The organism is Zhouia amylolytica, assembly GCF_900116365.1.
Taxonomy (GTDB): domain Bacteria; phylum Bacteroidota; class Bacteroidia; order Flavobacteriales; family Flavobacteriaceae; genus Zhouia; species Zhouia amylolytica.
On the sequence record NZ_FPAG01000012.1, the window covers coordinates 1 to 57,671 of the forward strand.

Annotated in this window: 45 protein-coding genes (1 of these 45 running past the window's edge); 26 read left to right on the forward strand and 19 right to left on the reverse strand. The window is 37.7% G+C overall.

The features are described from left to right. Positions 1 to 796: 796 nt before the first annotated feature. Complete coding sequence (locus tag BM361_RS16325) at positions 797 to 2,755, reverse strand: putative porin (protein ID WP_074980192.1); 1,959 nt, start codon at positions 2,753 to 2,755, stop codon at positions 797 to 799. A gap of 300 nt (positions 2,756 to 3,055) precedes the next feature. Here BM361_RS16325 and BM361_RS16330 point away from each other — a divergent pair, with 300 nt between their 5' ends. From BM361_RS16330 to BM361_RS16340, 3 genes are all read left to right on the forward strand, one after another. Further along, positions 3,056 to 3,652, forward strand: a complete 597-nt coding sequence (locus tag BM361_RS16330; protein ID WP_038269127.1) for a ribonuclease HII — start codon at positions 3,056 to 3,058, stop codon at positions 3,650 to 3,652. Positions 3,653 to 3,698: 46 nt separating this feature from the next. After that, the gene (locus BM361_RS16335; protein ID WP_074980194.1) at positions 3,699 to 6,158 is read left to right on the forward strand and encodes a hypothetical protein; all 2,460 of its coding nucleotides are present in this window, start codon (positions 3,699 to 3,701) and stop codon (positions 6,156 to 6,158) included. 85 nt (positions 6,159 to 6,243) lie between these two features. Next, a complete protein-coding gene (locus BM361_RS16340; protein ID WP_074980196.1) occupies positions 6,244 to 6,930 on the forward strand; it encodes a TapB family protein in 687 nt (228 codons plus the stop codon). A 10-nt stretch (positions 6,931 to 6,940) separates the two neighbouring features. Here the strand turns inward: BM361_RS16340 and lipB are convergent, their stop codons facing one another. From lipB to BM361_RS16355, 3 genes are all read right to left on the reverse strand, one after another. Then, complete coding sequence (gene lipB, locus BM361_RS16345; RefSeq protein ID WP_038269121.1) at positions 6,941 to 7,657, reverse strand: lipoyl(octanoyl) transferase LipB; 717 nt, start codon at positions 7,655 to 7,657, stop codon at positions 6,941 to 6,943. A 146-nt stretch (positions 7,658 to 7,803) separates the two neighbouring features. After that, positions 7,804 to 8,553: a hypothetical protein gene (locus tag BM361_RS16350; protein WP_038269118.1), complete on the reverse strand. Its 750-nt coding sequence runs from the start codon at positions 8,551 to 8,553 to the stop codon at positions 7,804 to 7,806. A gap of 15 nt (positions 8,554 to 8,568) precedes the next feature. Next, a complete protein-coding gene (locus BM361_RS16355; protein WP_074980197.1) occupies positions 8,569 to 8,727 on the reverse strand; it encodes a YqaE/Pmp3 family membrane protein in 159 nt (52 codons plus the stop codon). Positions 8,728 to 8,845: 118 nt separating this feature from the next. Here BM361_RS16355 and BM361_RS16360 point away from each other — a divergent pair, with 118 nt between their 5' ends. From BM361_RS16360 to lysS, 3 genes are all read left to right on the forward strand, one after another. Then, a complete protein-coding gene (locus BM361_RS16360) occupies positions 8,846 to 9,907 on the forward strand; it encodes a helix-turn-helix domain-containing protein (protein WP_074980199.1) in 1,062 nt (353 codons plus the stop codon). Between the two features lie 106 nt (positions 9,908 to 10,013). Then, a complete protein-coding gene (locus BM361_RS16365) occupies positions 10,014 to 10,472 on the forward strand; it encodes a DUF1573 domain-containing protein (protein ID WP_074980201.1) in 459 nt (152 codons plus the stop codon). A 255-nt stretch (positions 10,473 to 10,727) separates the two neighbouring features. Next, positions 10,728 to 12,419, forward strand: coding sequence for a lysine--tRNA ligase (lysS, locus tag BM361_RS16370; protein ID WP_074980203.1), 1,692 nt, complete (start codon positions 10,728 to 10,730; stop codon positions 12,417 to 12,419). A 103-nt stretch (positions 12,420 to 12,522) separates the two neighbouring features. On the opposite strand, the gene BM361_RS16375 is transcribed toward lysS, so the two are convergent. Both BM361_RS16375 and BM361_RS16380 read right to left on the reverse strand, forming a co-directional pair. Beyond that, the gene (locus BM361_RS16375; RefSeq protein WP_038269106.1) at positions 12,523 to 12,882 is read right to left on the reverse strand and encodes a hypothetical protein; all 360 of its coding nucleotides are present in this window, start codon (positions 12,880 to 12,882) and stop codon (positions 12,523 to 12,525) included. A gap of 275 nt (positions 12,883 to 13,157) precedes the next feature. Next, entirely contained in the window at positions 13,158 to 13,583 is a 426-nt protein-coding gene (locus tag BM361_RS16380; protein WP_038269103.1) for a hypothetical protein, read from the reverse strand. A 296-nt stretch (positions 13,584 to 13,879) separates the two neighbouring features. Between BM361_RS16380 and BM361_RS16385 the strand changes: the two genes are divergently transcribed. The 8 genes from BM361_RS16385 (at position 13,880) to BM361_RS16420 (ending at position 25,318) form a co-directional block, all read left to right on the forward strand. After that, positions 13,880 to 16,627, forward strand: a complete 2,748-nt coding sequence (locus BM361_RS16385) for a PSD1 and planctomycete cytochrome C domain-containing protein (protein WP_074980207.1) — start codon at positions 13,880 to 13,882, stop codon at positions 16,625 to 16,627. A 3-nt stretch (positions 16,628 to 16,630) separates the two neighbouring features. Beyond that, entirely contained in the window at positions 16,631 to 18,139 is a 1,509-nt protein-coding gene (locus BM361_RS16390; protein ID WP_074980209.1) for a DUF1501 domain-containing protein, read from the forward strand. Positions 18,140 to 18,158: 19 nt separating this feature from the next. After that, positions 18,159 to 19,040 (forward strand): sugar phosphate isomerase/epimerase family protein, encoded by an 882-nt coding sequence (locus BM361_RS16395; RefSeq protein WP_074980242.1) that lies wholly within the window; start codon positions 18,159 to 18,161, stop codon positions 19,038 to 19,040. A 9-nt stretch (positions 19,041 to 19,049) separates the two neighbouring features. Next, the gene (locus BM361_RS16400; RefSeq protein ID WP_074980211.1) at positions 19,050 to 20,435 is read left to right on the forward strand and encodes a c-type cytochrome domain-containing protein; all 1,386 of its coding nucleotides are present in this window, start codon (positions 19,050 to 19,052) and stop codon (positions 20,433 to 20,435) included. 71 nt (positions 20,436 to 20,506) lie between these two features. Next, positions 20,507 to 20,959 (forward strand): Spy/CpxP family protein refolding chaperone, encoded by a 453-nt coding sequence (locus BM361_RS16405; RefSeq protein WP_038269094.1) that lies wholly within the window; start codon positions 20,507 to 20,509, stop codon positions 20,957 to 20,959. A 266-nt stretch (positions 20,960 to 21,225) separates the two neighbouring features. Next, positions 21,226 to 22,764 (forward strand): sulfatase, encoded by a 1,539-nt coding sequence (locus BM361_RS16410; protein ID WP_217643788.1) that lies wholly within the window; start codon positions 21,226 to 21,228, stop codon positions 22,762 to 22,764. A 233-nt stretch (positions 22,765 to 22,997) separates the two neighbouring features. After that, a complete protein-coding gene (locus BM361_RS16415) occupies positions 22,998 to 23,465 on the forward strand; it encodes a hypothetical protein (protein WP_074980213.1) in 468 nt (155 codons plus the stop codon). A gap of 284 nt (positions 23,466 to 23,749) precedes the next feature. Next, positions 23,750 to 25,318, forward strand: a complete 1,569-nt coding sequence (locus BM361_RS16420) for a serine hydrolase (RefSeq protein ID WP_074980244.1) — start codon at positions 23,750 to 23,752, stop codon at positions 25,316 to 25,318. Between the two features lie 492 nt (positions 25,319 to 25,810). On the opposite strand, the gene BM361_RS16425 is transcribed toward BM361_RS16420, so the two are convergent. From BM361_RS16425 to BM361_RS16445, 5 genes are all read right to left on the reverse strand, one after another. Then, on the reverse strand, positions 25,811 to 26,047 hold the full coding sequence (locus tag BM361_RS16425; protein ID WP_139226743.1) for a C1orf53 family protein: 237 nt from the start codon (positions 26,045 to 26,047) through the stop codon (positions 25,811 to 25,813). A gap of 190 nt (positions 26,048 to 26,237) precedes the next feature. After that, on the reverse strand, positions 26,238 to 27,527 hold the full coding sequence (gene hemL / locus BM361_RS16430) for a glutamate-1-semialdehyde 2,1-aminomutase (RefSeq protein WP_074980215.1): 1,290 nt from the start codon (positions 27,525 to 27,527) through the stop codon (positions 26,238 to 26,240). 9 nt (positions 27,528 to 27,536) lie between these two features. Further along, positions 27,537 to 28,361 carry a glucosaminidase domain-containing protein gene (locus BM361_RS16435; RefSeq protein ID WP_038269078.1) on the reverse strand — a complete coding sequence of 275 codons (825 nt, stop codon included), beginning with the start codon at positions 28,359 to 28,361 and terminating at the stop codon, positions 27,537 to 27,539. After that, positions 28,354 to 29,262: a 1-aminocyclopropane-1-carboxylate deaminase/D-cysteine desulfhydrase gene (locus BM361_RS16440; protein ID WP_074980217.1), complete on the reverse strand. Its 909-nt coding sequence runs from the start codon at positions 29,260 to 29,262 to the stop codon at positions 28,354 to 28,356. The genes BM361_RS16435 and BM361_RS16440 overlap by 8 nt, the downstream gene beginning before the upstream one ends. Before the next feature lie 43 nt (positions 29,263 to 29,305). Beyond that, on the reverse strand, positions 29,306 to 29,647 hold the full coding sequence (locus BM361_RS16445) for a hypothetical protein (RefSeq protein WP_074980219.1): 342 nt from the start codon (positions 29,645 to 29,647) through the stop codon (positions 29,306 to 29,308). 135 nt (positions 29,648 to 29,782) lie between these two features. On the opposite strand from BM361_RS16445, the gene BM361_RS17020 reads away from it, so the two are divergent. The 5 genes from BM361_RS17020 to BM361_RS16465 all read left to right on the forward strand — a co-directional run bounded on the left by BM361_RS17020 (position 29,783) and on the right by BM361_RS16465 (position 36,066). After that, entirely contained in the window at positions 29,783 to 29,944 is a 162-nt protein-coding gene (locus BM361_RS17020) for a C1orf53 family protein (protein WP_161808370.1), read from the forward strand. A 149-nt stretch (positions 29,945 to 30,093) separates the two neighbouring features. Further along, a complete protein-coding gene (locus BM361_RS16450; RefSeq protein ID WP_074980221.1) occupies positions 30,094 to 32,097 on the forward strand; it encodes a urocanate hydratase in 2,004 nt (667 codons plus the stop codon). 65 nt (positions 32,098 to 32,162) lie between these two features. Then, positions 32,163 to 32,705 carry a DUF4136 domain-containing protein gene (locus tag BM361_RS16455; protein WP_038269069.1) on the forward strand — a complete coding sequence of 181 codons (543 nt, stop codon included), beginning with the start codon at positions 32,163 to 32,165 and terminating at the stop codon, positions 32,703 to 32,705. A 121-nt stretch (positions 32,706 to 32,826) separates the two neighbouring features. After that, positions 32,827 to 34,584 carry an aromatic amino acid hydroxylase gene (locus BM361_RS16460; RefSeq protein ID WP_074980223.1) on the forward strand — a complete coding sequence of 586 codons (1,758 nt, stop codon included), beginning with the start codon at positions 32,827 to 32,829 and terminating at the stop codon, positions 34,582 to 34,584. A gap of 24 nt (positions 34,585 to 34,608) precedes the next feature. Then, positions 34,609 to 36,066 (forward strand): sulfatase family protein, encoded by a 1,458-nt coding sequence (locus BM361_RS16465; RefSeq protein WP_074980225.1) that lies wholly within the window; start codon positions 34,609 to 34,611, stop codon positions 36,064 to 36,066. Positions 36,067 to 36,163: 97 nt separating this feature from the next. On the opposite strand, the gene BM361_RS16470 is transcribed toward BM361_RS16465, so the two are convergent. The 3 genes from BM361_RS16470 to alaS all read right to left on the reverse strand — a co-directional run bounded on the left by BM361_RS16470 (position 36,164) and on the right by alaS (position 41,178). Further along, a complete protein-coding gene (locus tag BM361_RS16470) occupies positions 36,164 to 37,495 on the reverse strand; it encodes a serine hydrolase domain-containing protein (RefSeq protein WP_074980227.1) in 1,332 nt (443 codons plus the stop codon). Positions 37,496 to 37,579: 84 nt separating this feature from the next. After that, a complete protein-coding gene (locus BM361_RS16475; RefSeq protein ID WP_074980228.1) occupies positions 37,580 to 38,530 on the reverse strand; it encodes a GSCFA domain-containing protein in 951 nt (316 codons plus the stop codon). 35 nt (positions 38,531 to 38,565) lie between these two features. Then, complete coding sequence (gene alaS / locus BM361_RS16480; protein ID WP_074980230.1) at positions 38,566 to 41,178, reverse strand: alanine--tRNA ligase; 2,613 nt, start codon at positions 41,176 to 41,178, stop codon at positions 38,566 to 38,568. A gap of 118 nt (positions 41,179 to 41,296) precedes the next feature. Between alaS and BM361_RS16485 the strand changes: the two genes are divergently transcribed. The 6 genes from BM361_RS16485 to BM361_RS16510 all read left to right on the forward strand — a co-directional run bounded on the left by BM361_RS16485 (position 41,297) and on the right by BM361_RS16510 (position 46,428). Next, the gene (locus BM361_RS16485; RefSeq protein WP_038269057.1) at positions 41,297 to 42,274 is read left to right on the forward strand and encodes a M23 family metallopeptidase; all 978 of its coding nucleotides are present in this window, start codon (positions 41,297 to 41,299) and stop codon (positions 42,272 to 42,274) included. Further along, on the forward strand, positions 42,274 to 42,603 hold the full coding sequence (locus BM361_RS16490) for a MerR family transcriptional regulator (RefSeq protein WP_038269054.1): 330 nt from the start codon (positions 42,274 to 42,276) through the stop codon (positions 42,601 to 42,603). The genes BM361_RS16485 and BM361_RS16490 overlap by 1 nt, the downstream gene beginning before the upstream one ends. Positions 42,604 to 42,709: 106 nt before the next feature. Beyond that, entirely contained in the window at positions 42,710 to 43,306 is a 597-nt protein-coding gene (locus BM361_RS16495; protein WP_038269051.1) for a LemA family protein, read from the forward strand. 9 nt (positions 43,307 to 43,315) lie between these two features. Further along, on the forward strand, positions 43,316 to 43,756 hold the full coding sequence (locus tag BM361_RS16500) for a TPM domain-containing protein (RefSeq protein WP_038269049.1): 441 nt from the start codon (positions 43,316 to 43,318) through the stop codon (positions 43,754 to 43,756). Position 43,757: 1 nt separating this feature from the next. Beyond that, positions 43,758 to 44,564: a TPM domain-containing protein gene (locus BM361_RS16505; protein ID WP_074980231.1), complete on the forward strand. Its 807-nt coding sequence runs from the start codon at positions 43,758 to 43,760 to the stop codon at positions 44,562 to 44,564. Between the two features lie 100 nt (positions 44,565 to 44,664). Then, entirely contained in the window at positions 44,665 to 46,428 is a 1,764-nt protein-coding gene (locus BM361_RS16510) for a MutS-related protein (protein WP_074980233.1), read from the forward strand. A 133-nt stretch (positions 46,429 to 46,561) separates the two neighbouring features. Here BM361_RS16510 and BM361_RS16515 read toward each other — a convergent pair whose 3' ends face one another. The 4 genes from BM361_RS16515 to der form a co-directional block, all read right to left on the reverse strand. Continuing rightward, positions 46,562 to 49,339, reverse strand: a complete 2,778-nt coding sequence (locus BM361_RS16515) for an outer membrane beta-barrel protein (RefSeq protein WP_074980235.1) — start codon at positions 49,337 to 49,339, stop codon at positions 46,562 to 46,564. Between the two features lie 112 nt (positions 49,340 to 49,451). Further along, complete coding sequence (locus BM361_RS16520) at positions 49,452 to 52,181, reverse strand: outer membrane beta-barrel protein (RefSeq protein WP_074980236.1); 2,730 nt, start codon at positions 52,179 to 52,181, stop codon at positions 49,452 to 49,454. A gap of 102 nt (positions 52,182 to 52,283) precedes the next feature. Then, positions 52,284 to 55,052, reverse strand: coding sequence for an outer membrane beta-barrel protein (locus BM361_RS16525; protein ID WP_074980238.1), 2,769 nt, complete (start codon positions 55,050 to 55,052; stop codon positions 52,284 to 52,286). A gap of 82 nt (positions 55,053 to 55,134) precedes the next feature. After that, complete coding sequence (gene der, locus BM361_RS16530; protein WP_038269031.1) at positions 55,135 to 56,439, reverse strand: ribosome biogenesis GTPase Der; 1,305 nt, start codon at positions 56,437 to 56,439, stop codon at positions 55,135 to 55,137. Between the two features lie 217 nt (positions 56,440 to 56,656). Here der and BM361_RS16535 point away from each other — a divergent pair, with 217 nt between their 5' ends. Then, positions 56,657 to 57,196 carry a lipid-binding SYLF domain-containing protein gene (locus BM361_RS16535; RefSeq protein WP_074980239.1) on the forward strand — a complete coding sequence of 180 codons (540 nt, stop codon included), beginning with the start codon at positions 56,657 to 56,659 and terminating at the stop codon, positions 57,194 to 57,196. 30 nt (positions 57,197 to 57,226) lie between these two features. On the opposite strand, the gene era is transcribed toward BM361_RS16535, so the two are convergent. Further along, positions 57,227 to 57,671: the 3' portion of a GTPase Era gene (gene era / locus BM361_RS16540; RefSeq protein ID WP_074980240.1), read on the reverse strand. 443 nt of this gene lie beyond the right edge of the window; 445 of the gene's 888 nt are visible here — the last part of the coding sequence; the start codon falls outside the window, past its right edge; the stop codon is at positions 57,227 to 57,229.

Genomic DNA, 57,671 nt, shown 5'->3' on the forward strand with positions numbered 1-57,671 from the left:
AGGCAACCATACCTTACACATACTTTATCTATACCGTATCCATACTGTTGCACCGGGCCTGGACACCTTTAAACGAGTTGTAAATCTTCTTTTAGTACTTAGTAACGTATCAGGCGGAAGGTCGGAAACGAACAATGACCTTAGAAATAAAGACGAACTCATATATATTATATACTAAACACCCCTAGGGCAACCATACCTTATACATACCTTATGCATACCTTATCCATACTCTATCTATACTGTATCCATACTGTTGCACCGGGCCTAGACACCTTTAAACGAGTTGTAAATCTTCTTTTGGCACCTATAAACTCATCAAATGGTTTACGGAAAACCAATAAGGACCTTAGAAATGAAGTTGGACACATATATTTTATATAAGGAACATCTTTAAGGCATCCATACCTTATCCATACTTTATCTATACCGTATCCATACTGTTGCACCGGACCTGGACAACTTTTGATGGTAAGAAAATGTTCTTTTAGTACTTATAAACGCGTAAGATGGATGGTTGCAGACATATCATGATTGCAGTTATAAAGGTGGACAACTTATATAATATATAAAGAATGTACTTAGCATGATCCTCCACCCCCAAGGTTTGTCTATATGGGATCTTCATCTCAACCCCGGGTGAAGCCTACTTTAATATGATGTTATGTCAATGCAAACATAATTGAACCGATCCTGAAACATATATATATATGAAACTACTATTTCACATTGCATCGCAGGGTGTGCAATTCATACCGAAAACAGACGTATTCCTGTCTTTATATAAGCGTCTTTTTTAAGAGAAGAAATTCCACACCAAACCAAATCGAATTATGAAGTCACGATATGGATAATCAGGAGCAGAATAAAAGTTATATCCTGAAAAAGAGGAATTAAAATGTTCGGCTTTTAAATAGATCCTTGTTTGACGTACTTTGGCATTAATAAAGAAATCCAACATTGGAAAATTCCCTATTTGTTCCTGATCTTGTACATAAAACTCTCCTAAGAGCGGACTATAAGCATTCGCTTTGTATTCGGTAAAATATTTAAACGTAATACCGGTTTGCAGAAACATGGCTTTTTTAAACACGTGATCCGAAAAATAGAATGTATTTCTGGTTACGAGTTGAGGCACGTTTAAAACCTCATCATCCTGAGCCACCTCCTGATACATTACTGTATTATACAAACCAAATTTTCCGAACTTCAGATCTTTGGTATATTTTACTTTCAAATAGTTAATGGTATTCTGGTATTGTAATGGTTTTACCTGAAATGTTTCATCGACTGTAGCCGGCTGCTGGTAGAAATAGGTGTAATCATCTATTACGCTGTAAGAGGCATTCAAGGTCCCGAAACGTTTCGTTTTAAAATCTACAGAAAGACTTTTATTCTTTTCGGTATTGAAGTTACTTCTGTTATCCCAATTGTAATCTTTATAATCGCTTTGATAAAGCAGGAAATTGAAGTCTGGTGATGCTGATACAGATTTAATTGTAGCGGCTATTTCATTTTCATTATCGAACACATAGCCTGCGCTTCCTTTAAAGAGATTTCCTCCTAAATCGCCATAAACACTTGCACCTACCTCAGCGTTCAGATAAAACCCTCCTATTTTCTTGGTCCATTCGGCACCATAAGAATAATCCTCCCCTTTCATCTGATTTGGGATGGTCTGGTCTTGAGTTACCACAATACTATTGAAATAGTAATTATAGGCGTATACACTATTAGACACTGTTATGTTTCCAAGTAACCTACTTTTGTAATCGAGTCGGATTTGATTTGAAAAGGACTTTAGTCTAGCCCTGTCATTTAAACCTGAGGATTGGAAAGCCTCTCCAAAGTAGCTATCCTGACTATCTTGTCGAAATTCGTAATATTTGGTTTCATAGTTAAGTCTGTGTCCCAGTGTAAAAGAATGATCGGGATTATTTTCCTTGTTTTCTACGATCACATATTCCTGATCTAAGAAATACCGTTTCCCTAATAAAAAATTTTCTGCATTTTCAAAATTGACATCCATCCTGGAACGATCTACAAATTCCGGATTCCCGGATTCAAACTGATCTCTGTTTGCAATACCTCCGTTTTCTTCATTTAAAATATCCTGAGAGATAAAGTGCATTCTTAAATTATACCTTTTATCTTTAGAAGCATAGCTGGTAATAAATCTAAAATTACCGGTACTTGCTAATATATGCTGGTATTTACCCAATGAGCGTAATCCTTTATAGGCTATTGCCATATTGAATTGTCTCGAGGTATTCAGGGTGATAAATGCATCTAACAACTGACCTTGTTCCATGGTAGTTTTAAAAAACAAATCAGTCATTGGTGTTGGTACATGGTAATAATTAATATCCTCCACTTCCATATAATTGAAGTGTTTTGCTCTGGCTCCCAATCCTGGATAAAAGTTATCCGAAGGCGATGCCAAGGCTAAAGAGTTATAGGTTTGTCCGAGATTCGAAAACGGTAATAACTCAAAATTATCTTTACGCAGGTAGTTGTATTTGTATTCCTTTTTAACGCTAAGTGTCGTATCGAGGAATGTTGTATCTCTATCTAGTGTTATAATTTTATAATCCTGGATTACTATTTGATCGGCCTGATTTTTAGCTTGATCAGCGGGCAACTTTCGGTTTTGAGCAGCCCTGGGAGTTCTATCAGTATTTCTTTGAGGCTGAACTTGAGCAACTCCAACAGTAAATGATAAAACCAATACAATAAAAACTATAACCTTTTTCATTAATTATATGCTGTTTGCGGCAAAGGTATAGTTTTTAACGAAAATTGCTATCGTATATTATAAATGAAAAAATTGATCTTAAAGGTTCTTTTGTGCCCTGTAGAGAAACTTCATTTGCAGGCGGCATATTGCTATCATATTTACTAAATTTGACTTTTAGTTCCTGTATGGCTATCTTTTTCCTGTCGGGATCAACAAAAACCTTTTAAACTAAATGACTTACTTTTACATAATACCATCAATTTTTTGCGGTACTTGTATTTCCCTTCAATTTAGCAACCCTAAAGATTATCTTCACAGATGTTAAAACTATCCTATTCTGATGGCATTGAAGCTGGCACGGACGAAGCAGGTCGTGGATGCCTGGCGGGACCTGTTACTGCAGCAGCGGTTATTTTACCCAGTAATTTCAAAAACACTATCATCAATGACTCCAAACAATTGTCTGAAAAAAAACGCTTACTTCTTCAACCCATCATAGAAGATACGGTTAGTGCTTTTGCGGTTCAGCATATATTTCCGGAAGAGATTGACAAAATCAATATTCTTAACGCTTCTATTCTGGCCATGCATAAAAGTTTAAGCAAACTCCAAACTAATCCTGAGTTTATTATTGTTGATGGAAACAAGTTTAAACCTTATGGCGATATAAATCATGTATGCATCGTAAAAGGAGACAGTAAGTATTTAAGTATTGCTGCCGCTTCCATTTTAGCTAAAACCTATCGGGATGCTTATATGGAGCAAATACATGAAGAATTTCCTATGTATAACTGGAAACAAAACAAAGGATACCCAACGAAAGAACACCGTGAAGCTATCAAGAAATATGGCATCACAAAATACCACAGGAAATCTTTTAGATTATTACCTGAACAATTAACACTTGATTTTTAAGTTTATATTTTTGCATATATTCATTATAGCAACAAAAAACGAATTCATGAAAAAAAGCCTGTTTCTTCTCATTCTTAGTATTATTTTAAGTTGTACTGCTGAAAAAAAAACTCGCAATAATCTAATCGACTATATTCCTAATAATGTATCTGCTGTATTAATGACATCGGATTTACAGCTTTTTATCAACGACACCAAGAACAATGATTTCATAAATGCGATTTCCGGAGATCTCTTACCTCAGGATCTTGAAGAGAAACTAGGTTCGTTAAAGCATATCCACCCAAAAACACAAGCTTTTGTAGGAGTTTCAGAAATAGGCACCAAAAATTTTGAGTATACCATAATAACCAGGGAACACGAAAACATCATCAAACTTGATTCTACAAAGAACGATTCGATTAAAACCATTTCTTATGAAGGCACCAACATTTCATCAACTTCTATTGATGAACAGCCTATATACTACGCTACCTTAAACAATAATGTCTTTATAGGTTCATCGTCTCAACTTATCATTGAAAATGCCATTCGAAATGAAGGTACTCAAACATTGGATACTGAATTCTTAAAACTCTATGAGATTTCACAAGGTAATAGTCAGGCTCATATTTTCATAAATCATACTAAAGGAAGTCATTTAATATCTCACTTATTCCGGAAAGACATATTTAATGATATCAAACATTTTGGAGACTGGACTTCTTTTGACGCTACTTTAAATCAGAGTGAAGTGGTTTTTAATGGAATAACGGTGTCATCGGATTCCTTATCCAACACCCTTAATGCTATTAAAAACACCAAGCCTATATCCAGTAGCATGCCTAAAATAATCCCTATAGAGAACGATTATTTTTCAGCTTCTACTTTTTCAGATTACAAACAATTTAACTCCAATGCCACTCCTACATATAAATCCAAAAGAACTGACTCGTTATTTAATTCTGTCACGGAGGTTGCTACCATAGGAATTAACAATTCGAAGATCGTTATTTTAAATTCTGTAGATTCGAATGATCTTTTCCAAAACCTTCAAAAATACATTGATGAAAAAACGACGTTCAGAGAGAAAAACATCTATTCTTTAACAAGCACCTCCCTTATCAATGATTATTTCCATCCTTTAGTAAAAGGCTTTGAGGCTACTTATGCTGCAGAGATCGATAATTTTATTGCTTTTGGAGGTTCAATTAAGATCCTTGAAAACCTCATCAGCAACTATCAAAACAATGCGGTCATTGAAAACGACCCTGCATTTAAAGACCTTAAAAGTAATTTAGCGGATGCTTCTTCTTTGCTATGGGTAGGCAATTTGAACAAGCTTAACGATTCAGAGCTTATATATAGTGAGGATTTCAAAAAACAAATTTCCAAGGCACAAATTAAAGGTTATAAATATTGCGCCTTACAATTCATTGCTGAAACAGACTATGCTCATTTCAATGCCATTTTAAAAAAGAAATCTACCAAAGCAGCGGTTAATATGATATCGCAGGTGTACAGCACTAAGCTTAATGCTCCGGTTTTAACGAATCCTCAATTTGTAATCAATCACAGGTCTAAACAAAAGGAAGTAATTGTTCAGGATGAGCAAAACAACCTTTATTTAATTTCAGCTGATGGCAATGTCCTTTGGAAAAAAGAGTTGGATGGAAAAATTCAGGGATCTGTCGATCAGGTTGACTTATACAGAAATGGACGACTACAGCTGGCGTTTGTTACCACCCATTCCTTTTATATTATTGACAGAAATGGCAATGATGTCTCTCCATTTCCATTACATTTTAATAACCCGGTAACACAGCCACTTGTTATATTTGATTATGACGGTAACAAAAAATACAGATTCCCGATTGTTCAGGGTAATATAATTACCATGTACAATCGCGAAGGGAAGAAAGTAAATGGATTTGTTTTTAATAAAACAACATCAAACATTAGTGATCTTCCTAAACATTTTAGATTCGGCAAGAAAGATTACCTGGTATTCAAAGAGGAGAATGGTACCCTACACATTTTACACCGTACAGGAAAACCAAGAATCAAGGTAAAGGAAAAAATAGATTTTTCATCGAATAATATTTTTGACTATGAAAATAGTTTCAGTACTACTACCAAAGGAGGTGATTTGCTTCAAATCACGCAAGATGGCAAAATCCGTAGAGAAAGCCTTGCCCTCTCTGATGGTAATTTAATAGATGCTACTTCAAAAACATTGGTTACACTTTCTGAAAATGAGCTTACTATAAAAGGGAAGAAAGTGGAGTTGGATTATGGTCTCTATACCGCTCCGAAGATCTTTTACATTTACGACAAAATATATGTAAGTGTAACGGATACTCAAGCGAATAAGGTCTATTTATTTGACAGTAATGCCAAGTTATTCCCCAACTTTCCTATTTACGGAACTTCGGCTATTGACTTAAACGACATCAACAATGACCGAAAAATTGAAATCACGGTAAAAGGGGAAGACGATAGCATACTGGTATATAGAATCAATTAATAAAAGGGAATTAACCCCTTGAAATTGGAATGATTAACAGCGAAATTTGTACCTTTAAGTCGCTATTAATCAATCAATCAACGTTATGTTAACCAATTTCTATATTTGGGTGTTGCTGTGGACTTATTTTAGTTTTGGCCCTGACACCCCGAACGCTCCCGGGTGCAGTAAATATTACCCCATGGAAGAGGGGATAAATTTTGAAATCACAGTATACGATCAGAACAACAATCCAAATGCATTATTGGCCTATAATGTAGTTCTCACAAATGAAAACACAGCAGTTTTCATGACTGAGCTACAAAATCCCGAAGGAGAACTCATTGCAATATCTGAATACGGTATGTCATGTAATGGCGATGGAGTAGAAATTGACTTCAATGCCATGATGAGTGTTGAGCTTATTAAACAGTGCGATGGGAAACCTATGAAGATGCGTGGAAAGAATATCCATTTACCGAACAATCTGGAGATAGGACAAAAACTTCCGGATGCACAGATGGAAACTTCCTCATCTGTTAAAAACGACTCGCTCAATCTATCCATTAAAATGATCAACAGAAAGGTCGAAGGAATGGACACTCTGATTACCTCAGTAGGGACTTTTAAATGTGTGGTAGTGAGTTATGAAACTGAATTTAAATCTGGTGGTAATAAAATCCACTATTCTAAGGAATGGTTAGCTGAGGGTGTGGGACTTGTAAAAAGCGAAGAATATGATGCCGACGGGAAATTAATCAGCCGCAGCATGCTTACTGATTTTCACAAATAAAAACCAGGGGTTAGACCCTGGCTTTTTGTTTTATAAATTCTACTTCAAAGCGTTCTTTGAAGTGAGTTAATATTTTCTCTTGTACTTCGCTCATGGATATTTCGGTTTTACCCAGTTCTACATTCAATGATGTTACTGCTTTTCCTTTAATACCGCAGGGCACAATATTATCAAAATAACCAAGGTCGGCATTTACATTAAGGGCAAAACCGTGCATGGTTACCCATCTGCTAGCTCTTACACCCATAGCGCATATTTTACGTGCGAAAGGAGTTCCTACATCCAGCCAAACACCTGTCTCCCCTTCTGAGCGCTCTGCTTTTAAACCGTAGTCAGCCAGGGTTAAAATGATTACTTCTTCTAAAAACCTAAGGTATTTATGAATATCTGTAAAAAAGTTGTCGAGGTCAAGAATAGGGTAACCTACAATTTGTCCCGGACCATGATAGGTGATATCCCCCCCACGATTAATTTTATAAAAAGTAGCTCCTTTTTCCTGTAATTGATTTTCATTGAGTAAAAGATTCGCCATATCGCCACTTTTACCCAGTGTGTACACATGAGGATGTTCGACAAATAAAAAATAATTAGGAGTTTCTAATTGCGTTCCTTCCCTCCTGTTCTTTATTTTCAGGTCTAAAATATTCTTGAAAAGTGACTCCTGATAATCCCAGGTATCTTTATAATCTTTTAAACCTAAATCTTCTAATACGACCTTTTTATTCATAGGCTACAAAGATAATACATATCCCAGTGAAAAACCTTATGAACAATCATTAACCTGGCAGCATCAAATTATTATCCCGGATTAACGAAAAAAAGGAGCTTTAAGAAGCTCCTTTTAGTTGTATATGTACGATTGAAAACTCAAATTTATTTTTCAAGAGTCACTTCCAGGTCTAAAATTTTAGGATCTTTCATATATTCCATAAAGCCAGCTTCCAGGATTAATGTTTTGCCATCAGCACTCAGCATTGCTTTATCAGAAGAAACTGATTTTATTTTTTTGGGGAAGTGATATTTCAGTGTATAAGAAGAGCCTGATAAAAACATATTAGCTTCCCCCAAGCTATCTATGGTTTGTTGAAGCAGGGCTTCATCCACAATAGTTGTAATTCTGCTAAACTTTCGTCCATTAAACTTATAGGCCACTTTGGAGGCATCACTATTCGCTCCAAAAGCAGGATCGGTTTTCATCTGTTTTCCTTCAGAGGCTCCTTGTAATTTATTAGCTTCATGAAAAGCATCGAACACATCTCCCAATTCCTTAACCGAATTAAAGTTGGTAAACATTTCAAACTTCATTTCTTTGGTTTCGGGATTCATGAGCATATGCATAGCGAACCGTTCCAGTTTTTTAAGTTTTTCCTGCTCTTCTTTGGGTAATTTGGAAATACTATCTTTTTTTTCTTCCAGGATATCTTTAAAATAGAAAGTAGAATCAACAGCTTTTTTATTTTCTTTTGCCAATTCATCTCCTGCCATTTCCATCAATTCCGAGCCATCAAAATTTATAGCAATCTTACCACTACCATCTTGATTAAGGTACATTTCTTCAGTAAAATTGCATGAAGTTAGCAGGCATGAAGCGATCATCGCTATTGCTAAAAATAATTTTCTCATTTCTTCGATTTAGATTTATCTATTAGGGTTGTTTAAAATTATTAAAGCTGCTATAACTCCTGGTACCCATCCACAAAGCCATAGGATAAAAACAATAATGATCGAACCGCACCCCTTATCTAAAACAGAAAGGGGTGGACAGATAATGGAAAGTAATACGCGCCAAAAACTCATGATATAAATATAATTTTGATTGATGTACCTGATAAGACACCATCACCTCCGTTTTGTTACGCTAAAATAAAAAAACCTTGCTCTTAATTATAATAAAAGATTTATTAGTTTAGTAATCATGAAGAATGCATTCTACATATTCCTATTATTTAGTTTGTGCTATACTCCTGACATCGCTGCTCAGTATAAGTTTTCCGGTGTTATTGATCAATCGACCTGGAGTGATAACGTATACCTCTCGATCATTGAAGATTACAGGCAAACCTCCGGAGTTTATACAGAACAGATAATTGCCAAAACGAAAGCTGACTCTTTGGGTGTTTTCAGTTTTACCGGGAATCAATTGAGCAATGAAAATAGCATCTACAAAATTCATGTTGACAATTGTTATGAAAATACAGAGACTGATAATCATTTTAATGGTCATTGTAACAATAGCAAACAAATATTATTTATAGCAAACAATAGAGACACCATACAACTTCCATTCTCATTTGACAATGAAATGTTTTGCGAAATAGTTTCGACGAATCCGAAAACGGAATCACTTTTAAAAATCGATTCGGTAGTGGACGAAATGAAATATGCTTATAGTCGCTACTCCAGTGAAGCTAACAGAAAGTTAAACAACAAAAAGTGGTTCTCAACGCTTCAGGATTTTGGAGCACAGTTGAACGAACCTTTAGCTGAATTATATATTTATTCATTTCTTTCGAGTCGAACTCATGATTTCCACCCTTATTACATTGAAGATTTAAGAGAAAACAATTATTACCAGGAACTGCTCTTACGTCTGGAAAATAGCTATCCTAATTCGCAGTACACTCACCAATATGCTACGGAAGTGAAGGCCGATAAATATATGTTAGCTGAAAATCCGGATTCTAAATTCAGTTGGTCTTATATTATATATGGCCTGCTAACGCTTTCTTTGATAACAAACGTCCTACTGTTTAGAAAGATCAAGCATAGTAACCAGCTAAACACAGATCGATTAGCCGCTCAATTAACCACCCAGGAACACCGGGTATTGGAGTTGATTTTAGACAATAAAACAAACAAAGAGATTGCCTCAGAAATTTATGTAAGCCTGAGTACTGTAAAAACACACATCAACAATATTTACAAAAAGCTCAATGTACGGTCCAGAGCGGAAGTAAAGGCTATCATCAACAAATAATTTAAAATTCCACCGGGGGACTAATACCCTTTTCAACCCATCAAAACTTTAAGTATATGGATCGTTTTATGATGTTTGTAACCTATTAACCAAAAAAAACATCATCATGACATCATTATTCAACTTCAAACCACAAAGAACCATTTTGGCTACCAGTACTATTTTGTTCCTTTTAGCCTTATTCGCAAGTTTTACCTGTTCCGCTCAGGATCAGGCGAAGTTAACCAAGTCCGGTAAATTTTCATTTGACACAGAAGAAATTAATTATGGGAACCTTCAACAAAATTCAAATGGAGATCGCGTTTTTATTTTTACCAATACCGGCAATGCTCCGATTGTCATTTCACAGGTAAAAACTTCATGTGGTTGTACCGTACCAACGTATTCAAAGTTACCTGTACTTCCGGGGGAGAAAGGAGAAATCAAAGTTCAGTATGATACCAACAGATTAGGAGCTTTTAACAAAACGATCACTATCATATCCAATGCCACTGATGGTAATAAGATATTGCGTATTAAAGGGAATGTACTAAAGTCAAATCACAACATATCAGACACTAAATAAATTGTCTTATTAGATAATTCATCTGCCATTCTTAAGAATATGTAATATCAGCAGTACAACATGGTAAATGTCGGTTTGAGCGTAATGCAAACTTTTTTAATTGTTCATAAAGAATGGTTTGGAATGCGACTCGAACTGACTTTATGTGTTCAAAACATTTTTTTTCTGACGGTATCCTTTAATAACCGACTCTTCCTAAAAAAGATGCTCCTGATTGTCTGAAAAAATGTAATTTTGCAGTTCAAAATAAAAAGCATGCAACTTTCAGAGCAAGAAATTATTAGGAGAGAGAAACTCGAGAAGTTAAGAGATTTAGGTATAGAGCCGTTTCCGGCAGCATTATTTCCGGTAGATCATACCTCGAAAAAAATAAAAGAAACCTACGAAGAGGGGAAAAAGGTGGTTATTTCCGGCCGTTTAATGTCAAGACGTATTCAGGGAAAAGCCTCTTTTGCTGAGCTTCAAGATAGTGAAGGCCGAATCCAGGTATATTTCAATCGTGATGAAATTTGTACCGGTGAGGACAAGACAAAATACAACGATGTTTATAAAAAGCTTCTTGACATTGGTGATTTCATTGGTGTTGAGGGAACGCTTTTCACCACCCAGGTAGGTGAAAAAACGGTGATGGTAAACGACTTTACTTTATTAAGTAAAACACTTAGACCATTACCATTACCAAAGGTTGATAGCGAAGGTAATGTATATGACGAATTTAACGATCCTGAGCAGCGTTATCGAATGCGTTATGTCGATCTTGTTGTAAACCCTAAGGTAAAGGATGTTTTTGTAAAAAGAACCAAGATTATGAACACCATTCGTCAGTTTTACAACGATATGGGATTCCTTGAGGTTGAAACACCTATTTTACAACCTATACCGGGAGGTGCAGCTGCACGCCCGTTCATGACTCACCACAATGCCCTGAACATTCCTCTTTATTTAAGAATCGCTAATGAGCTCTATTTAAAAAGGCTTATTGTTGGGGGTTTTGATGGGGTTTATGAGTTTGCTAAAGATTTTCGTAATGAAGGGATGGACAGAACGCACAATCCTGAGTTTACGGTAATGGAGATGTACGCAGCTTACAAAGACTATAACTGGATGATGGATACCACTGAAGAGCTCCTTGAGAAAATAGCTATTGAGTTACATGGTTCTTCAAAGGTTCTTTTAGACGGAAAAAAGATTGATTATAAAGCTCCTTATAAAAGAATTGGTATTCTTGATGCCATTAAAGAGCATACAGGTCATGATCTTTATCAGAAATCTGAGGAGGAAGTCAGAGAAGCTTGTAAAGCTATGGACATTGAGGTGGATGAGACCATGGGTATCGGTAAAATGATTGACGAGATCTTTGGAGAAAAATGTGAGCATTTATATGTACAGCCAACGTTCATTATTGATTATCCGGTTGAAATGAGCCCACTTACCAAAAAGCACCGTTCAAAGTCCGGGCTAACGGAAAGGTTTGAATTAATTGTTAACGGGAAGGAATTAGCGAATGCTTATTCTGAGTTGAATGATCCTATCGATCAGCGTGAACGTTTTGAAGAGCAGTTAAAACTTTCGGAAAAAGGTGATGATGAGGCCATGTTTATCGATCAAGATTTCCTAAGAGCTTTAGAATATGGAATGCCTCCTACCAGTGGTATTGGAATCGGTATTGATCGTTTGACGATGTTCATGACTGACAGTCATTCTATCCAGGACGTATTATTCTTCCCTCAGATGAAGCCTGAGCGTAAAAAAGTAGCGATGACGGAAGAAGAAAAAGCAGTTTTTAATATTTTGAAATCTCATTCTCCTATGGACCTTAATGTTTTAAAAGAGCAATCTGGGCTTAGCAATAAAAAATGGGATAAGACTATAAAGGGATTGACCAAGAACAAACTTGCAAAAGTCAGCAAGTCTAATGATGGTTTATTTGTTGAAATAGCCGAGTAACAATTATCAAATACGCTTTCAATTTCCTATTCGAAAAAGAACAGGTTTCGATGAAAGTCAAAATCAGAACACATAAAAAAAGGCCTTCTTATGAAGGTCTTTTTTATACCGCAAGATTTCCGTTAAAGAAACTTTGATCGCGCATCGGTTCATTTATACTAATACAATTGAGTTCCGGATGCGATTCGTTAAAATAAACGTAAACCGGTTCATTTAATTTCGGGAGCTCCAGATAGGCCTCTTTTTCTGACACTTTAATAAAAATGGTTCCTTCCCCGGTTTCTGGCACATATTTTCCATTTGGTAAACTTACGGCATCATCGGTAAAAAAGACCTGCACCGTATGCCCTTCGCCCGAACATACCAGTTGACCATAAACAGGATAATTAATTTGATTAATTTGGACAGATGATTTGGTTTGATCCAGGTGGTAATCCTCAACTAAAAATACTTTGCTACACATAATTTAAAGAGTTTAAGATTAGTGAATACATAATGAGGCGAAGTACAGCTGACGGGGTTCTTTATAGCTCTAAATTAAACAACTGATAGCGAGCAGAATATTAAAATTGTTATACGACAAAAAAATCCGCCTAAACAGCGGATTTTTCACTTTCCAAAATTAAGTATGAAAACAAAAAAATACATTCTTTAAAAAAAGATCTTTACAGTAAGCAGAGTCCCTCAATTCCGCTTACCGTAAATCTCTTACTTTAAATGCATGCATATTAACATTGATCAAAATTTTATATTACTTGTTGACATAGAAAAGGATGTTTCATAATCTAATTCATCCAGATCTATATATTTAATCTGACTCAAGGTACCAATGTATGGATCGAAATCATGAGGTAAATATTTATCAGATTCTATATTGGCTCCAACCTCTAATTCAGCATCGATATCAACATATTCTATTGCATCCAATGAACCTAAATAAGGGTCAAAACCTTTAGGTAAATATGGGGTGGTATCAAATCCTAAATCAAACTCTTCGTTATCTTCAATATATTCAATCGTTTTTAAATCAAGTTGATTATCCGGATCTTCAATGGTTATTTCAATTGTATTTGAGTTTGAATTCAACTCATAAGGCTCTGTACTATTTTGTGTAACTGCTTCTCCTCCCAAAAGCAAACTACTGATTACAATAAATTTAAACATGGTTGTTAGTTTTTAGTTTCTATTTTTTGATTGACTTTACTATTAAGACTATCTAGAATTCAAACTGTTACGCGTTTTAGGAGGATTTTAACTATTTAGCACAAATTTTTAGAGAACCTTAAGAAATTCCCGGAAGAAGACATATTTTACTATTAGTAATAACCTTGGATGCATAAAAAATTATATATAAATTTTACCGCGAAAGATTTATTGTGATATTTCTAGTTTTTAACAAAAAAAGATATAAAACTTTCGTATTATAGCGAATTAAATCTTCATTTTGTTTCTTTTGGAATATGAGCATTATAAAAGGATTACATATAAGAACCGTTATAGTTTTACTATTTGTAACACTTGCCATTGTTGTAACATATAACCTGGTAAAGCCGGAGCAGGTTGTCAGTTTTAGTTCGGATATAAAACCAATTCTTAATAAACACTGTATATCGTGCCATGGCGGAGTTAAAAAAAATGGAGGATTTAGTCTTCTGTTTGAGGAGGAAGCCTTTGCAAAAACGGAATCAGGAATTCCGGCTATTATTCCTGGTGATGCAAAGAACAGTTCATTTATCAAGCGATTGCACGAAAGTGATCCTGAACTTAGAATGCCTTACAAGCGGCCTGCCCTTTCTAAGGAGGAAATAACCTTACTCACTAAATGGATAGATCAGGGAGCAAAGTGGGGAGCCCATTGGGCATATTCGGCCCCTCAGGAGGTTGAAATTCCAAAACATCAGGAGACTGCTAATGTTATTGATGGATCGAATATCAGACCGGTGAATGAAATTGATCATTTTATTTTAACCAAACTGGAAGAACAAAATATTCAACCAAATGCTTTAGCTGATTCTACGACGCTGATCAGAAGGTTATCATTAGATATCACAGGTTTACCGCCAAGTGAATCGTTATTTAAACAATGGACCACAAATAAGCTCTCGTATAGTGCTTTAACCGATAGCCTCCTTTCCAAAAATACTTATGGTGAGAAATGGGCTTCCTGGTGGTTAGATCTGGCCCGTTATGCAGATAGTAAAGGTTATGAAAAAGACAATGGGCGTACCATGTGGCGTTACAGGGATTGGGTAATCAATGCTTTTAACGAAAATATGCCTTTCGATCAATTTACGGTTGATCAATTAGCAGGTGATCTGCTTGACGACCCTACTACCGATCAGATGATTGCCACCGCCTTTCACAGAAATACCATGAATAATGATGAGGGAGGAACGGATGACGAAGAGTTTCGTGTGGCAGCCGTTATGGATCGTGTAAACACAACTTTTGATGTATGGCAAAGTACTACCATGGCTTGTGTACAGTGTCATAGTCATCCATACGATCCGTTTAAGCATGAGGAATACTATGGAATAATGGGATTCTTTAACAACACTCGTGACGAGGACACTCCTGGTGATGAACCTGTTATAAAGTTTTACAACGACAATCAACGTGATAAAATTGATAATGTTAACCAATGGATAGAAAAGCACGGTAATCAACAATTGGCAAAAAGTTATAAAAACTTTTTGTTATTCAACGAACCAATTTACCAGGCTCATCTTGCAGAAGACTTTACAAATGGGGAATTACAGGACACCAAATGGTTATCCTTATGGGATAACGGGTCATGTTATTTGAAAGACATTTATACTCAAGGCTCTTCCTATATTTATTTAAAATACTGGACAAACAACAATGGCACCAAAATAATCATCAGGGAAAAAGACAAAAACGGACAGATCCTGTCTTCATTTACCTTGAACAAAACCAATGGAAGAACCATAGATCGTTTTCCATTAAAATCTATCGATTATAAAACTGACCTGTATATTGAAGCTCATAATAGTTCCCTTGGGCCACAACAAGGAACCAGCTCTATAGTATGGTTTGGGTTTTTAGAGGATCTCCCAGGAAAACAGGAATCAGGATATACTCAAATTGACGATTCATTTTTATCTCTTTTAAACATTCGTACTCCTACCTTGCCCATCATGCTGGACAACCCATCTTATATGGCCCGGGAAAATAGATTCTTTGAAAGGGGTAACTGGTTGTTGAAGGGGGATACTGTAAAGCCACACACCCCTCCTGCACTTAACGAATGGAATCCTGACTGGCCAAATACCAGGTTGGGCTTATCCAAATGGCTGGTTAGCAAACAAAATCCATTAACTGCCCGAACAGTGGTTAATCGAATATGGCATCAGTTATTTGGCAGGGGTATTGTTTCTACATTGGAAGATATGGGAACCCAGTCTGAACCGCCTTCTCATCGGGCTTTATTAGATTGGCTGGCTTTCAGATTAATGAATGAACACGACTGGCAATTAAAACCTTTAATCAAGGATATTGTTATGTCCAGAACCTACAGACAAAGCTCTAAAAGTAATGCAGCGTTATATAATACAGACCCTGAAAATAAATTTTATGCAAGAGGTCCGAGACATCGATTGAGTGCTGAACAAGTGAGAGATCAAGCACTCATGGTCTCGGGATTAATCAGTTATAAAATGGGCGGTCCGAGTGTGATGCCTCCGCAGCCTGACGGAATATGGCAAACGGTATATAGTGGTGCAAAATGGACCGAAAGTAAAGGAGAGGACAAATACCGCAGAGGTATTTATACTTATTTAAAGCGAACCAGCCCTTACCCTTCTTTTATTTCATTTGATGCTGGTAGTCGGGAGGTTTGTACCATACGCAGAACTATCACCAACACTCCTTTACAGGCATTGGTTACTTTAAATGATCCGGTTTACCTGGAGGCTTCTTTTTATCTGGCTGAGCAAATGCTGGAAAAGGAGGATATCCGTGAGGCCATCGCCTATGGATATCGACGAGCTATGTTTACTGACATTTCCGAAACTAAAATAAGCGAACTTGAAAAGCTTTATGACGAAGCATTTACAGAGTTTAACAATGATTCAGATCGTACAAAAGATTTTCTTAGTTACGACGCTACCCCTACGGCAAAAGAAGCTGCAATGACAGTGGTAGCAGGAGCTATTATGAATTTGGATGAATTTCTGACTAAATCTTAAAAGATGGATAACACAGAAAGACTGATACAGGAAAAAATAAAACGCGAAATAGAAACACAAACGCGCAGGCACTTTATAAAGGACTGTGTTGCCGGTATGGGGGGAATTGCTCTCAGCTCTCTTTTCTTTTCATGCAATAGCTTTTTTGACAATAAAAAAGGCGGCAAGTTAAGTTTAACAGAGCGCGATTTAAATCCACTCGCTACTTTGGCACCTCCTTTTCCCCCGAAGGTGAAGTCGGTTATTTATTTACATATGGCCGGGGCACCCTCGCAATTAGAAATGTTTGATTACAAGCCTGAATTACAAAAACTACATAACCAGTCGTGTCCTGAATCGTTTTTAGAAGGTCGGAAATTCGCCTTTATCCGCGGTGTTCCTAAATTATTAGGTCCGCAAGCTAAATTTAATCAAGTTGGAGAAGCAGGAAACTGGGTTTCGGAGTATTTACCACATTTTAAAAAGGTGGCCGATGAAGTCGCTTTTTTAAAGGCTGTGAATACCGATCAATTTAATCATGGTCCTGCCCAATTATTTATGCACACTGGAAGTCCACGATTAGGAAGACCTAGTATTGGTTCCTGGGTTACTTATGGTCTGGGGTCAGAGAATCAAAATCTTCCCGGCTTTGTTGTTTTGACTTCGGGAGGTAAAAACCCAAGTGCCGGAAAGAGTGTTTGGGGTAGTGGATTTCTACCATCTGTATACCAGGGAGTGCAATGCCGATCGAAAGGGGATCCGGTGTTATATATCGATGACCCAAAGGGAATGTCAAGAGGGCTAAAGAAGCGAACTATTGATGCCATCAATTCGATTAACAAAGAAGAATTTGACAACTATTCTGATCCGGAAACGCTAGCCAGAATCAATCAGTATGAAATGGCTTATCGTATGCAAATTGCAGTCCCGGAAGTAATGAACATCAATAATGAACCTGATTATATTAAAGAAATGTACGGCGTTGAAAAGGGAAAAGAGTCTTTTGCCAACAACTGTCTTCTTGCCAGAAAACTTGTTGAAAAAGGTGTTCGGTTTGTACAATTATTTGATTGGGGCTGGGACAGCCATGGAACGGACCACAGTACTGCTGTAGATTTAGGATTAAAAAATAAATGTAGAGAGATCGATCGTCCGATTTCTGCTTTAATACTCGACCTCAAACAACGTGGGTTATTAGACGACACACTTGTTGTATGGGGAGGTGAATTTGGAAGAACGCCTATGCAGGAAAACCGCGAAGGAAAGGAACAAGGCTATAAAGGACGTGATCATCACGTAGATGCCTTTACCATGTGGATGGCCGGAGGTGGTGTTAAGAAAGGTGCTTCCTGGGGAAAGACTGATGAAATAGGATTTTCGGCGCTTGAAGGGCAAGTATCAGTGCATGATGTTCATGCTACCATACTTCACTTATTAGGATTCAATCACGAACAATTCACTTACGATTTCCAAGGCCGACCATTTAGATTAACCGATGTACACGGACATGTCATTAAAGAGATACTTGCTTAACCACGAAACGAACCATGCAATGAAAAAAACTGCATTATTATTACTCATTTTTTTATTTGGGATTTTATGTACCGCTCTATCACAAGAGCGCGTATTATTTTTTCAAACCAACTGGGGCAATCAACTGTCATGGGATGAGTTTTGTAAAAAAGCAAAGGCTTCAGGTTTTGATGGAATTGATATTTGGTTACCCAATAACAAAGAAAGCCAACAAGACTTAAAAGAAGCCTTAGCTAAATACGACCTTAAATTAAACCTAATGCACGGAACCGTTAAGGGGATACCGTTAGCCGAAAGTTTAAAAAAATACGAAACGCGGCTTGAGGAATTAATGCAATGGAACCCTGTTCTTATTAATTCTCATACCGGAAGTGATTTTTTCAGCTACGAAGACAATCTTAAGTTTATTGCCATAGGTAACAAACTAAGTAAAAAGTACAATATCCCAGTCTATCACGAAACACATCGCGGGCGCTTTAGTTACAGTATGACTGAGACCTTGAAATATCTTGACAAGGCCAAAGAGCTTCCTTTGACTCTGGACATGAGTCATTGGATGGTGGTACATGAATCTTTACTCCAAAATCAACCAGATCGATGGGATACGATTATTGACAACGTACATCATATTCATGCCAGAGTAGGTTTTCAGGAAGGACCTCAGGTAAATGATCCGGAGGCTCCGGAGTGGAAGAATGCATTGAAGGCTCATATAGATATCTGGGAGCGAATTATTAAAAAAGGACTGAAGGAGCACCAAGGGGTATTTACGGTCACCTCAGAGTTCGGTCCGCCGAGCTATATGCCAACGGCTCCATATACCAGGATGCCTTTGGGAGATCAATGGAAAGCAAATGTTTTTGTTATGAATGCATTAAAGCAACGTTTAGGGATCCAATAACATTTCGTAATGACTCATTTTTTAACATTTCTGGGAAGACTACATCCCCTTATCGTACATTTACCTATTGGCTTTATCCTCCTAGGTTTGCTGTTACAATGGTATAATCGTAAGCAGGACATGCACTTAGACAAGGCCATTTCTATTGCCTTTTTATGGGCCGGGATCAGTGCAGTTGCTGCCTGTATTACGGGCTTACTTCTATATACCCACGAGGGTTTTGCTTACGACACGGTTAAACTGCATTTATGGTTTGGCATCATTACTGCCGTGTGCTCATTTATATATTATGTACGGATCAGTCATATTGCTTTTCATAAAACACCTGTTATTATATTTTCAATTCTTATTCTAATCGTTATAAGTGCTACAGGGCATTTTGGTGGTAATATCACCCATGGGTCAGATTATCTTACGGAACCACTCCCTCCGTCTGTAAAAAGGATTATTGGAATTGAAACTCAAGAGGGAAATGAAATAGCTCTTAACGAAGAAGAATTGGATGACGCCATATTATATTCGGATATAATCCAACCCATTTTAGACAACAAATGCGTTAGCTGTCATGGGCCCAAGAAATCTAAAGGAGAATTAGCTTTGCACACTCCGGAAGCCATCCAAAAAGGGGGAGAAAACGGTGCTGTAATCGACTTAAAAACGCCTGACAGCAGTGCAATATATCATCGTCTGATTCTGCCCGTAGATCATGAAGATCATATGCCCCCAAAGGAAAAGACACCATTAACAAAACATGAAATTGCACTCATTAAAGTTTGGATTGAACATGAAGCCAATTTTGATAAAAGTATAGGGCAGCTTCAATTAGACCATGAATTGTTTACTTCCTTCTTTAAGAATGAAAATTCTTCAGAACTACCTCCGGTTTCAGTAGCAACAGTTTCAAAAGATGTCATTTCTAACCTAAAGAAGTCCACTGCATTTGGGATACAACCGGTTAGTAAAAGCACATCCTTTTTGGAGGTAAGCTGCTTAAATTTTCCGGATTTTAAGGATGCTGATCTCAACACTCTTAAACCCTTTTTTAAAAACATCGTATCTATAAATCTCAGAGGTACCCAGGTAAGTGATGACATTTTCAACAGTTTAATAAAGCTTCCTAATTTACAAACACTAAAGCTAGATAATACCCAGGTTTCAGGTGCCGGGATTGGCAGCCTGCAAAAGCTGGAATATCTGAGAACGATTTCTGTTACCAACACTAATTTTGAAGCGGCTTCTTTAAAGGATCTGGCCTTATTAGAAAACCTGGAAAAGGTATACATTTTTAATACTCCTGCAGCACAATCGCCACAGGAAAATACTGATATAACATTCACCATTAACTACGGAAATTACACATTACCTATAATTGCAACAGACACCATTATTTATTAAAAATTCATATTGAATTAAACCTTTTTATCTGAGTGCCAGTCAAAAGGAGAAACATTCAATATTTATTAGTCATGAAAAAAATAATTGGAATTTGTATGTTATCGCTTCTAACAGTTGCGGTGAATGCCCAAGACAAAAAAGAGGATCGAAAAAAGAAATCCAAATCCAGGGTGGAACGCATGGAGAATATGACTCCGGACCAGATGGCTGAATTACAGACAAAGCAAATGGCTGTTGATTTGGATCTTACGGATGCGCAGCAAAAAGAAATTTATACCATCAATAAGGATCAAGCGGTTAAGCGCAAGGAACAAATGGCAAAATGGAGAAGTATGCGCAACAATGATGAAAGACCATCAAGGGATGAAATGATAAAAATGAGAAGTGCGCGATTGGATGAACAAAAAGCGATGCAGGATAGAATGAAAAAAATTCTGGATGACGATCAATATGCCAAATGGAAAAAAATGCAGGAAGAAAGACAGCAGGAAACGAGACGTCGCATGGGAAATCGGAACAAATAAGATCTTATTCCAAAAACATATAAAAGCATTGAAAAGCAACCTCTTCAGGTTGCTTTTTTATTTTGAATTTACCTTTTCTGATGAAGGCATCACTTTCAAAAAACGAATCCAATTATCCTGGCAAGCTTTCGTTGTGAAAACCCCACTGTTCAAATTAGTTCAGACCAGAGAATTAATCCTAAATAACTAGTAGCCTATTTATTTTAAACCTCTCAATAAATTGTAGATTTGAATCTGCATGTATTACTTACCAAACTACTGTGATTATGACAAAAGTTAATATTAAACAACCATCCTTATTAGTGGCGATTATGATCACTTTTGCATTTCTGTCATCATGTGCAAAAGAGCATAAGCAAGTTGATCCGCCAAACATTATTGTTTTTCTTGTTGACGACATGGGACTTATGGATTCTTCGGTTCCATTTCTAACGGACACTAATGGGACTCCTGTTCGTTATCCTTTGAACGAATACTACCGAACTCCAAACATGGAGACACTCGCCAAGCAAGGTATTCGCTTTAGCAATTTTTATGCACATTCGGTTTGTTCTCCTACAAGGGCTTCAATTATGACGGGACAAACATCAGCTCGGCATAGGGTAACCAATTGGGTAAATGCTGAGAATAATAACCGTACCAAGTTTGGGCCTTCGCAATGGAATTGGGAAGGATTAAACAAAAGTTCTGTCACCCTACCAAGGGTATTACAACAAAATGGTTACAGAACCATTCATGTAGGAAAAGCACATTTTGGACCTATTGGTTTTGAAGGTGAGGACCCAACCAATTTAGGGTTTGATATAAATATCGGAGGGAGTTCTATCGGGCATCCGGGCAGTTATTACGGAAAAGATGGATTTGGCCATATTAAAGGAAATAAAAGCCGTGCGGTACCAGGTTTGGAAAAATACCATGGTAAAGATATTTTCCTTACCGAAGCTTTAACATTAGAAGCTAATGCTATGATTACGCAGGCCAAAGAAGATAACAAGCCGTTCTTCTTATATATGTCACATTACGCTGTGCATGCTCCTTTTCACTCTGATCCGCGTTTTGCAGCTCATTATGAAGACTCCGGAAAATCTCCACAAGCACAAGCCTATGCTACTTTAGTTGAAGGTATCGACAAATCACTTGGTGATATCATCACCCATGTAAAGAGTTTAGGGCTTGGAGAAAACACCTTGATTTTATTTATGGGTGACAATGGATCAGATGCTCCTTTGCCAATAGTTGAAGATTATAGTAGTTCAGAACCACTGAAGGGGAAAAAAGGAAATCATTGGGAAGGTGGTATGCGAGTCCCTTTTATCGCTTCCTGGGTTTCGCCTGATGAAAATGCTGATTCACAAGAAAAGCTAGCTATCCCGGCAGGAGGTATCCAAAACCAGATGGGTACGGTAATCGACTTATTCCCTTCTCTATGTGATATTACGGGTATTGATCTTCCAGAAAAGCATACGCTGGATGGATTCACCTTAAGAAGTCAGCTCGAAGGAAACCACAATAAAACGAGAAACGAACTCTTTTTAAATCATTTTCCTCATGGGGTTCATCGCAGTGATTATTTTACAAGCTTAGTTAATGGTCATTGGAAAGTGGTTTATCACTATCCGGTAAAAGAGAACCCTCGTTATGAATTATTCAATCTGAAGGATGACCCGTTTGAAACTACCAACCTCGCAGATGCAGAACCGGAACAGCTAAAACTTATGATAGCTACCTTAAAAGAGCAGTTGCAAAACACCCAGGCACTCTATCCTGAAAAAGATAGCATCACCTTGAAGTTGACGATGCCTTAATTTTTATTCATTTTACGTTTTATAACATCCAAAAAGTCCGGAGTCCAAAGCCCCGGGCTTTTTTTTGTGAATTATTATTTATTTAAAAAATACATTTTCTTACACTGCACTATTAAGAAATTTCGGGTATTCCCGAAAACCATTTATTTTTTTTACAAAGTAATTACAAGTCATATATTCTTTTTAAGTATTACGGGATGCTGTGATTACCTGTCCAATCTAAAATTGACACTATGCAAACATGGAATTTTAAGGTTCAAAATAATCCTCTTGAAACAGGTAAGCAATTACAAGCTTCACTGGCGTCATTAAACGGGTTAGTTTTTAGCATGAATACAACAAAAAACAACGCAATAACCTTTAAAATCCGTAAACGTATTTTATATGCCTGGTACTTAATCTACCAGAATTACATTATTGTAGATGGAAAATTATCAGAATCAGGCACTGAAGGTGAAACGAATGTAGAAGTTTCCTTTACCAAACATTTTTTAATGAGACTGATCATATTTACCCATATATTTTTGGGCTTAGGATTTCTCCTTGTCATTATTTCAGGAGTAAGCAGCAACGCTTCGATGTATATAATTGGAGGGATCTTATTAGCTATAGGTCTTTTTATTTGGTATGATGTAAGGAAGAGAACTAACAAGAAAATTCAGGAGTTCAAGACGTTGATCTCTGGAATAATGACTTTTTAAGATCAGTTTTATGATGACTCAATGGTACTAAAGGAACTACTATCATAATAAAGAGATCGTCGGAAAATTCAAATTTGGCTGGCAGAAATCCGGCAAACTTATGAAGATCATTGAATATAGGATCGAAAAAGAAATATCAGCAACTCATACCCTCTATATTTTATCTTCCATTCTGATCTGGCAATGATTTCCGGGCACCCCTATTAATTACATTCATTTTTAGTAAGTTAGATGTTTAAAACTCAATGATCATCAAACAAAAAATTAACATAGGGAGATCTGTTATGAAAAGATCAGTACCATTTCTATTAGTTGCACTTACTATAGTTTTCATTAATTCTGTTTATGCACAAGGGGTTACTTCAGAAGAAGTAGATTCTCTTGTTGGCAGGGCTTTAGCCACAACCCCTTCAGTAGGTATTGCAGTTGCTATTGTAAAGGATGGAAAAAATATACACTCCAAAGGTTATGGCTTCAAGTCTATTGACAGCAATGATCCGGTAGATGAGCACACGATGTTTGCCATTGCCTCAAACTCCAAGGCATTTACCACAGCCGCCTTGTCAATTTTAGTAGATGAAGGTAAACTCAAATGGGAGGATCAGGTTATTGATTACATCCCGGAGTTTAAAATGTATAATGATTACGTAACTACCAATTTTACCATTTTAGATCTTCTTACTCATAGAAGTGGCTTGGGTCTTGGTGCTGGTGATCTCATGATTTTTCCTGACGGAGCAGATTTTACGATTAAAGATGTTCTTAGCAGCTTTCAATATCAGCAAGAGGTATCGGCTTTTCGAACGAAATATGATTACGACAATCTTCTTTACATCGTTGCTGGGGAAGTAATCAGTCGGGTGAGTGGTATGAGTTGGGCAGACTATATTCAGTCGCGTATCTTCGATCCGCTGGGGATGAAGAATTCGGCACCAACAGCATCCCTTTTAAGCAAAAATGAGAACCTGGCACTACCTCATGACTCAGCAGGTGAACCCATCAATACATTGTCTACCTATGATGGAGATCTTGTTGCGGCCGCCGGCGGTATTTATTCTAGTGTTGATGATTTAAGCAAATGGATGCTCATGCACCTCAACAACGGCAAATACGGTAAAGCCCTATCTCAAACATTATTTTCTGAGCAGCAGCAAAATCAAATGTGGCAGCCACATACCCCATTGAGGTTTACGACAAACCCTAATCCCAGAACACAACAACATTTTGCGGCTTATGGTCTTGGTTGGTTCATTGGGGACAAACAAGGAAAGATTGTTATTAGTCATACGGGAGGATTGCCGGGTATGCTGTCTAAAACAGTTTTAGTTCCTGAGTTGAATTTGGGAATTGTGGTGTTGACTAATTCATGGCCCGGGGGGAATGCATATAGTTCCATTCCTGAAACGATCCTTGATTCCTATTTAGAAATTGAAAAACGGGACTGGATTAAAAAATTGGCGGATAATGCAAAAAATACTGGTCATGAATCGGATTCTGTAACCACCAGGGTATGGAAGGTTATTGCAGAAAACAAGACCTCACCTATAGATATTAAAAACTATACGGGTACCTATAGGGATCCATGGTTTGGAGAGGTAGCAATCAGCCTAAAAGAGGGCAAACTTTGGTTTACTTCGTTAAGATCCCCAAAATTGAATGGGCCTATGTTCTATTACAAGGGTACAACATTTGCCATAAAATGGGAATATCGGGAAATGCATGCTGATGCATTTGCCACCTTTAATTTGAATGAAGACGGTAAAGGGATCAGCATTCAGATGAAAGGAATTTCGCCTAATATAGACTTTAGCTTTGATTTTCACGACTTGAACCTTAAGCGTGTTGAAGAGTAATTATCGTGAATTAATATTTTTTACCAGAGATAAGCGTTACTTGTAAAAGCTGCAAAAAAAGAATTCTTCACGATAACCCGGAAGCTATGATTTGCGCTAACGAATGAACCTTTTACAAAAATTGCCTGGAGCTGGTTATATTTAATGTATGTCCTAATAGTAGCTGTCAATTAAAAAAACGGCTAATCAGTCCTTAGTGAGTTAATTAAAAATCCTATACGGAGGGACCCCGTATTTATATCTATTGAGAAAAATAGGTGTCTAGAAAAATTCCGGAATATCGATGCCAGGAAAAGATAGAGGATTCAAGAAAGGATTAAAAAGGAATGTTCCTCATCGTTTTATAAAACCCAACACGAACCATGTTAAATGGCAGGCAATTGATTTAGCATCTAGTTGGCTTATTAGTACTATTAGCTGGTCGGGATGACAGGAAGAGCCGATTATTTATAGCGTGTTTGCTGTCGACTGACTCTTAGGATCAAAGAGGGATTAATTCTTTCGATAAGGACAATGTAAACAACCATTTCCACAGCATTTCCCTCTTCTCAGGTGATACCAGGAGGTAAAGACATAATTTCCGTCTTCGTTGACGTAGTAATCGATGGTTTCCACCAATTGTTCAGCCTTACCCAATCCGGCAATGGTTCTTCTTTTTTCGGGCGTCAGATCACTTGTATATTCCGCTATTCTATTAGCCACCACATTCTTTAAACACTCTTGACACAAGCAACCCATATTTGGTTCCAAGGGCATGATGGCAGGATAAGCATTACACCAGCATCCGGATGAATAACAGGTAAATGAAGTATGGCACTGGGGACAGGATTTGGTTCTTGGGGTACTCACCTAATGTTCTATATTTTAACAACAAGCCCGAGCTATCAGGCCCGGGCTTGCATCTTTACTTTATATATGCTTATGCTAAACTTCTCAGTACTTTATTTACAGCATTGATAGTATAATCAAGGTCATCGTATGTTAGTGCATCATTCAGGAACCAACTTTCGAAGGCGCTCGGAGGCAAATATACTCCTTCGGCCAACATCCCATGGAAAAACTTTTTAAAAGTATCATTATTTCCTTTGGCCGCTGAATCGAAGTCCACTACTGCTTCCTCGGTAAAGTGTACAGAAATCATAGATCCTAAACGGTTGATCGTATAAGGTATTTTCGCATCGTTAAGCACTTTCGTCAACCCTTTATGCAGGTAGGCTGTTTTTTCAGACAGGCTGCTAAAAATCTCAGGGTTTTCATTTAATTCGCTCAACATGGATAATCCGGCGGCCATTGCTAATGGATTACCACTTAAAGTTCCAGCCTGATATACAGGTCCTAGTGGCGCCAGATGATTCATGATTTCGTTTCTTGAAGCAAAAGCCCCTACAGGTAAGCCACCTCCAATCACTTTTCCAAAACAAACGATATCGGCTTTTATATTCAATAGTTCCTGAGCACCTCCTTTGGCAAGGCGGAAACCGGTCATGACCTCATCAAAGATCAACAACACTCCGTGCTCATCACATAATTTTCTTAGTCCCTCCAAAAATCCAGGCTTTGGAATAATACAGCCCATATTACCGGCTACAGGTTCCAGAATAATTGCTGCGACTTCTTCTTTATTTGCTTTAAGGAGTTCTTCTACATTATCCAGGTCGTTATAGCGTGCCAACAAGGTGTCTTTAGCTGTACCTTGTGTAACGCCCGGACTATTGGGGCTACCAAAGGTTACCGCTCCACTACCCGCCTGAATAAGGAATGAATCTGAATGCCCGTGATAACATCCGGCAAACTTTATTATTTTGTCTCTTCCTTTATATCCACGTGCCAGTCGAACTGCACTCATACAGGCTTCCGTACCACTATTCACAAAACGAATCTTATCGATATTTGGGACCATGGAAACTGCAAGTTTTGCAATTTCAGTTTCGATTTCTGTGGGGATTCCAAATGAAGTTCCCTTCTGGGCTTTGTCAACAACCGCATCGATAACAGGTTGGTGAGCATGTCCTAAAATCATCGGACCCCATGAGGCGATATAATCAATAAGTTTATTACCGTCTTCATCATACAAATAAGCACCCTTTGCTTCTTTCACAAACACAGGTTCGCCTCCGACTGCATTAAATGCTCTAACCGGTGAGTTCACACCTCCCGGGATATACTTTTGAGCTTCAGCAAATAAGGCGCTACTTCTTTTATAAATCATTCTTCTCTCTTAATTTTTTATTATTAATTTCTGACCAATAGCAATAATATTATCACGTAAACCATTCAAACGCTTTAATACATCGACAGTCAGGTTATATCTTCTTGAAATCGAATACAAAGTTTCTCCCTTTTCAACCACATGAACATTACCTGAAGACTTAGCAACCACGACGGGAGTATCCACTACTTCCTCGTAACGGCCTTTTAAAACTTCTTTATCTAAATTATACAATTCATAGCGTTGGATCAGGCTGATCAATTTTTCAGGATATCTTCTATCCGTTGCGTATCCTGCCTTTCTTAATCCTCTGGCCCAACCTTTATAATCGCTTGGCTTTAATTTAAACAAGAAAGCATATCTGCTTCGGGTTGTCAGGAACCTCGAGTGATCTTCAAATGATTGTCCCGGATCGCTATATTTTCTAAAACATTCTCCTTTTTCATCATCATCGTGAAATACACCTTCACCACCCCAATTATGGCATTTTATACCAAAGTGATTATTTGCCTTTCTCACTAAAGTACCTTTTCCTGCTCCGCTTTCCAGAATGGCCTGAGCCATGGTTATACTGGCCGGGATTCCGTGTTCTACCATATTTTGCTTGGCAACAGGACTAAAGTAATCGATATAATCCTGTACAGTATTGATGGTTACGGTTGTTTTAGAGGTTGACTCGAGCGTTTCCTTTTCGGTCTCGTCCCTCGAATCATTTTTATTTACAACAACCTCACGTTTAACAGGCGGTCTTTTCTTGCTGGAGGCTACTTTCTTTTTAGATCCACAGCTTGCCAAAACAAGCACACACAATAAAATAGTTATTTTTTTAAACATCTATCAAGGGTAGTTTTTTTTGTTTCAATCGTTGATTCATCCCGGCAATACCCTGAAGGCCACCAGTATGGATCACTAAAATTTTTGTATTAGGTTCAAACTTATCATTTTTAATCATATCTACCAGTCCGTAAAGCATTTTTCCTGTATAAACGGGATCCAAAGGGATTTTTGTTTCTCGTTTGAATTCATTTATAAATTCGATCAGTTCCGGCTTGACTTTAGCATATCCTCCAAAATGATAATCGGTAACCAAACTCCAATTTTCCTTGTGGACAAATTTAAGGATTTCATTTTTTAAAAAGTCTCCTTTAAGCGCAGGAAAACCCAGTACTTTTTGGTTAGGGGATGCACTATTGATAATTCCAGAGATCGTACCACCGGTGCCTACACTCAATCCAATATAATCGAACTCAGCATCTTCTTCGGTTAAAATCTCCTCACATCCTTTAACTGCAAGTTGATTGGTACCTCCTTCCGGAACAAGATAGCATTTACCAAACTTCGCTGTTAATTCTGCCTGAAATTCGGGTATATTTTTATTTCTGTAAGCTGTTCGGGATACAAAATCAAAATGCATTCCGCAATCTTTGGCGAAGCTGAGGGTAGGATTATCAGGAACCTCTTTTTCTAATTCCTCACCTCGTATAATCCCGACACTTTTAAACCCATATTCTTTGGCTGCATATGCGGTAGCTGCAATATGATTTGAATAAGCACCTCCAAAAGTAAGGATGGTATCGTCCCCTTTATTTTTGGCTTCAGAAAGATTGTACTTAAGCTTCCGATATTTATTACCTGAAATGAATGGATGGATTAAATCTTCCCGTTTGATAACGAGTTCAACATCCTTTTCTCTGCATATACTGAGAAGTACTTTTTCATTGTGTATGGATATCATTCGGTAAAGGAAGAATTTATGTTCGTTACATTAACGGAGCCATCTAGACTTTATTTGAAATCCCATAATAATACACAAAGCTCCAGGGACTTCTCGACTTCAAATAACCAGTGTTTTGTTCATTTTTATAAGCCTCTCGTTCAAAACTTATATTTTTATATGCAGTATATGCGTTTCCATATTTAACTATCCCAATAAGCCATTCTGTTAAATAGATCAGGTAAAATGGAATAATCAGCAACTCCAACTGTTGACGAAGATGAATTTTCTCGTGATTAATCAAGACCTGATCTTGCTTTAAAACATCTTCTTTCACAAAGATTACTGGCCATAAGGTTAAACCTACATAGGGTTTTGGAAATATATGTTTAAATACTAAAATCATATTTCACTTATCTCAAACAGTTTTAATTCTGTTATATTTGTAAAGTTAATTATATACGGAGTAATATATAACGAACTATCATAAATAAATTTTAAAGAGTTATTCACAAAATAACTTTTTACGATATTTGTTCGCATGAAAAAGATTATTCCTTTAGAAGAAGGAGATTATTACCTGTCTCCGCAAGGATACAGGGTTTTTACAGAGAAGTATCATTTAAAGCGTGGGTATTGCTGCGAAAGTGGTTGCAAGCACTGTCCATACGGATTTAACAAAAAGACTAATACTCAAAAATAAATAAGCTTTCTTTTGGATAACAACCTTATGAAATACAAGTCTACTACTGCTTATTCCTATCATAGGGCTGATATCCGCTATCCTTAGTTTTACATTATTGACCTTGAACCTTAAGTTTTATTTTTTCAATAATTGTAAACGATTACATCATGACATTCAAAGAGCAAATTTTAGAGGGTATTCCCAGCGAACTACCTCAACCGAAAGTATACGAAACTGAAATTAATCACGCACCAAAGCGCAAGGAAATACTAAACGAGCAGGAGAAAAAACTGGCTCTTAAAAATGCGCTTCGCTATTTTGATGCGGCCCATCACGAAACTTTAATACCTGAATTTAAAGAGGAACTTGACAAGTATGGCCGTATCTATATGTACAGGCTTCGCCCGGATTATGAGATGAAAGCCCGTTCTATTGAGGCCTATCCTGCAAAAAGCAAACAGGCGGCTGCGATTATGTTGATGATTCAAAACAATTTGGATTATGCCGTTGCTCAACACCCGCATGAACTTATCACCTATGGTGGTAACGGGGCTGTATTTCAAAATTGGGCTCAGTACAGACTCACGATGAAATACCTGGCTGAGATGAATGATGAGCAAACCCTGGTAATGTATAGTGGGCATCCAATGGGTCTTTTCCCTTCTCACAAAGACGCTCCCAGGGTGGTTGTTACTAACGGAATGATGATTCCGAATTATTCGAAGCCGGATGACTGGGAGAAATTCAATGCATTGGGAGTTACTCAATACGGACAAATGACTGCAGGAAGTTATATGTATATCGGTCCGCAGGGGATTGTTCACGGTACCACCATTACGGTTCTGAATGGATTTAGAAAAATTGGCAAGATGCCTCAGGGCAACCTATTTGTTACTTCCGGATTAGGGGGAATGAGTGGAGCTCAACCAAAGGCCGGAAATATTGCCGGTTGTATTACCGTGTGTGCAGAAGTGAACCCGAAAGCTACGCACACAAGACATTCTCAAGGCTGGGTAGATGAAGTTATTTCTGATTTAGATCTATTATCCGAACGTGTAAAACAAGCAAAAGCAAATAAAGAGACTGTTTCCATTGCTTATCAGGGTAACGTGGTTGATGTTTGGGAAAAATTTGATACTGAAAACATACATATCGACCTTGGGTCGGATCAAACTTCTTTGCACAATCCGTGGGCAGGAGGATATTACCCTGCAGGTTTAAGCTTTGAAGAATCGAACGAACTGATGGCCAATAAGCCTGAAGAATTCAAAGAGGCCGTACAAGAGTCGTTGAGAAGGCAGGCAGCAGCCATCAACAAACATGCTGCGAAAGGCACGTACTTCTTTGATTATGGAAATGCTTTCTTATTGGAGGCATCAAGAGCGGGGGCGGATATTATGAACACCCCGGAGGAAGCGATTAAAACGAACCGTGAATTCAGGTATCCGAGTTATGTACAGGACATCATGGGACCTATGTGTTTTGATTACGGGTTCGGACCATTCCGATGGGTTTGTGCCAGTGGAGACCCTGAGGACCTCAAAAAGACTGATGAGATTGCCTGTAAAGTTTTGGAAGAAATCATGACTAATTCCCCTGAGGAGATACGTCAGCAAATGGCGGATAACATCCAGTGGATCCAAGGAGCCCAGGAAAACAAACTTGTGGTAGGCTCACAAGCGAGGATCTTGTATGCCGATGCCGAAGGACGTATGAAAATAGCTGAAGCCTTTAATAAAGCTATTTCGAAAAATGAAATAGGTTTTGTAATTTTAGGTAGAGACCATCATGATGTGAGTGGTACGGACTCTCCATATCGCGAAACCTCCAATATTTATGACGGCTCTCGTTTTACAGCGGATATGGCCATTCATAATGTAATAGGCGATAGCTTTAGAGGTGCTACCTGGGTGAGTATTCACAATGGTGGTGGCGTTGGATGGGGAGAAGTTATAAACGGCGGATTTGGTATGGTTCTTGATGGTACTAAAGATGCAGACAGACGTCTGAAATCGATGCTTTTCTGGGATGTTAACAATGGTATCTCCAGACGCAGTTGGGCTCGAAACGAAGGGGCTGTTTTTGCCATCAAAAGAGCTATGGAGGTTGAGCCAAATTTAAAGGTTACACTTCCAAACAATGTCGATGAAGATCTGCTGAATAATGTTTAACCCGGTGTTCTGCTACGAAAGCAAACAGTTTGTGGCTGGCCACCAAAAATTAAAAGCTAATTGTTATGAGAACAGTTAAATTATTATCATTGGTAGCCTTGATCTCATTTTTTGCGGTTTCCTGCTCTTCCATAAAGGTAGCAGCCGACTATGACAGACAAGCAAACTTTAACGATTATAAAACATTTGCTTTTTACAAACCAGGAGTCGACAAGGCAGAAATCTCTGACCTTGACAAAAAACGGATTCTAAGAGCTGTAGAAAGAGAAATGATAGCAAAAGGATATACGCTTTCGGAGAACCCTGATGTATTGGTAAGTATTTTTACCAAAGAACGCGATCGGGTAAATGTATATAATAACGCCGGATGGGGCTGGGGACCATACTGGGGTCCATACTGGGGTATGGGATACAGTAATGTTTCGACCACTACTGAAGGTTCTTTATACATCGATATAATCGATGCTGAAGAAAAGGAGCTTGTCTGGCAGGGTAAAGGAACAGGTAATTTGGTAACTTCAGGTGATATTGACAAGAAGGTTGCAAAGATCAATGAATTCGTCATGGAAATCATGTCGCAATATCCACCAGGGTCATCGAACAAATAATAGCTTTAAAAAACCGCCAAATGGCGGTTTTTTCATTTCATAACGTGTTGTCTTTTATTTAAGAAAACGTTTTAGTTATGTTTTGTAACTTTACATCAACACAAAACACTAAAAACACATTATGAACACTGCATACACCAGCAATCCATTACTCGATAAGCTTCCTGCGCACCTGAAACAGTTTATCAAACCTCAGAACTATGATGATTATTCACCTATCAACCAGGCTGTATGGAGGTATGTCATGCGTAAGAATGTAGATTATTTAAGTAAGGTTGCTCATGAGTCTTACCTTGACGGACTTAAACAGACAGGGATTTCTATAGATCACATTCCGAGTATGTACGGAATGAATCGTATTTTAAAGGAAATTGGATGGGCGGCAGTTGCCGTCGATGGTTTTATTCCGCCCAACGCCTTTATGGAATTCCAAGCCTATAACGTCCTGGTTATAGCATCAGACATTCGACAATTGGAACATATTGAGTACACTCCAGCTCCTGACATTATCCATGAAGGTGCGGGCCATGCACCTATCATTGCGAATCCTGAATACGCGGAGTATTTGCGTCGCTTTGGTGAAATTGGAGCTAAGGCCATTTCCAGCGCTAAGGATTACGAAATGTATGAGGCTATCAGGCATCTTTCGATCATAAAAGAGGCTGAAGGCACGCCTCAGGAAGAAATTGAGGCCGCTGAAAAGCGGGTTGATTATCTACAGGATCATATGGGAGCACCCAGTGAGATGGCTTTAATTAGAAATTTACACTGGTGGACGGTAGAATACGGATTGATCGGCGAACTGGAAGATCCAAAAATATACGGTGCGGGACTTTTATCTTCTATCGGAGAAAGTGCCTGGTGTATGACAGACCAGGTAAAAAAATTACCGTATACCATTGAAGCTGCTTACCAGGGGTTTGACATCACTAAGCCCCAGCCACAGTTATATGTAACCCCTGACTTCGCTCATTTAAGCCTTGTTTTAGAGGAGTTCGCCAATACCATGGCTTTGAGAAAAGGCGGATTGAGTGGCCTTCAAAAACTTATCAAATCTGAAGCATTAGGTACTATTGAGCTTAGTACAGGAATACAGGTTTCGGGAATATTCACCAATGTAATTGAACATGACGGAAAGCCTGTTTATGTCCAAACAGCAGGAAAAACTGCCTTGGCATACCGGGAGAAGGAATTGGTAGGTCATGGCACAAACTATCACAGAGAAGGTTTTGGAAGTCCTATTGGAAAATTAAAAGGCATTAACCTGGCGATTGAAGACATGAGTCCTCGAGATCTCAAGGCCTACAAGATATACGAAGAACAACGGGTTACCTTTGAGTTTGAAGGAGGCATTAAAGTTGAGGGTGTTATCATTACCGGTAAAAGAAACCTACAGGGCAAAATTATACTCATTAGCTTAAAAGACTGTACGGTAACTTATGGTGACACTGTTCTATTCAAACCAGAATGGGGTGTATACGACATGGCTATCGGAAAGGAAGTAACTTCTGCTTTTTCCGGACCGGCTGATGTAAATAGTTTTGACCTCATCACTCATGTTCCTTCAGAAAAAACGATCAAATCTAAAAAATCTCCGGAGCGAATTGCTCTTGAAAGTTTATATCAACAAGTCAGGGAATATCGTGAGGGCAAGAACAGAACTATATCGCGACACAAAGTATTTGAAGAGTTGGTAGCACACTATCCCAACGACTGGTTGCTTTCGGTGGAGTTATATGAATTGGCCAGAAATAGTCATAATGACGAGTTTGCTCAAGAAATCTTAGATCATCTGGAAACTGTAAAATTAAACAGACCTCAGGTAGGTCATTTGATTGACGGTGGAATTTCATTGATCAATTCAGAATTAATTCATTAATTTTAGGGCGATAAACCTAAATATATGAACAAAAAAATATTCCTCGGTATTGTATGCTGTTTAAGCGTCCTTGCCTGTAAAAAGGGCACGGAAGAGAAATCGGATGAAATCGCAACCAATTCCAACAAGCAACCTAATGTGGTCATTGTATTCACGGATGATCAGGGTTATGAAGATGTTGGGTGCTTTGGTTCCCCAGACATCAAGACACCACATTTAGACCAAATGGCTAGTGAAGGGGTAAAACTGACTAGTTTTTATTCGGCTCAAGCTGTTTGTTCTGCTTCTCGAGCTGGACTTTTAACAGGATGCTACCCTAACAGAATAGGCATTCATAACGCCTTTATGCCTGATGCGAAAATTGGTCTTAACCCTGAAGAAACGACCATTGCTGATATGTTGAAGGAGCAAGGATATGCAACTGCTATCTATGGAAAATGGCACTTAGGAGACCACCCGGATTTTATGCCGAACAATCAGGGATTTGATGACTATTTCGGAATTCCATATTCAAATGACATGTGGCCTTTGCATCCGCAACAGGGTCCAATTTTTAATTTCGGCCCGCTTCCATTATATGAGAATGAAAAGGTGATTGACACCTTAACCGATCAGTCGCAATTGACCACTCAAATTACGGAAAGAGCCGTTTCTTTTATTGACAAAAACAAAGACAACCCATTCTTTCTATATGTGGCACACCCACAACCCCATGTACCTTTATATGTTTCTGATAAATTTAAAGGCAAGTCTGAAAGGGGTTTATATGGTGATGTTATTATGGAGATCGATTGGAGTGTAGGACAGATCCTGGAGACTTTAAAAAAGAACAACCTGGATAAAAACACCCTGGTTATATTCACTTCTGATAATGGACCGTGGTTAGCCTATGGTAATCATGCAGGATCAGCGGATCCATTCAGAGAAGGAAAAGGGACTGCCTGGGAAGGAGGTCAGAGAGAACCTTTTATTGCGTGGTATCCGGGAACATTACCTGCTAATAAAACTATTAATACACCGGTAATGGCCATTGACATTCTCCCTACTGTAGCTTCGATTACGGAGAGCAAGCTTCCTGAAAAGGAAATTGACGGTAAAAACGTTTGGCCAATTTTATCGGGAGCATCTACGGAAACACCTCATGAAGCTTTCTTTTTCTATTATCGAGTTAATGAACTCTTCGGTGTACGCTACAAGGACTGGAAATTATACTTCCCTCACCGTTACAGAACAATGGATGGTCAGGAACCCGGAAAAGACGGCTTACCTGGTGAATATCGATTTGTAGACATGGAAGCCATTGAACTCTATAATTTAGCTACTGATTCTATAGAATCTACCAATGTAGCCGAGGAAAATCCTGAGGTCGTAAAAACGATTATGGCACTTGCCGATGAGAAAAGAAAAGAACTAGGTGACAGTTTAACTGGCATTGAAGGCTCTGAGAACAGAGCACCCGGACAAGTTAAAACCGAAGACTAATAACATATTTATAGTCAGGTGACTAAAAACAATAGAAGGGGCAAAAACACGGTCGTGTTTTTGCCCCTTTACATATAAACACAGCACATCTGACGTACTATTTTCTGATAAAATCGAATTTTATATTCCCTTGTTTAAACAGGAACAATTGCTTTCCGTCTTTTCTATAGAAAGACATCTTTATACCTGCCGGTTTAAATTCAAATTCAGTATTCGAATACGGCGTAAGCGGAAAAGCCCCCTGCCCGGTCGCCTGTCCATATAATTCATTGTCTTTTATATATACTTTTATATCTAACGGAAACTCCGGGTTATCATAAACACCCTCATATCCTTCCAAAACCTCCCCATCAACTTCTACTGGTCTTCTTGAAAAATCAGGAAAGTCTAATGGCTTACCGTAAACTCCATTAAGCAATTGTATTGATATATCGTTCGGATTAAAATAATTGGTTGCGTTTACAAACTGAACTAACAAAACCCCATCTTCTTTGTTGTATCCAACAGTAGATCTATAACTTTCTATCCCTCCTGAATGCCCATAAAACTTCTTATCGTTAAAAGGAAAGCTTGTTATTCCATAACCATATCCTTCCTTTATATCGAGCATTTTTTCTAAACTTTCCTGAGCAATTAACTTCCCTGAAAAAAGAGCTTCATAAAACACTGCCAGATCTTCCAGTGTTGCAGCTAAAGCTCCTGCTGACCATGCCCAGTCAGTATTCCATTCTGGTACTGTGGGCTCCCACTTATCACCTTTTCGGAGATAAGATTTAGCAAAATGCGTTTTATCCAAAGGCCTTCCCAGGTAGGTGTTTTTTAACCCTAGTCTTCCAAGAATCTCTTCCTCTAATTGTTTTTTATAACTATTCCCAGAAGCGTCTTCTATAATGTACCCTAACAACATATAGTTAGTATTACTATATTCATATTGGGCATCAGGCTCAAAAACAATTTCATACCCTTTGACTTTCTTCAAAAAAGATTCTTTTGAAATTGGTTGACTTACATTTTCGATAAATCCTTCCTCATTGGTATAGTTAAACAAACCAGACCGATGCCTTAAAAGCATTTCTATATCTATTTTGTCTGCATTGGGGATTTCCGGATAATACCTGGCCAGCTTATCAGACAGGTTCAATTTATTCTCTTCCGCTAATTGTAAAATAAGTGTGGCTGTATATGTTTTAGTTATAGAGCCTATTAAGAATAACGAATTAAGGGTGTTTTTTTTGTTATTTTCTAAGTTCTGATACCCTACCGATCTTTCATAAAGTATTTCACCATCCTTTTTTAGTAATACATTACCGAAAAATGCATCATTTTTCTGATAATGGTCAAAAAGGCTATCTAGTTCAGCTATTTTAGGGTTTTGGGCATTGACCGTAAAGACCAGAATCAAACATAAAATAAATGCTATTCTTTTCATAAGTGTGTGTTTTCAAATTAAAATTAGGGAATCTACATGAAAAACACTTCAGAATGAAAGAAAATTAATCGTGGTTATAACGATTTACGAAAACTTTATTGATGGATATTGTTTCTGAATGGTCTTTATTTTGTTCTGAATTTTTTCGAGAAATGCATGGTGTTGCTCCGAGTTCGGATTAAAAGGTTTATGAGCAAGTCCCTTTTGAATTTTGTCAATTTCACCCATCAATTCAGTTGCTTTGGGATCAATCCACACTTCTTTAAATTTCTCCCATATATAATCTATGGCCACTTCATTAGGATGTACCATATCCGCATTGTAAAAACGGTAATCCCGTAATTCGTCCATCATGATTTCATATGACGGAAAATAAAAGGAGTTTACAGCATCCCGGATCGTATCATGAACAGCGGTTAACAAATGTGCTTTACTTCGCTGATTCTCAACAAAACCATCTTTTAAATGTCTGACCGGTGAAACCGTAAAAATAATTTTAGCTTTTTGATTATACCTGTGGACAAGATCGACTATACTCCTGAGGCATCGTTGCAGTGCAGGAACCGAACACAATACTTTATTAAATTCCTTTTGGGGTACTTTATGACAATTAGCCACCACCCTATGGGTATTTCTTAATTCATAGGCCCAGGCGGTTCCAGGGGTAATAACTACATAGTCCACTTCTTTCAAGCTTTCATGGACGGCATAAAGCACTTTATTCAAATTAGCCAATATGGTTTCCCTGGATGGATTGCTAAAATCAGAATGCACTTCGTAACAATGCCAGCGTTCGTTTAAAAAAAACACATCTTCTTCGGTGAATTCCCTTTGCTGTTCTACTCGTTCCAATAAATTCAGAACTGCTTGTGGATGAAATAAAATACCAAATGGATTCAGGTATGAAGAAAATTTATAGTAATCTAACTTCTTACCGATATTCTCAACAAAACAAGAACCTAGTAACAAGAGTTTATCACTATAGCCTATTTGCTTTTTTTCTGGCTTTAACGGTATGTGCGTTTGTAGTTGCATATAAAAAATATTCCCGCCTGGGCGGGAATACAAATTTATAAAATATATGTTTTGGCCTTTTCAAGGACTTCGGGAATCCCTCCCGGGTTTTTACCTCCGGCTGTTGCGAAAAACGGTTGGCCTCCGCCACCGCCCTGAATGAGCTTCCCTAACTCTCTTACCACTTGTCCGGCATTCAATTCTTTTTCAGCCACCAATTCTTTGGAAATATAACAGGTAAGCATCGCTTTACCATTATTTTCTGAAGCGAATAAGGCAAATAAGTTTTTAAACTCACTCCCTAACTCGAAAGCCATATCTTTAAGAGCCGCCTGATCCAGATCTACTTTTTGAGCCAGGAACTTCACTCCGTTTACGTCTTCAAGTCCATTTCGGATCTCTTGTTTAAGCCCCTTAGCCTTTTCTTTTTGCAGTGCTTCGATCTCCTTTTTAAGTGCCATATTTTCCTCTTGTAATGAGGTTATAACTTTAATGGGATCGTTCTTAGTTTTAAGCACAGCCAGCACCTTGTCATAAGCCTCACTCTGGCTTTCAAAATATTGCTTAGCACCCTCAGCAGAAATAGCTTCAATTCTTCTTACCCCAGCAGCTACAGCGCTTTCTGAAGTAATTACAAAGTGCCAAATATCTGCTGTATTCTTCACATGGGTACCTCCACAAAGTTCCATGCTTTCACCAAATTTAATCGTACGTACGGTATCACCATATTTTTCACCAAATAAAGCAACTGCACCTTCATTTAATGCTTGCTGATACGGAATATTTCTATTTTCCTCTAAAGGTAATTGTTCTCTGATCCTGGCATTTACAAACTCTTCCACCTGCTTTAATTCATCGGTGGTCACTTTAGCATAATGAGAAAAGTCAAAACGGAGATAATCCGCTTTCACTAATGATCCTTTTTGTTCCACATGCGTACCGAGTACGGTTCTTAGTCCCTGATGTAAAAGGTGGGTTGCCGTATGGTTCGCCGCAGTATTGTTTCTGCTATCTAAATCTACCACCGCCTCGAAGGTTGCATTGAGGTTTACAGGTAAATTCCTGGTGTAATGAATGATTAAGTTATTTTCCTTTTTGGTATCTAAAATGTAAGTAACATCACCATTGGGAGCTTCTAAATATCCTTTATCGCCAACCTGACCACCACCTTCCGGATAGAAAGGAGTTAAGTTAAAAACCAATTGATACATTTCACCATCTTTTTTAGAGGTAACTTTTCGATAGCGTGTGATCTTTACTTTGGTTTGAAGCATATCATAACCTACAAACTCTTCTTCATCATCTTCAATAAGCTCATGCCAATCGCCTGTCTCAATTTTGGTTGCTTTTCTCGAACGCTCTTTTTGTTTTTGCAATTCTACATCAAAGCTCTCTGTATCGAGTTCAAAACCTTTCTCGCTTAAAATTAGTGCGGTAAGGTCTATAGGAAAGCCATAGGTATCGTAGAGTTCAAAGGCCTTTTTACCTGAAATTGTTTTACTCTTGCTACCGGCTATCACATTATCTAAAAGCTGTAATCCCTGATCTAAGGTTCTGAGAAAAGAGTGTTCTTCTTCTTTTATAACATTTTCGATGATTCCCTTTTGAGATCTTAATTCCGGAAATGCTTCATGCATTTGATTTTCCAGGGTATCTACTAATTTGTAAATAAAAGGTTCCTTTTCGTTCAGGAATGTAAACCCATAGCGAATGGCTCTTCTAAGAATTCTTCGTATTACATACCCTGCGCCTGTATTACTTGGTAATTGTCCATCGGCAATGGCAAATGACACCGCCCTAACGTGGTCTGCAATAACCCTGATGGCTATGTCAATCTCTTCTTCTTTACCGTATTTAGAATTTGTTATGGTTTCAATCTCGCGAATGAGTGGTGTAAAAACATCAGTATCGTAATTACTCTTCTTATTTTGTAATACCATACACAAACGTTCAAACCCCATACCCGTATCTATATGCTGAGCAGGTAATTCTTCGAGTGAGCTGTCTGCTTTTCTATTGAATTGAATAAAAACCAGGTTCCATACTTCAATTACTTCCGGATGATCTTTATTTACTAAATCTTTTCCGGGCACTTTTGCTTTTTCTTCGGCAGAACGAATATCTACATGAATCTCCGAACACGGTCCACATGGCCCCTGTTCGCCCATTTCCCAGAAGTTATCCTTTTTATTTCCGTTAAGAATTCTGTCTTCACTGATGAATTCTTTCCAAATATCATAGGCCTCGGTATCTCGTTGAAGACCTTCTTTTTCATCTCCTTCGAAAATGGTAACATACAGCATATCCTTATCGACCTTGAATACTTCGGTAAGTAATTCCCAAGCCCATTGAATGGCCTCTTTTTTGAAATAATCACCAAAACTCCAATTCCCCAACATTTCGAACATGGTATGGTGATAAGTATCCTTACCAACCTCTTCAAGGTCATTATGCTTCCCGCTGACCCTTAAACATTTTTGAGTATCGGTAACCCTTGAATTTTTAGGTTTTTTATTACCAAGAAAAAATTCTTTAAACTGGTTCATCCCCGCATTGGTAAACATCAGGGTGGGATCATCTTTGATAACCATTGGTGCCGAAGGGACTATGGTGTGTTTTTTATTTTCAAAAAACGCTAAAAACTGCTTTCTTATTTCTTGAGACTGCATCATAAAACTCTTAACTTTTTCTAAAAATTGGAGCAACTGCGAAACAATTTTTATATTTGTTCGTTAGCAAAATTGCAATCACTCTCATTTAGAGTGCAAAAATAGAATAATTAAACTAATGTCGAAGGTAAAATATTATTACGATCACGAAACACTATCTTATAGAAGAATTGAACCTAAAAAAGGGAAGAAGTTAGGTTTAGTGGCTATTTTCATTACCGGCATGATTTTATCTGGGTTTTTATTTTTTATTGCAACCAGTTACATCCCTAATGTTAAGACTCCCAGAGTACTTTCACTGGAGCGCGAACTCAACAATGCTGAGTTAAATTATCAGATATTAAACAACAAGCTCACCCAAATTGAAAGTGTTCTTTCGAATATAGAGGAGCGAGATAATAATATTTACAGAATATATTTTGAAGCCAATCCGATTCCTGACGAGCAAAGGCAAGCTGGTTTTGGGGGTGTAAACCGATACAAGCATTTAGAAGGGTTTGACAATTCTGATCTAATCGTAAACACCACTGAGCGTTTGGAGGTACTTCAAAAAAGGTTGGTAGTTCAGTCAAAATCTTTGGATGAGATCACTGAACTGGCAAAGGAAAAAGAAGATTTACTAGCGGCTATCCCTGCTATACAGCCTGTAAAGAATGAAGATCTTACCCGAATCGCATCGGGATATGGATGGCGTTCTGATCCTTTTACAAAGGCTAGGAAATTTCATTATGGAATGGATTTTACCGCTCCGAGAGGGACTCCTATTTTTGCTACAGGAGATGGTGTTGTTACGAGAGCTGATAACAGATCATCGGGTTATGGTGAACATATTCGCGTAGACCATGGTTATGGATATGTAAGTTTGTATGCCCACCTGAGCAAGTATAATGTTAGAAGAGGACAAAAGGTAAAAAGAGGCGATATCATTGGATTTGTAGGAAGCACGGGAAGATCGCAAGCCCCTCACCTTCACTATGAGGTTTTTAAAGACGACAATCGTATTAACCCACTTAACTTCTATTACGGCAGTTTAACAGCTGACGAATTTGATGCTATGTTAAAGGCAGCTACGATCGAAAACCAATCGCTTGATTAATGCACTTAGAACTTCCTGATAAACTATATTACAGCATTGGTGAGGTAGCCAAGGCCTTTGATGTAAACACTTCTCTAATTCGTTTTTGGGAAAAGGAGTTTGATGTTATCAAACCAAAGAAAAATGCCAAAGGAAATCGGAAGTTTACTCAAGAGGACATAAAGAACCTTCAACTTATCTACCATTTGGTAAAAGAAAGAGGTTTTACTCTTGAGGGAGCAAAAACACACTTAAAAGAAGAAAGGTTGAAAACTCTTTCAAATTTTGAGATTATTCGTAAATTGGAGCATATAAAAACTGAGCTGATAAAAATTAAGGACCAACTATAAATTGGTTTGCGTATTGGTCACTACACAAGTTTTTATAAATGTTACCTGTAACGAATGTGTAAAATTTTATACCTATAATTAGAAACAACCTAAAAACTGAATATCGATGAAAAAGTGGTTAATTCCTGTTATCATTATTGTTGTGGTAGTCTTCGGACTTTACAGATGGGCTGTTGGCATCAACAACACAGCAGTTACGTATGAAGAAAATGCTAAAACTGCATGGGCTGATGTAGAGAGCACTTACCAAAGACGTAATGATCTCATTGGCAATCTTGTAAAAACGGTACAAGGTGCTGCTGATTTTGAAAAATCGACCTTAACGGATGTTATTGAGGCCAGAGCAAAAGCTACCTCAACAACCATAGACCCCACTAATATAACTCCAGAACAGTTAGCAGCCTTTAATCAGGCTCAAAGTGGTTTGTCTTCTGCTCTCTCCCGTCTATTGGTTACGGTAGAGCGTTATCCTGAACTGAAAGCCAATCAGAACTTTTTAGAATTACAATCGCAACTGGAGGGTACTGAAAACAGGATCAATGTAGCCAGAGATCGTTTCAACGAATCTGTTAATACATACAACAAGCATATTAAAATATTCCCAAACAGTTTGTTAGCAGGCATGTTTGGTTTTGAAGAAATGGGACGTTTCTCAGCCGATGCCGGTGCAGAAAATGCTCCTGATGTAGAATTTGATTTTTAATTATCGCTAATGTCTGAAGTTGAGGAGTTTTTAACACCTGAAGAAGAAAAAGAAATCGTGGCTGCCATTCGCACAGCTGAAATGCAAACCTCAGGTGAAATTCGCGTACATATAGAAAAATCTTCACAGGAAAAAGAAGCGTTCGAAAGAGCGAAAGAGGTATTCCATTGGCTTAAAATGGATCAAACCAAAGAAGCTAATGGGGTACTTATCTATGTCGCTGTTCACGATCATACCTTTGCTATTTGTGGAGATAAAGGAATAAACGAAAAGGTCCCTAAAGGCTTTTGGGACAGCACCAAAGATGTCATGCAAAAGCATTTCAGACACAAACAATTCAAACAAGGATTGGTGGAAGGTATTTTAAAAGCGGGTACCGAATTACGAATGCATTTTCCATGGAAGCATGATGACGCAGATGAATTGTCGAACGAAATATCAAAAGCTTAATATGCTTAGATCAAACTTTATAAAAAACTGTTTATGTTTCATAGCAGGTCTTTTATTAATCAATATTGCTTCAGCTCAATTTCAAATTCCTGAAACTCCAAGTGAACAAACCAGTGTTTATGATTATGTAAACCTCTTGTCTTCTTATGAAAAGTCTTCCTTAGAAAATAAGCTCGTACGTTATTCTGACACTACCTCCACTCAAATTGTGGTAGCTATCATCTCTTCTACCGAAGGAGAGGATATCAATTATCTGGCCGCACAATGGGGTCATAAATGGGGTATTGGACAGGAAAAAGAAGATAATGGAATATTGATTCTTCTTGCCAAAGATGATAGAGACATCAGCATACAAACCGGATATGGCATCGAACATCTTTTAACAGATGCGCTTTCCAAACGTATCATTACCAACGTTATCATCCCTGAATTTAAGAAAGGGGACTATTATGCCGGATTGAATCGGGGCACGGATGTTATCTTTCAGGTTTTATCGGGAGAATACAAAGGCAGCAGGAAATCCGGATCTAAGGGCTTCCCTGTTGGTGGTATCATTTTCATGATATTTATATTTTTTATTATCATTTCGGCCTTGTCAAAAAAGAACAGAGGTGGGCGCGGTGGACCCGGAGGTAAAAATCGCGGACTTGACATCTGGGACATGATCATTTTAAGCAATATGGGGCGTGGCGGCTTCGGTGGTTCCGGAGGTGGATTTGGCAGTGGTGGTAGCTTTGGTGGCGGTGGCTTTGGTGGCGGCTTCGGCGGCGGTGGCTTCGGTGGTGGTGGTGCCAGTGGAAGCTGGTAATATCGAGAACCAAAAAGTAATTCCCTTTTAACTTTTCATTATTAACAATCCATTACAGAAATGGTTTCTTTTGTAGTGCTAATAAAATAACCTGGAAGTAATGCCGGCATCTTTTTACACCCAAGAAATAGAAAATTACCAATCAGCGCTCAAAGCTATAAATAAGAAGTTATTATTTTTTAGTATGCTTCGTCTAACTGTTTTTTTGCTTGCGGTAGTTGGTATATACTTCTTCTCTGGCAATTGGACCCTGATTACCGTCATAGCCATTATATGTACGACTGTTTTTCTCGGGCTGGTATCTCATTACTCAAACCTTCAATATGAAAAGAAAAAAACACAAAAGCTCATTGAGATTAATCAAAATGAACTTCGGTTTTTAAAACGAGATTATCATGAGTTTGACACGGGTGAAGAATTTTCAGATGCCAATCATTTTTACAGTTATGACATCGATCTGTTTGGGAAAGGTTCATTTTTTCAATATTTGAATAGGACCGCCACTCCTGAGGGCAAAAAAGAATTAGCAGAAATATTACTTCACAACGATCCGGTTGATATTGAAAAGAAACAACGTGTTATTAAAGATCTAGCTTCTAAACCCAAATGGCGTCAGGTTTATTCTGCCATCGCTAACCTTATTGAATCGGACCTTAGCACTAAAACCCTTGTTAACTGGATTAAAGGTTATCAATCGTTCACCCCGAAATATGCCAAGCCAATCTCGATTGGATTTTCTATCATTTCCCTTGGGGTTATTACCACCGCCATTCTAAATATCATTCCTGAATCGTTCGCCATTTATTGGTTCTTTATTGGGTTAACAATTACAGGACGTTACTTTAAAAAAACGAATTTACTGTCTGATCGTTCGGGAAAAGCTAAAGAAGTACTTCAACAATATCATCAGTTATTGAATTTGATAGAGGAAGCCTCATTTTCTGCTGAAATCTTAAAGGCCAAGCAGGTAATCATTAATTCCAAGCGTGAAAAAGCCTCCGGCATTCTCAAGAAGCTTTCAAAAGCGATAGACTCCTTAGATCAGCGGAATAACATGCTGTTTGGTGTCCTAGCCAACGGCTTCTTGTTATGGGACCTGAGACATGCAAAAACTATTGAAGAGTGGATTCATACGTATAAAGAAGACGTTGATCACTGGTTTGAAATCATCGCTTATATAGATACTCAAAATTCCCTGGCTACTTTTGCTTATAATCACCCTGGCTATCATTATCCCACTATTTGTGATAAAAAAGGAATTGAAGCGCAAGGCTTAGGGCATCCACTATTAAATCCTGAGAACAGAGTTGATAATAACTTCAATATTCAAAACAAAGAATTCTTTATCGTTACAGGGGCTAACATGGCTGGAAAGAGTACTTTTTTAAGAACTGTATCATTAAGTATTGTTATGGCTAACTGCGGCCTTCCTGTTTGTGCTTCTTCGTTTGATTATTCGCCTATGAAGCTTATTACGAGTATGCGAACCTCGGACTCTCTAGCTGATGGTGCATCCTACTTCTTTTCTGAATTACAGCGTTTAAAATTTATTGTTGAAGCCATTAAAACGAGTCGTTATTTTATCATTCTTGATGAAATCCTCAAAGGCACCAACAGCACTGATAAAGCAATGGGATCACGTAAGCTGGTAGAGCGTTTGGTTAAAAGTAATGCTACAGGCATTATTGCCACTCACGATCTGAGTTTATGTGAGGTAGCCCAGGAATTGGATGCGGTTAAGAACTATTATTTTGACGCCATTATTGCGAACGATGAGTTGTCCTTCAGCTACGAATTGAAGGAGGGAATTTGCCAAAACATGAATGCTTCATTCTTGCTGAAACATATGGATATTGTTGAGTAATAAAAAGGTCGCACCCTTATCCAAAAATAGCAATTACCCGCAATATCATTTGTTGTCTTTTTGTGATTAAAAGCAAATAAAAAGGCCACTACTTTTGTAGTGACCCATTTTTACATTCGAAATCCGTAATCGATTAAAATCTTCTAAAACGCATTCCTCCACGTTGGGGAGCTTTTCCTCCGAACTTATCAAATTTCCATGTAAAGCTCAGCATGAAATACCTTTGAAGAACCGTACCCTGACTGTCTTGAATGTAATCTTCAGCGACCGTTCTACGCGTGTTTATATTTTGATCGAGTAAATCGTATGCCAATAACTTTAAGGTACCCTTTTCTTTGAACATCTGGACTCCCAGACTCATATTCCAAAAGACGGAACTCTTATCAAAACCTTCACTTACATTCCCGTTATAGCTATACACAATATCGTTCCCCCAGATAATATTCTTTGGCCAATAAGTAGAAGTTCTCAATTCAGCATTATGCGTAATAAATTTAACTTTATCGAGATTGTCCAGGGTATAGGATGTATTATTAAATGTGATTGAATAACCCGGTTCTATATCTATTAATTCCTTATAGTTATAGTCGAAGGTTAGACGTGGAGTCAGGCTGAAATTTTTAGAAGTAAATTCTACCCCATTACTAAAACTCACATCATTGTTATATCCGGAGTTTAATCGCAAACGCCATCCCAGTGTATATGTCGTATCTTTCTTTATCTGTTTCCCATATGATGCTCCCACATTGGCTGAATAATTACCATCTACATTGGTATAGGAGGTTCTTCTGATAAAGTTATCATCCGTAACTGTAAATCGGGTTATTTTATCATTTTCAAAATTCATCGCCCCATAGATGAACATTCCGCTTCGGCTTCTCCAATCAAAATTATTATAATTAAATGAAACCCGATGACTTAGCGCTGCATCCAAATCAGGATTCCCGACTACTATATTTGTAGGGTTCGAAATATTCTCAATGGGTTGAAGCTGGGACAACGATGGAATATCTACGCTTGACCTATAATCAAAACGTATCCGTTTATTTCTACTTAGGGTATACCGCACACGACTTGAGAAAAAGATGTTATTAAAATCCTTATCAAATTCTAAATTTTGTAGTCTATCGTTGTTATTCATTTCGGTATTCTGATAGTTTGCATTTACGCGAACACTCAGGGCCTCGCCTTCATAATTGATACCAAAAGTTGATCTTTGTTGTATGTTCTTAAAGGTAAATTCGGAACTTAGGTCAGCATTAAAATCGGTATATCCATTTGATGCGGCATCAAAATCATTAACAATCCTGCTATTTTCCTGATTTTGCCAATTATAGCGATATTCTAAATCGGCAAAAAGGTTTTTAATAATTGGTTGTCTGAACTCGATCTCTGCCTGATATGTATCTGAGCGGTTATCGATTTTAGTCAACTGATCTACCTCTTCTTCTGACGGGTTATTCCCGTATACCGATCTGAGCGTATTGAGGTTAGAACTCCCATCGGTAACATTGTTATTATTATTAAAACCTACTCTCAAAAACTGACCTTTACTTCCAAACCTTTTGATCACATCGAGATTATTACTGAAACTCTGTTGCTCATTTTCATCAACACTTCTGGATTGACTTTCATTGATCAGCGCCCCATCTTCATCGGTAGCGTTTTCCATGGTTCTATTTGAGGAGAGGCTTTTAGCAAGGTTAAACCTTGGAGCTATCGTTATCTTTAAGGTTGAATCTAATTCAAATTCAAATCGTGCATTCCCCCTGTGTGAATCGGTATCTCCATTAAAACTGGATTGACGTTCGGTAAAATAGCGTCTATCTGGTAAAATGTTTTCTCGTGATGTTTTGGTATCGTTGAATGAACTACTCCCCCCATAGAAATAATCCCCGGTAACTTCAGTTTTATCACTGAATTCATTGGCATAATTACCTCCGATATTGGTAGATGTTGTTATACCCTGACCAAAACCAAAGTTGAGTCCATTTACACTAAAACTACCATTTCCTCCGACGGAAACACTTCTTCTTCCGGAGTTCCCTACCATGTCAAAAATCTCATCCATAGAGAACCCGGAACTATTGATATTATTCTTTCCTGCCAGAATACTGAAGCGTTCTTCACCTTTAAACATATTCAACATACCGTTTAACTGATAGCGATCATCGGTTCCGTATCCCGCTGTGGCTCTACCAAAATGGCCTTTATTCTTCTCTTCTTTAATCGTTATGTTTATAGTTTTTTCTTCAGAATCAGAATCTTTACCTGTAAACTCTTCAGTTTCTGTCTTTGTATCGGTAATTTGTATTTTATCTATGATTTCTTTAGGCAAGTTTTTTGTGGCTATTTTAGGGTCATTACCAAAAAACGCCTTTCCGTTCACCAACACTCTATTTACCTCTCGTCCGTTAACGGTAATTTTACCATCGCTATCTACCTCAACGCCCGGCAACTTTTTCAATAACTCCTCGACATTGGCATCCGGACGCGCTTTGAAGGAGTCGGCATTAAATTCGAGAGTGTCTTTTTTTATTTGAATGGGAATACGCTCTCCAACTACATTTACTCCTTCGAGTTCTTGTGTTTGCTGATCTAACAATATTTCTCCTAAATCTATGTTCGTCTTATTCAGGTCAATGATCCTCTTTTTCGAATTATATCCTGTATAAGAGATCATTACATTGGCCTTGGTAACATTTGTATTCAGTTGAAGTTCAAAAGATCCATCATCTTTTGAAATGGTATATGAAATAAGCGTACTGTCTTTTAAAGTCTCTGCAAACACAGTTGCGGCTTCGAGAGCGTTCTTCGTACCATTTTCTTTAACAGTACCTGTTATGGTATACTCTTGGGAAAATAAATAGCTGCTAAAAAGCAGTACAATCAGGGTAATTTTTACTTTCATCTTAGTTTAAAGGTTCAAGGTTAGTTTATGATAACTCTTAAAAAGACTTTAATAAAGACAAAAGGTTTAACGTTATTATGTTATAGTTTTCTTAAATAAACATGAAAATCAATTAATTATAATTTCGCCGTCCACTTTTTGATCTTTTCCCTCCAAACTGGTCTAATTTATAAGAAAAGCTCAACAAAAAATATTGTTTCAACACTGTACTTTGATTATCCTGAATCACATCTCCGAAGGCTGTTCGGGAGGTATTAATATTTTGATCTAACAGGTCATAGGCAAATAGTTTCACCAGACCTTTATCTTTTAAAACCCGCATCCCAATGCTCATGTTCCAGAAAACAGAACTTTTATCGAAATCATCACTGACGTTTCCGTTATATGAATATGAAATATCGTTCCCCCAAATTACATTTTTAGGCCAAAAGGTTGTCGTCCTGACCCCCGCGCTATGTCTTGCAAATCGAACCTTGTCCCTGTTCTCTAAAGTATAAGAAGCATTACTATAGGTAAGCGCATAGTTTGGAGCAACATCAATTAATTCTTTGTAGTTATAATTAAATCCAATACGCGGTGTCAGGTTAAAGGTTTTCGAAGTAAATTCAATTCCATTACTAAAATTGACATTGTTATTGTATGATGCATTCAGGTTTAAATTGAATTTTATCTCATAAACACTATCTTTCTTAACCTGTTTATTGAAGGATCCACCCAGTCCTATCGAATAATCACCATCGAGGTTGGTATATGTGGTTGTCCTGACCAGGTTTTCATCTGTAATGGTAATTCTGGCAATTTTATCATTAGCAAGTCTTAAATTAGTATTAACACTAATGCCCATCTTTTTTTTCCAATCGTAATTATTGTAATACATGGATAGGTTATGACTAACGGTTGCATTTAAATCGGGATTTCCGACTCGAATATTTGTCGGGTTTATTCTATTTTCAATTGGCTGGAGCTGATTGACATTTGGCACCCTCACATTGGATCGATAATTTAAATGGACCTGTTTATTATTTTCTAACTGGTACCTGAACCTTCCACTAAAAAAGAAATTATTGAATTCTTTATCAAACTGCACGTCTTGCAATTTATCATCATTGCTCATTTGTGTGTTTTGCCAATTACCATCAATTCCAACACTCAATTTTTTTCCGGCATAATTAACTCCAACCGATGCATGTTGTCGTATGTTTTTAAAAATAAAGTCAGAACTTAATTCTTCATTGAACTGAGTATATTCTTCCGTTATTTCATCATAATCATTGACGATGATTTTATTTTTCTGAACATTTGAATTATAGTTATATTTTGTATCCAAGAAAAGTTTCTCTACAATCGGTTTTCTATAATTGACATTTACACCATACCCATCGGATCGATTACTTCGTGTTGTTAACTGTCTCACCTCTTCTTGTGAAGGATTATCACCATACAATTCTCTAAAGGTATTCAACTTCATCAACCCGTTATTGATGTTATTAGCATTGTTAAACCCCATGCTAACATAGCCCCCTTTGTGGTCCAGACGTTTAATGATGTTGATATTGTTATTAAAACTTTTTCGATCATTCTCTGATACGTTTTCTGTTGCACTTTCATTAATAAGGTTTCCATCTTCATCACTTGATTTTTGAGCACTCGTATTGGCGGCAATATTCTCAGTGATATTAAATCTCGGAGCCATGGTAATTCTAAGGGTAGAATCTAATTCAAAGGCAAAACGAGCATCGGCATTGTGGGTATCTGCATCTGAATCGGATTTAGACAAGCTTTCTGTAAAATAATATCTATCTGGTAATATATTCTCTCTTGACGTTTTAGATTCATTAAATGTACTGCTACCCGAGTACATATAATTGGCTCTTACATTTGTTTTGTCCTTAAAGCGATTGGAATAATTAGTTCCTATATTACCAGAGTTTGTGATCCCTGATCCACCCCCTACACTAACTCGATTCATGGGCCCTCCATACATATCATAGATTCCATCCATAGAAAACCCCGTGTTATTAACATTATTGGCACCTCCGATGATACTCATCCGCTCTGCATCCTGAAAAAGATTGACCATTCCATTTAACTGATACTTATCGTCGGTTCCATAACCTGCGGCTAACCTTCCGAAGTACCCTCTATTTTTACCTTTCTTAATGGTTATGTTCAATGTTTTGTTTTCCGATTCAGATTCCTTACCAGTAAACTCTTCTGTTTCTGTTTTTGTAGTTGTAAACTGAATTTTATCTACAATTTCTTTGGGCAGGTTTTTAGTGGCGATTTTAGGATCACTACCGAAAAACTCCCTCCCATCGACCAGAATTTTATCTACCTGCCTCCCGTTTACCATAATTTTCCCGTCGCTATCGACTTCGACGCCGGGTAGCTTCTTTAATAACTCTTCTACATTGGCATCGGGTCGGGCCTTGAACGAATCCGCATTGTATTCAAGGGTATCTTTTTTTATGGTAATTGGCCTTCGCTCTGCTACAACGCTTACTCCTTCCAGCTCCTCCATTTGTTGCTCCATTAGAACCTCTCCCAGGTCTAACGGAGTCTTTTTAAGTGCTAGCAACTTCTTGGTTGTTCCATACCCCGCGTAGGAAATAAACAGGTTTACGCGATCTAAGGAAGAGACCAGGTCGAGTTCAAACGAGCCGTCTTTTTCTGAAATAGTGTATGAAATTAGCGTACTGTCTTTGACACTTTCCGCATAGACGGTTGCTGCCTCCAGTGCTTCTTTCGATTGTTTTTCTTTAACTACTCCTTTTATGGTATATTCCTGAGCGAGTATAAAACTACTGCATAGGAATCCAATTATAAAAAAATAATTTCGCACTTTGGTGTTTGGGTTGGTTTATATATTTTACAATTAGAGTCCTATTTATCGTAAATGGGTGCCTTCATATATGTTATAATTTTCTTAAAAAATATAGAAAAATTAATCTAAGTACATCATACTACTTTTTTTCTTTTTACCTCCAAACTGATCGAATTTAAACGTAAAACTCATCATAAAGTATCGCTGTAGAACTGTACCTTGAAAATCCTGAATGTAATCGGTTCCGGTTGATCTTCTGGTATTGTTATTCTGATTGAGCAGATCGTAAGCTAATACTTTTAAAGTGGCCTTTTCCTTAAACATTTGCATTCCCAAACTCATGTTCCAGAACAAGGCATCTTTGTCAAATCCCGGTCCGACATTACTATTATACGTATAACTAATATCATTCCCCCAGATAAGATTTTTCGGCCAATAGGTCGTTGTTTTTAAAGTCGCTCTTTGGGTTACAAAATTGATGTCATCTACAGCACTTAAATTATACCTGGTATCGGTATATCCGAATTCATAACCCGGTTCTAATTCGAGCATTTCCAAAAAATTTAAGGTAGTTGAAATTCTTGGAGTTATGGAATAAGAATTACTTTCCAGTTGCTCTCCGTTACTAAAGCTTACTCCTTTGTTATAATTAAAATATGGTTTTATATTAATCTTAGCCGTGAAGGTACTATCCTTTTTAAACTGTTTTGAATACCTGGCGGACCCGTAAATGGAATAATTACCATCTATGTTGCGATATTCTGTTGTTCTTATAAAGTCTTCATCGGTAGTGGTTACCGCGACAATTTTATCAGTTTCAGCCCGTAGGCTTGCATGGAAAAACATTCCCGTTCGTTCCTGCCAATTGTAATTATTAAAACTCAAACTAAGGCTATGGTTTGTCGAAGGATTCAAATCGGGATTACCAATCACAATATTCAATGGATTACTAACATCCGGCACAGGCTGTAACTGACGAACAGATGGCATATTTAAATCAGAGTAATACCATAAGGACATACGCTTCCGCTTATCGAAACTATAATTAGCATTGGCGGTGAATAATAAGTTTTCGTATTTATTATTAAAGGTGGTACTCTGCAAAAAATCTTCATTATCCAGTTCGGTAAAAAAGTACCTGGCAGACAATCCAAATCTGAACTTCTCCCCATTTCTTCTAAATCCTGCTTCAGGGTAATGCTGTTTATTCTCAAAGTTAAAATCAGAACTCAAGAGCGTATTAAAATCGTCATAGACTTGTGATACTTCATCGTAATCATATACACTTTTTTCATTCTTATTCATTGCGTTTCGGAAGTTATATCCAAGGCTTACAAAGGTCTTTTTGGAGAGTGGGTGATTATAGGTAAACCCTAAATTATAGCTATCGGTTGTAGCATTGGTAAATGTTTGTTGATCGAGTTCTTCATCTGAAGGGTTATCACCGAAAACCTCTCTTCGGGTATAAAAATTGGACACATTCATGTTTTCGGTATTATTATTTGAAAACCCAAACCTTATGTATCTTCCAATGGTATCTAACTTTTTGAAGATATTCAATTGATTCGTAAAATTACGTTGTTCGCCATTACTGACGGTTCTACTTCTGTTTCTATTAATCAGTTCATCCTGATCACTGATACTCTCGGTAGCACTTATGTTCTCGGAATCGGTATTATTAACGCTCATTGCCGGCTGTACCGAGATCCTTAGGGTTTCATCGATATCGAATTCAAGATTCGCAGCTCCTCTATGCGACTTGGTAGTACCTTCAAAATTAGATTCGGAATTGGTAAAGAAACTACCATCCGGCAAGAAGTTTTCTCTATTGGTTCTCTGATCATTATAGGAATCACTTGAAGTAAAAAAATAATTAGCATCGAGCTCATATTTACCTTTTTTTGCATTTGCATAGCTGGCACCAAGGTTTGAGGTTGTTACTATTCCCTGTCCAAAACCAAAAGACATCCCTCCTACAGAAAATGCCCCATTGGAATTGAATGAGATCCCTCTACTGGTATTACCTACCATATCGTAAATCTCATCGAACGAAAACCCGGCATTATTGATATTATTTGCTCCTGTAAGTATACTTACCCGTTCTTTATTATTGAAATAATTTAAAAGACCGTTGAGTTGATAGCGGTCGTCGGTACCATAACCTGCGGACAATCGTCCCATCATTCCTTTGTTCTTATCTTCCTTGATGGTAAGGTTAATAGTTTTTGTTTCTCCATTACCCTCCTCTCCTGCGAATTCCTGGGTTTTTGTTTTGGTATCGGTAATCTGAATCTTACTAATAATTTCTTTTGGAAGGCTCTTGGTTGCTACTTTGGGGTCGTTACTAAAAAAAACCTGCCCATTGACCAATACCTGATTTACTTCCTTTCCGTTGACCGTTATTTTACCTTCCGAATCGATCTCGACCCCAGGTAGTTTTTTCAGCACATCTTCGACGGTGGCATCTGGTCTTGTTTTAAAAGAATCTGCGTTAAATTCTAAAGTATCTTTTTTAATGGTAATGGGAATGCGTTCCCCAACAACACTTACGCCATCCAATTCCTGCAATTGAGGCTGTAGTAGAATATCGCCAACCTCAAATTTCGGTTTATTCAGCACGAACTCTTTCATTACGGATTTGTACCCATTATAGGTAAAAAAGACGTTTACTTTAGGTTCGGAGGTTTTGAAATCGAGTTGAAAACCACCGTTATTCTCGGAAATGGTATATGAAATCAGGGTACTATCTTTTATGCTTTCCGCATAAATAGTTGCTGATTCCAGTAATTGTTGCGATTCTTTTTCCTTAACGGTTCCGGTTATGGTGTAATCTTGCGCAAAGATTAGACTACTCGTAAAGAGTAGCAATAAAGTACATAATCTGATCATTTTTTGATTGAATTTTCAACAAAACTAAAGCATTAGTTCAACCAAAAAACTAAGAAAGTGTTAAAAAATTGGTTATGTTTCCCTATTTTTTCCTAAAATATACCTGAATCGGCACTCCGTTAAAGTCAAAATTTTCCCTCAGCTTATTTTCGACAAATCTTCTGTATGGGTCTTTAATGTACTGTGGTAAGTTCGCAAAAAATGCAAACTGAGGTGTTGGAGTTGGTAATTGAGTACAGTATTTAATTTTAACATACTTCCCTTTCGCCGCAGGTGGTGGCGTCTTTTCAATTAGAGGAAGCATGGTATTGTTGAGTTTAGAAGTTGATATCTTTTTACTTCTATTATTATAAACCTCAACGGCCGTTTCTATAGCCTTATAAATACGTTGTTTGGTAAGTGCAGACATAAAAACGATTGGCACATCGGTAAAAGGTTCTATTTCTTTTCTGATTTTACGTTCAAAATCTCTAATGGTATTGGTTTCTTTCTCTACCAGATCCCATTTATTCACTAAAATAACGACTCCTTTTTTATTTCTTTCTGCCAGCCAGAAAATATTAGAGTCCTGTCCTTCAAATCCTCTTGTTGCATCGATTACCACTAAGCACACATCGGCATGTTCAATGGCTCTTACGGATCTCATTACAGAATAGAATTCCAGATCTTCTTTTACTTTGGCTTTTCTTCTGATTCCTGCGGTATCTACCAAATTAAACTCAAACCCAAAGCGATTATAACGTGTATCTATACTATCTCTGGTGGTACCTGCAATATCAGTAACTATATATCTGTCTTCGCCGATAAGTGCATTGATAAAAGAAGATTTACCTGCATTTGGCCTTCCAACGACAGCAAATCGTGGCAATTCATCTTCTTCCTTTTCTACGAATTCCGGAAGGGCTTCCACTACTGCATCCAATAGTTCACCACTCCCACTTCCGTTAATACTTGAAATGGTATAATATTCACCCAGGCCTAATGCATAAAACTCAACAGCATTTGCTTCCCTGGTTGCATCATCCACCTTATTCACAGCCACGAAAACCGGCTTCTCAGCCTGACGTAGTAATTTAGCAACATCTTCATCCATTCCTGTCACACCGACCTCTACATCGACCACAAAAATCAATACATCAGCCTCGTCTATGGCAAGTTCTACTTGTTTATCAATTTCCTGTTCGAAAATATCATCACTTCCAACAACATAACCTCCCGTATCTATCAAAGAGAACTCTCGTCCGTTCCAGTCGGCTTTTCCATAATGACGATCGCGTGTAACCCCACTTATGGAATCCACTATCGCTTCTCTTCTTTGAATCAATCTATTAAACAAGGTAGACTTCCCAACATTTGGTCTTCCTACTATGGCTACAATACCACTCATAAACAAAAAATTAGGTTGCAAAGGTAAGCTTTACATCCTTAAGTTAAAACATGTATTACAAGTTATAAATTTCGAGTACTATTATTTTATTTCAAACAATCTTGACAGCCTATACCAACTCCCTTTTAAACGAGCCATAAATAACTTATTATTAACACATTATATGACATATTATTCGGAACTTTAAAGTTGCTATTAACCAACATAAAACAACATCATGACATCATTAAAAAGAATACTTCTCGTATTCACCATCGGATTATTCACATGTGCTGTCACTGCACAAAACGACAAAGACCAAAAAATAATTGACGACGCCAAGACTGCCAAGGCTTCCTTGTTAGATGCCAATCCTGACCTAAAGGATTTTTTTGATAATTCTGCAGGCTATGTTATTTTTCCAAATGTAGGCAAGGGCGGATTTATTGTTGGAGGAGCTTCCGGAAACGGTGTGGTCTATGAAAAAGGAAAGATGATCGGTATGGCCGGTTTGAAAAAGCTGAATGTTGGCCTGCAAGCCGGGGGCCAAGCCATTATTGAAGTTATCTTTTTTGAAACGCAAAATGAACTGGATCAATTTAAAAAAGGTAAATTTAAGTTTGATGCCGGTGCATCTGCCACTGCGATTCACTCGGGAGAATCGGTTGATGCCAAATATTCAGAAGGTGTAGCTGTATTCACGCATACCAAAGGTGGTCTGATGGCTGAGGCCTCAGTGGGTGGACAAAAATTCAAATACAAAGCATTCAAGGAATAAAAACAATAAAGGCTTGGGAAATCCAAGCCTTTATTTTTGATTATATCCAAACCTTCTTAATTGGTTGGTATTACTTCTCCAGTTTTTATTTACTTTCACATAGAGTTCTATGTGCACCTGTTTCCCGAAAAACTTCTCCAAATCTTCACGGGCTTGCATCCCTACCTTTTTCAAAGCAGTTCCTTTATGTCCGATAATGATCCCTTTTTGAGTTTCACGTTCCACCATAATCACGGAACGGATACGAATAATTTTATCATCTTCTAAAAACTCTTCCGTTTCAACCTCCACTGCATAAGGAATTTCCTTTTTGTAATTCAGCAATATTTTTTCACGGATGGTTTCGTTAACAAAAAAGCGTTCCGGTTTATCCGTTAACTGATCTTTTGCATAAAAAGGTGGTGAATCTGGTAATAGCTCCACTATTCTATTGAAGACTTCCGGTACATTAAAATTGGTTAAGGCGGAAACCGGA

Excerpts from the sequence above, each read along its gene's own strand:
- BM361_RS16325 (WP_074980192.1), bottom strand. The coding sequence starts at position 2,755 with ATGAAAAAGGTTATAGTTTTTATTGTATTGGTTTTATCATTTACTGTT.
- BM361_RS16330 (WP_038269127.1), top strand. The coding sequence starts at position 3,056 with ATGTTAAAACTATCCTATTCTGATGGCATTGAAGCTGGCACGGACGAA.
- BM361_RS16335 (WP_074980194.1), top strand. The coding sequence starts at position 3,699 with ATGAAAAAAAGCCTGTTTCTTCTCATTCTTAGTATTATTTTAAGTTGT.
- BM361_RS16340 (WP_074980196.1), top strand. The coding sequence starts at position 6,244 with ATGTTAACCAATTTCTATATTTGGGTGTTGCTGTGGACTTATTTTAGT.
- lipB (WP_038269121.1), bottom strand. The coding sequence starts at position 7,657 with ATGAATAAAAAGGTCGTATTAGAAGATTTAGGTTTAAAAGATTATAAA.
- BM361_RS16350 (WP_038269118.1), bottom strand. The coding sequence starts at position 8,553 with ATGAGAAAATTATTTTTAGCAATAGCGATGATCGCTTCATGCCTGCTA.
- BM361_RS16355 (WP_074980197.1), bottom strand. The coding sequence starts at position 8,727 with ATGAGTTTTTGGCGCGTATTACTTTCCATTATCTGTCCACCCCTTTCT.
- BM361_RS16360 (WP_074980199.1), top strand. The coding sequence starts at position 8,846 with ATGAAGAATGCATTCTACATATTCCTATTATTTAGTTTGTGCTATACT.
- BM361_RS16365 (WP_074980201.1), top strand. The coding sequence starts at position 10,014 with ATGACATCATTATTCAACTTCAAACCACAAAGAACCATTTTGGCTACC.
- lysS (WP_074980203.1), top strand. The coding sequence starts at position 10,728 with ATGCAACTTTCAGAGCAAGAAATTATTAGGAGAGAGAAACTCGAGAAG.
- BM361_RS16375 (WP_038269106.1), bottom strand. The coding sequence starts at position 12,882 with ATGTGTAGCAAAGTATTTTTAGTTGAGGATTACCACCTGGATCAAACC.
- BM361_RS16380 (WP_038269103.1), bottom strand. The coding sequence starts at position 13,583 with ATGTTTAAATTTATTGTAATCAGTAGTTTGCTTTTGGGAGGAGAAGCA.
- BM361_RS16385 (WP_074980207.1), top strand. The coding sequence starts at position 13,880 with ATGAGCATTATAAAAGGATTACATATAAGAACCGTTATAGTTTTACTA.
- BM361_RS16390 (WP_074980209.1), top strand. The coding sequence starts at position 16,631 with ATGGATAACACAGAAAGACTGATACAGGAAAAAATAAAACGCGAAATA.
- BM361_RS16395 (WP_074980242.1), top strand. The coding sequence starts at position 18,159 with ATGAAAAAAACTGCATTATTATTACTCATTTTTTTATTTGGGATTTTA.
- BM361_RS16400 (WP_074980211.1), top strand. The coding sequence starts at position 19,050 with ATGACTCATTTTTTAACATTTCTGGGAAGACTACATCCCCTTATCGTA.
- BM361_RS16405 (WP_038269094.1), top strand. The coding sequence starts at position 20,507 with ATGAAAAAAATAATTGGAATTTGTATGTTATCGCTTCTAACAGTTGCG.
- BM361_RS16410 (WP_217643788.1), top strand. The coding sequence starts at position 21,226 with ATGACAAAAGTTAATATTAAACAACCATCCTTATTAGTGGCGATTATG.
- BM361_RS16415 (WP_074980213.1), top strand. The coding sequence starts at position 22,998 with ATGCAAACATGGAATTTTAAGGTTCAAAATAATCCTCTTGAAACAGGT.
- BM361_RS16420 (WP_074980244.1), top strand. The coding sequence starts at position 23,750 with ATGAAAAGATCAGTACCATTTCTATTAGTTGCACTTACTATAGTTTTC.
- hemL (WP_074980215.1), bottom strand. The coding sequence starts at position 27,527 with ATGATTTATAAAAGAAGTAGCGCCTTATTTGCTGAAGCTCAAAAGTAT.
- BM361_RS16435 (WP_038269078.1), bottom strand. The coding sequence starts at position 28,361 with ATGTTTAAAAAAATAACTATTTTATTGTGTGTGCTTGTTTTGGCAAGC.
- BM361_RS16440 (WP_074980217.1), bottom strand. The coding sequence starts at position 29,262 with ATGATATCCATACACAATGAAAAAGTACTTCTCAGTATATGCAGAGAA.
- BM361_RS16445 (WP_074980219.1), bottom strand. The coding sequence starts at position 29,647 with ATGATTTTAGTATTTAAACATATATTTCCAAAACCCTATGTAGGTTTA.
- BM361_RS17020 (WP_161808370.1), top strand. The coding sequence starts at position 29,783 with ATGAAAAAGATTATTCCTTTAGAAGAAGGAGATTATTACCTGTCTCCG.
- BM361_RS16450 (WP_074980221.1), top strand. The coding sequence starts at position 30,094 with ATGACATTCAAAGAGCAAATTTTAGAGGGTATTCCCAGCGAACTACCT.
- BM361_RS16455 (WP_038269069.1), top strand. The coding sequence starts at position 32,163 with ATGAGAACAGTTAAATTATTATCATTGGTAGCCTTGATCTCATTTTTT.
- BM361_RS16460 (WP_074980223.1), top strand. The coding sequence starts at position 32,827 with ATGAACACTGCATACACCAGCAATCCATTACTCGATAAGCTTCCTGCG.
- BM361_RS16465 (WP_074980225.1), top strand. The coding sequence starts at position 34,609 with ATGAACAAAAAAATATTCCTCGGTATTGTATGCTGTTTAAGCGTCCTT.
- BM361_RS16470 (WP_074980227.1), bottom strand. The coding sequence starts at position 37,495 with ATGAAAAGAATAGCATTTATTTTATGTTTGATTCTGGTCTTTACGGTC.
- BM361_RS16475 (WP_074980228.1), bottom strand. The coding sequence starts at position 38,530 with ATGCAACTACAAACGCACATACCGTTAAAGCCAGAAAAAAAGCAAATA.
- alaS (WP_074980230.1), bottom strand. The coding sequence starts at position 41,178 with ATGCAGTCTCAAGAAATAAGAAAGCAGTTTTTAGCGTTTTTTGAAAAT.
- BM361_RS16485 (WP_038269057.1), top strand. The coding sequence starts at position 41,297 with ATGTCGAAGGTAAAATATTATTACGATCACGAAACACTATCTTATAGA.
- BM361_RS16490 (WP_038269054.1), top strand. The coding sequence starts at position 42,274 with ATGCACTTAGAACTTCCTGATAAACTATATTACAGCATTGGTGAGGTA.
- BM361_RS16495 (WP_038269051.1), top strand. The coding sequence starts at position 42,710 with ATGAAAAAGTGGTTAATTCCTGTTATCATTATTGTTGTGGTAGTCTTC.
- BM361_RS16500 (WP_038269049.1), top strand. The coding sequence starts at position 43,316 with ATGTCTGAAGTTGAGGAGTTTTTAACACCTGAAGAAGAAAAAGAAATC.
- BM361_RS16505 (WP_074980231.1), top strand. The coding sequence starts at position 43,758 with ATGCTTAGATCAAACTTTATAAAAAACTGTTTATGTTTCATAGCAGGT.
- BM361_RS16510 (WP_074980233.1), top strand. The coding sequence starts at position 44,665 with ATGCCGGCATCTTTTTACACCCAAGAAATAGAAAATTACCAATCAGCG.
- BM361_RS16515 (WP_074980235.1), bottom strand. The coding sequence starts at position 49,339 with ATGAAAGTAAAAATTACCCTGATTGTACTGCTTTTTAGCAGCTATTTA.
- BM361_RS16525 (WP_074980238.1), bottom strand. The coding sequence starts at position 55,052 with ATGATCAGATTATGTACTTTATTGCTACTCTTTACGAGTAGTCTAATC.
- der (WP_038269031.1), bottom strand. The coding sequence starts at position 56,439 with ATGAGTGGTATTGTAGCCATAGTAGGAAGACCAAATGTTGGGAAGTCT.
- BM361_RS16535 (WP_074980239.1), top strand. The coding sequence starts at position 56,657 with ATGACATCATTAAAAAGAATACTTCTCGTATTCACCATCGGATTATTC.